A 49,168-nucleotide genomic window follows, 5' to 3' on the forward strand; every position below is an offset into this window, starting at 1 on the left:
TGCGAAACCCTCAAGCGGCTGAACACCGCAGATTGCCTAGGTTTTCGCACTTCGATTTGGAATCCGCCGGTTAGAACGGTTGCGAAACGATAATGGAAGTTATGTAAAATCAGCTACTTAGGGTCTCGCTATGGGCACCGATTGAACACGTAGCAGCCCACGAAAATCGCGTTCACCGGTGCGCTGACCAAGCCGACGATGCTGATGCCGGTAACCGCGCACGCCACGCTCGGTCGCGTGAACGACCATGCTGACCAGTTGGCGACTGCAAACCAGACCACGACCAGCGCCATGAACCCTATCAGGTTAAACGGCATGTTGAGCAGCTGCGGCGCGGACAGCAGGAGCAGATAGCTCGCGACAATCAGAACTGGTGTGATCCATGCCCGCATTCGTGCGGGTTTATTGGGAGCAGGCACGCCATGCCAATTAAACGGATCAAGGCCCAGAACGGAAACGGGGCTACGAACCGGCAGTGTTCGCAGCCCCGCATTCCAAGGAGATCACTTGCGTAAGATCTGATCCAAACGCGCACCACTGGGATCAGGATCCGATGCCTATCACGGCCTTCCTTTCCACTCCATTGACGGAAATCGCGTATGTGCAGCCACAATCTCTCGCCGCTCCGCGGCAAGCTCGCTTCGCCGGAAAACGCCTACGCTGTCGCCGTGCAGCTCCGCGCCGCGAGCGGCGCCGAGCAGTTCGTCGTCTCCACCGGTAACCCGATGCAGCCCTTCCGCGTCAGCGAAGAGCCTCCGATCGGCCAGGAGCGGTTCCTCGCGCTCGTCGCTTGAGGAACCACTCAGCGGAAGGCATCTACCTTCATCAGCTCAGCGGCCGTCGGGCTCTCCACCGTATCGGCATCGGTGAAATACCGCACCTGGACGTGCTTCGATGCCGCCTTCGCCATGCTGCCGCGCGCATACAGGATCGCCTTGAGCCAGCTCAGATCTACCACCGCCTGCGAAAGGTGCAGGTCGCACACCAAATGCCAGATCCGCTTCTGGAACGGCCCGCCATCCTTCAAGATATCCTCGATCGCCAGATAGCCGGCGCCGAACCGCAACCCCTTGCGGTGATCGATCTCCAGATCGGCGATACCTTCCAGCAGCTGCGCGACCGAATAATAGGCCGCCGCGAGATCGATTCCGATCGACGCACCCGCGAGCATCCGCCGCGAGTGGCTTAGCTTCGTATCTTCGAAAGCATCGCGGAGCGCGATGTCATAATCGAAGTCACGCAGAGCATCGTTGACGTCCATGGGTACTCTCCTTTGCAGGCGAGCCGTATAGAACATATTAGGAACACAGGCCAGCATTATTTGCTGTTGATTGCGCAGAAGCTTGCAACGCACGCACGCACACCCGATGCTTGTTTACCGACTTCTTGAATAGGATTGCTGCATGAACGCCGATGACGATGCTGAGCGGCTTGCACTTTGTCTGCCTGAAAGAATCGCGGCGCTCTCCGACGAGGAGCTGCGCCAAGAATATCTGAGCAACACCGCCGAAGCTGGGGATCCGCTCCAGGACGCCTTGGCGGCCGAGCTCGAAATTCGGAACATCGATCTCTGAAAGGGCCAGCTATGTCGCGCCGTCTGAACGACAGGGAAGTTGAGTGGCTCGCCATGACGGCGCGCGCGATGATGGTAATCCGCAACGTAAGCGGGAACGTTGGCGCCGGCTTGTCGCCGGAAGCCGCAAACACGATCCGCCTGATCACCGACAACCTGCACAATGTGAGCACCATGGGCACGGGGGACGGAACGTTTGAGATGCTGCATCCACCTGAGCGGTTGGCTGAGCTCAAGGCGCTCCTCAACCAGCTGGAGGAGCAGTTCATCCAGACAATCGTGCGCCCGCGCAGCACCATGCGCAGGCCCAGCATGATCAGTCGCTTGCGGGCTTCGCTGTCGCGCTGAAGCAGGAAGAGGTTCTGGCGATTGCCGGCGTTAGAATTGGCCTGCGGCCAATGCTTTTGTTCGTTTGACCGGCACCGGTGCCCTATCTCCGCGCCTGAAGGCGCTCCGACCGAGCCCGCAAGCGGTCTCGGCCCTGTCGGGTAACGACCACCTATCGTGGCATCCGCGGAAATCACACTACCCCTGCCCCGCACCAGGTCGCCCGCTGACCATGCACCCCTAGCAGCCTTCGGCTGTCGAATGACGCGCATCGGCGCGTCATGGGCTGCTTGTGAGCCCATGATCTCATCGCACCCTTCGCCGCCTCTCAGTGTCTCTGCGTTGCAGCCCTGCCCGCCACGGTCGGGGGCAAGCATGTATCGGCCTACGGCCGATGCTTTTGTTTGTTGGCAGCCCCCTCAACAGAAATACCGGGCCGCTTCTGAATTGGCCTGCGGCCAATGCTTTTTGTTTGATGGCCCTACGGTTTCCAACGCGCAAGCGCGTCGGAGCCTCCGTCATTTATGTTGCCCGCGCCGAACAGGCCTGCCCCTTGAGCCCCTGCGAGGACGGCTCCGGGTGCGATGAGATCAAGGGCGAGCCGCGCTCAACGCAGCTATAGAGACAGAATTGGCCGCATGAGCGGCCAATGCGTTATTTGCCTTTTTCTTTGCGCCCCTAGTCGGGGCTTTTTCTTTGCTCGGACTCACCGAGTACGATGAGTTTCTGTCAAGAAATCAATGCGCTTCAATATTTAGAGGAGAGAGAGTAAAAGGAAGATGTCGGAAGGGAAGGGGAGAGGCCCCGACCCAGACACAGGGGGAGAAGCCCCCGCCTGATGGAGTAATGATCATGAACATCGGTCAGTTCAAGCGCGCCCAGAACGGTGATCTTCTTGGTTCGATCGCTTCGGTTACTATCGACCTCCCGCGCCTCGGCCTCCGCCCCGTCCGCAGCGACAATGATCGCGCACCCGCTTTCGAGATCATGGCCCTGAACGTCGGTAACCGCTGGGTTGTCGTCGGTGCCCTGTGGGAGCAGGTCAGCAACTCCAGTGGCGAAACCTTCTATCAGGGCAAGCTCGAAGACCCGAGCTTCAAGAACCCGCTGCCCATCCTCCTTTTCGGTGACGATATCGACGGCTTCCGCGTCGTGTGGAACCGCGAAGAGCGCGGCAACCGCGACATGGACGGCAACCGCCGCCGCCGCAATCGGTCGGACGAAACCACCGAGGAAGCAGGCGAACCGGCCATTCCGCCGCTGTCCGATATGGCTGGCGAGGAAGCCGCCCCCCGTCGCCAGCGCAGCCCGCGCGGCCAGCGCAGCGACGCCTTCGAGGGTAACGCGACCGAAACCGGCAAGCTGATCGAAGCCGCCGCCGAATAACCAATCGTCAGACGGGAGGGGAGAGCGCGGGAACGCTCCCCCGACCCTGATCGCAACCGACTGCCAAGGATTGCATGCCATGACGAAGGAAACGACTTCCGCCCGCCTTACCAGCTTTGCCCAGCTTGGCGAAGCCCTCCGCACCGAACGCGAACAGGCCATTGCCGCCGCGTTCGTCGAAGAAACCGCAGCCACCCGATTTGTCGAAGCGTTCGGCGAGGTCGGCGCGCTTTCCATCGTGGAAGCAGGCGCGCCCGCGCAGGAACTCGACATGCCCGAGCCCGCCGAGGCGCAGCACGACTGCCACGCAATCATGGTCACCCTTTTCGACCTGTTCCGCGATACCCGCCTAGAGACGAGCGCGCAGGCGATTGCGTGGGGTTTCGTCAACAGCTTCCACTTTGAAGCCGCCAAGCTGGCCCGCGAGGAAGACGCACTTTCGCTCGAGCTTGGCGAGATGGTCCGCCACCCTGATTCCTCCGAAATCTATGCGGTGGAACTCGAGGAACTGCAGCTGCGCACTCAAACCAAGATGGAACAGCGAGCCGCAATCGAGTGCATGCGCGACTATGCCGCCGAGTGCTACCACGCCCAGACAGGCCGCCCGTGGAGCAGCGCGCGCGGAACCCGCGTTTCCAGCGCCACCACCGCAAGCCAGATCGCCGCAGCCGACTTCCTCAAAGCCCGCGCAACCGCCCTTCGCGAACAGCGCGCGCCGAGCGGCCCGCTTGTCGTCTTCTCGGGCGGGCAGGAATGGCACGACCACGAACAAATCTGGACCCGGCTCGACCAGATCAAGGCGCGCGTGCCCAACATGACGCTTTGCACCACCGCCCAGCGTAAGGGAGCCGATGCGATCGCTACCGCGTGGGCGGCAAGCAAGGGCGTGCCGGTTGTCGCCTTCACCCCTAACACGGCCCGCCATGGCAAGCGCGCGGGCTTTGTTCGAAACGACCAGCTGGCGGGCCTGCGCCCCGTCGAGGCAATCGTCTGTGAAGGTTCGGGCATTCAGGCAAACTTGCTCGACAGCCTGAAAAAGGCAGGCGTCCCCACCCACGCATTCCGACATTCCACTCAGGCCCCCGCCCCGCAGCGTAGCATGTGGGGATGAGGCAAAGGGCGGCGCCCCTCGCGCCGCCCTCCCCCGTTTCCTTGGCAGGAAAGAGACTGGCCAGCCCCGGGGCGATCCCTCCCCGGCGCTGGCCCTTTGTCGTGCTTTCGGGAGTGGGGGAAACCCTACAGGTTCCCCCCACGCCAGGTCGCCGCGCGCGCCACCACCAGCCTCGCCCCCGCCGGGGCTCGCTGGCGGCGTCGCGCGCGGCGACCTTCCCCCCTCCGGTAAGGGGCTGCCGCAGACTTTCATCATAGATCAACCGCGCATTCCGTAGCGGCCCACCCGGCAATTCTTGCCGCCTTTTGCGACGAACCGGGAAATCCTTGCCGCCCCACCCGGCTCGCTCGCAACGCGGCCAAGCCCTTCGGCTTCGGCGCGCTGGCTACGCCTCGCCGGCGGCCACGCTTCGCGAGCCCGATCGGCCTGCGGCCGAGAGTGGAGAGGGAGAGAAAAGGGCGGTTTCAACCGCGTGAAAGGCAGCATCATGCTCCTCTCAACCTGCATCGCTATCATCGCCTCGGATTATGCTCGGATCGTCCGATATGCGGAGCGGCGATCGCGCTTCCTCGACGCTTTGGATTGGTCGCAAATGACCCCAGAGTTCTGCCGTCGAACCTCGATGGCGGACGAGTGGGTCAACGACGAAACCGCCGAGGCGTGGCTCTACCTGCAGCACCTCGATTCCCGCCTCGCGCGCGAGGGCGACGGCCCGATCGAGATGTTCGCCCGCTTCGTCATCCCGCCGCATCTCCTGCTCGCCGCGGTGCCTGCCTGACCTATCCACGTAGGGAGGATTCCACCATGAAAATCACGATCAAGAAGCTGCGCCACTGTGCTTCGCTGTCGCAGGAAACACATGCCTTCACCGCAATCATTTGCGTCGACGGCGTAGCGGCGTTCGAAGCCAGCAATGCGGGCTGCGGCGGCCCGGATCAGTACCACGAATTACGCGGCTACTCAGGGCCGAGCACCGCCGAAATCGATGCGTGGCTCGCAGCGAATACCCCACCCTCGAAAGGGGAAGGCGACGAGCTTCAGAACTGCCTCGAATTCGTCGTATGCGATCTGATCAATGCCGAGCTGGCACGCAAGCGGCTCGACCACCTGCTGAAGGCTAAGGTGATAGTACTCGACACGGACGAGGGCGCACCGGTGCTGTTCGCCTACAAGCTCAAACCCACTGCTGAAGCGCTGGCCGCGATCCGAGGCAGGATCGCCAGCGGCCAGATCCGCGGAGAGCTGGTTAACGGCGCAGATGCGCCCGTCATTGCCCGCGCCCTGGCGCTGGTATGATCCGGCTCGCTCGCGTCGGTACGGCCCCTTCGGGCCTCCCCTAGCTACGCATTGCCGCGGATAGGCGTGAACCGGGGCATCGAGCCCCGGCCCACGCCATGAGCGCGTGTGGGGATCTCTTTCTCAAAGATGTCCCAGTGTGTTGGGCGCGGCGACGAGCCTCAAGGACGGCGGGGCCCCACCATTTTCCCTGCGGGAAAATCGTTGCCCCCACCGCCGCTTACGCGGTCGCTGCGCGATCCTTGACCCTCGCCGCCGCACCCAACGCGAGGGACCGTCTTTTCGACGATCTAGGAGGATCATCATGGAGGTTCTGTTGTTTCGTGCTCTGAAGAGCGCTAATATCGAAGGGGAAACTGCCGCCAAAGTGGTGGAAGCGCTCGAGGAGCACATCGACGTGGCTATCGGTCAGGCAAACAAGGCGCTGGAAGCGAAGCTCGACGGCATCAAGATGAGCGTCGACGCGGTGAAGGCTGGCAACGAGCAGATGCGCGTGTGGATGGTTATCATCACGAGCATTCTTGCGATCATCGCGCTGCTTGGCAGCGTCGCGAGCGTGGTGGTGCAGGTGCTTAAGTAACATCGGGGGAGCGCTCTGCTCCTCCTTTTTTCAGGGCTGCGAGGGCAACCTCGTGGCCCTTTTTCATGCCTGCTGCCCAACCGCCCAGGCCGGCTCGCTCGGCCTCTGGCGTCGGCCCTGGCGGGCCTTGCGAGGCACTACGCATCGCCGGCTGAACCGCGACGATCAGGGGCGTCCATGAGCGCAAGAGAGGAGGGGGAGAGAAAAGCGCGGTTCAACCTAAGGAGGTGGCGATGTCCATCAGGTTCCGCGTCGACGACGGCTTCAATCCCCTCACCATCACGCCCGCGATCATCAACCCAGATCAGCTGGTGGAACTCTGCCGATTGCTTAAGCGAGAGAGCGTCCGTCTCGATATGCAGCTCCTTATCCCGGAGCACGGCACAATCGTTGATCGTAGCTTCTCTTTCAGTGCCCGCGTCTGCCCCCTTGCCCTCGCCTCCGTCTCGGCCTGCTTCGACCACTATCCCGGCGTGATTTCGGTGCTTGAAGAGGCGCAATTTCGCGGCCGCAGGATCCGCCTTTGGCGCTCCGACGACCGCGACATCTGGCTCGGCCTGTCGTCCGATCCCGACGCCGCGCCAGCGCTGGAGGTATCGAGCGAGAACGGCTCCGCTATCCTAGAAATGCTCGGGCTCGACGGTTCCGAGAGAATTGGAGCGATCCCACTCGACGAGCTTCGCCGTCGCCTTTCCGACCCTTGCATTCACCGCCGCATATCGAGTGAGTCGGAGCTTCAGACCTACCTGCCCCACCTGAACGAAATGGCCCGGGTGAGACCGCTCGACGGGTCTCCGCATCTGGCTTGGGCCTGATCCTTCTACTTACCCAGAAACGGCAATGGGAAGTGCTGGCCTGACGGCCACGCTTCCCATTTTTTTGCCTGATACCGTTGAGCCGGCGATGCCACGCCCCTGCCCTGCTTGCTCGGCTTCCGGCATCGCGCCCAGGGCGCTCGTCGTCGCCTCACATCGCCGGACAGGCAAACGGCCGTACGCGCTTTTCCTCGCGTGCGGCCGTCGCATTGCTTGGACCTCGAAGAGACTAGGCTGAAGCCTCCAGCCTCTTCTCCACGGTGTCCAAGCCCAGCTTCTTCACCGCCTTCATCAGGCCTTCGAGACGGTCGATCGGCATCCGCAGCAAGCCGGCCTTCTCGATCGCTGCGATCGCTGCCTCCCGCTGCTTTGCCTGAAGCGCCTTTCGGCGCTCAGCAAGCTTGCGTTCGTCGGCCTCGATCGCGGCCTGTTCAGCATCCAGTGATTTCGCCATTTCCATGCCTTTTCGGTCAGGCTGATCGGGCTCTGAACAGGCCCATCTTACCCCTTCCCGGATCGGCGGAAAAGACCCCCTACCCCCCTACAGGATCGACACCAATGCAGACTAGTTTGCAGCGGGCCGTGACCCCGCGCGAAGCGCTTTCCAACAACCAGTTTCGCCGTTCGGCGAGCCGGTACCCCGCGGAATCCGCGATCCAACCCCCTCGATCTGAATCGATCAGCAGCAGGATCAACTCCACTCATGATATGGGACTGCAGAGAGCACACCCTACGCACCAAGGTGCAAGGATTGTCGTGTCTTTTCCGGCACTTATTGTGAACGTAGCACGTGTTACACTGTGCCACCCTTTGTGGGACAATGTGTTGCATCGTTATTATGATGTAAATCCAGTCACTTAGTTGTGTTACGGCGCAACACAAATCTGCGACTTTTGGCCCAATCTGCCTTGTGTAGCGCGTCCACTTTCAGTATGAGCAGAGTGCTTACGAAGGACCCACCAGCCTCTCGCCAAGAGGCTGGAAATGAAGAAACCATCGCTCCATTATACGGTTCGCCTCCCGCGCGAATTGCACGCTCAGCTTGAGGCTGAAGCGAAGCGGCAAGGTTGCTCTAATGCAGAGCTGACCCGAGAGGCCCTCGAGCGCTACCTTCGATCGGAGCAAATTCTACGGGACAGCGACGAACGCTTACGCCGCATTTGTGAGTACACTCAGCTCGCCCTCGACGTGATGATCCAGGAAGACCTTCCTGAGCGCCGCGATGGTATTCTCCTCGAAGTAAACAACCGGATGGAGCGCTATCATGGCGCGCGCTGACATCCGCAGTGACGGCCGTCCCGTCACCGTTCAGCACCACTCCGCACGCGGCGAGGTGAAGCGCAATTCGGGTAACTTTACCCGCGGCAGCCAGCTCCTCAGCCACGAGGTTCTGATGTGGCTGTCGGGCGCGAAAATGCCCGTTCTGATGTGGCTGGTGATCTTCGCTCTCGCGTACACGATCGTGCTGTCGATCACGCTGGACGAGAACAACATCCAGCTCATCTGCATGCGCGTTCTGTCGGCGCTTTGGGGCTGGGTCTCGCTCGACCCGATGAAGCAGGTGAACCTCCTCCTGCCCGACGGCTCCGTGCGCCAAACCTACATGGGTTACGTGCCCTATGTGCCGGAGGTCGCGCTGGCCTGGCACAAGGCTGTGCGGGGGCTGATTGGCTGCCTGTTTATCGCCACCTTTATCACCGTCCCAGCGGCTGTCTGGTACGTCGATTTCTCCCGTCGTCGCGGCAAAAACATCCTTGAGGAGCGGCACGAGCGGGGCGCCATGCTGGTGACCCGGGAAGTGCTCTATGCCGAGATCGTCCAGCACAACCAGGTCGAGTTCGAGAAGGAGGCTGCAAACCTCTTCCCCGGCCACACGCCGCAGCAGGTTCTTCGCATGCCGTTCGGGGCTCGGAAGGCCGCTGGCATCCACCACCCCTACACCCTTGCCGGCATCCCCTATCCGCACCGCCTAGAGCAGTCTCACACGATGCTGATCGGCACCACGGGTGCTGGTAAAACGACTGCGCTGCGCAAGCTGATCAAACAGATGCAGGAGCGCCAGGACAACGCGGTCGTGTTCGATTTGACCGGTGCCTATGTCGAGGCATTCTACGATCCCGAACGCGACACGATCCTGAACCCGCTGGACGCTCGCTGCCCCGCTTGGTCGATCTTCAACGACTGCGTGACCTACTCGGAATTTACCGCCGCTGCGGCCGCTCTGATCCCATCCGACGGCGGCTCGGCAGAGCCCTTCTGGGCCATGGCTGCGCGTACCCTCTTCATTGAAATGTGCATGAAGCTGATCGAGAAGAAGCAGACCAGCAACCGCGCGCTCGCTGAGAACCTGATGACGGCCGATCTGAAGGCGGTCCACAAGTACCTGGCCAAGACAATCGCGAACCCGCTGACTGCGCCGGAAGCCGCCCGAATGGCAGAGTCGATCCGCGCGGTTTTCAACACCAACGCGCAGGTGCTCCGCTTCCTCCCCGACGATGGCGAACCGTTTTCGATCAAGGACTGGATCACCCGCGACAAAAAGCCGGGTTCGATCCTCTTTATCACCTCGAACTACACGGACCTCGAGATGAACCGCGCGCTGCTCACGCTGTGGAGCAACCTCGCCATTTACGCCCTGATGGAGATGCCGCGCACGCGGTCGCTACGCACCTGGTTCATGTTCGACGAGCTCGGCGCTTTGCATCGTCTGCCGGCAATCGAAAGCGGCCTGCAAACCGCCCGAAACTTCGGCGGCGCGATGATCCTCGGGCTGCACTCGTTCGATAAGCTGGTGCATGTCTACGGCGAGGAAAATGCCCGCAACCTTTCCTCCCTCGCCCGCACTAAACTGATCCTTGCGGCAGCGGACCTGGAGACCGCTGAACAGTGCAGCCGGTACATCGGAAGCCGCGAAGTTCGGCAGATGGATGAGGCCTATAGCTACGGCTACAACAACACCCGCGATGCCTCGACGCTGACGCCCCGCAAACAAGTCGAGCCACTCGTCATTCCCGACGACATCACAAACCTCCCGTCGATGCATGGGTTCGTCAAATTCCCTGACGGATTTCCTGCCGCGCGCATCCAGCTGAAGTGGGAGAACTACCCCACCATCGCACCCGGCTTCGTGAAGCGTCCGCCGGCGCCGCCGGCGGCTAGTGTTCGCGGAAAGAGTGGTGGAGGTGCAGGCGGAGAAGCGACGGGCGGTAGGGACGGCTCGCCCGAACTGGTGGAGGAGGTTGGGACTTCTCCCAGCGCTGCAGCCGCACTCGCCGCAGGGATCCTCGCGCAACCGTCCGAGGCCTCCGAAGAAGAGGCCCAGATCCACCGGGAGGCGCAGGATAGGATGGACCCTTCAGCGCCTCGGACCGATGCCGAAAAGGGCGACGACGACACCAATGCCGAGATCACCCGGCAAGGCGATGCTGAACGCGGAACGGCGACGCTCAGCCACCGCGACGATCTCGCTGCCCCTCCCGCCGCAGAGGTAGAAGATCAGACGTCCATCGAGCTGCGCCAGGACTTCGGTCCGAGCGACGACGGGATGGGGATGTAAGCCATGCACTCCATTGCCTCGATCGGATCTGCAGGCGGCGCCGCTGACTATTACGGCAAGGACGATTTCGCCTCGGCGGACTACTACGCCGGGGAGAATGCGGCCGACTATAGCGAGTGGGGCGGCGCCTCGGCCGAGGAGGCCGGCGTCTCCGGCGAGGTCACCAAATCGGACCTGGGCAAGATCCTGAACGGCCAGCTCGCTTCGGGGGAGAAGGTGGCCGATTATCAAGGCCGCCGCCCTGGCTATGACCTGACCTTCTCCGCGCCGAAATCGGTGTCGATCATGGCCCTGGTTGCCGGCGACAAGCGGATCCTAGGCGAGGATGGCGCACACACGAAGGCGGTGCGCGCCACGATGGCGTGGGTTGAGAAGAACCTCGCCGAAACCCGAAAGGACGTCGACGGCAAGAAGGTGCCGGTGAAGACCGGCAACCTGGTCTACGCCCTCGTCCAGCACGACACCTCTCGCGCGCTGGATCCTCAGCTCCACATCCACGCGCTCGTTGCAAACCTGACCAAGGGCCCCGACGGCAAATGGCAGGCAATCCACGCCGACAAGATCTGGTCGAACAACACCGTGATCGGCTCGATCTACCACGCCTTCCTCCGGGCCGAGATGGAGAAGCTTGGCTACCAGATCGAGACCAAGGGGAAGCACGGCACCTTCGAGGTTGTCGGGGTGCCCAAGGACGTGATGGAGGTGAACAGCCAGCGTCGTGCCGAGATCCTGAAGGCCGCCGCAGCGCTCGGTATCTCGTCTCCCAAAGGGCTGGATGGGGTGACGGTCCGAACCCGCGATCCCAAGCTTTCGCTCGAAGATCGCGACAAGATGATCGCGGATTGGCGGGAGAAAGCCGTCGCCTACGGGTTTGACGGCAAGGAGCTTATTGCCGCTGCTATGCGGGCCTCAGCCGCGCCGGAGAATGCAAGCACTCTGCAGCGAGGCTATGCCTTCATGGCCGAGGTGGTGCGCGGCGCGCGGGAGTTCGTCAGCAACCTCACCCGCACGCCAGATCCATTGGTCGACAAAGGTGTCGTACGATTGGCCTCCTCGCCGGAGGCGGCGCGGGCGCAGTTCGCCGTTGCCTCGGCGATCAGGATCCACGCGCAGCGCGAGGCGGCCTTCGACGTCAATAGGCTCTCCAAAACCGCGCTCGATCTTGGGCTGAAGGGCGTGACCATCCAGCACGTCACCGAGCGGATCGAGAAGCTGGTCGAGCAAGGACGCATCATCCCCGGTGTCACGCGCGAGGGCGAGACGAGCTGGACGATGGTCACGACCCGCGAGGCGCTGCAAGCCGAACAGCACATCCTCGACCGCATCGAGGCGACCAAGGGCCAAGCAACCCCGATCGTCAACGCAGAGGCCGCGCCTGACCGCGTACAGGCTGCATCCAAGCACGAGCTCAACCCGGGGCAGCTTGCGGCTGCCACGCTGATTGTCTCGAGCACCGACAAGATTGTGGCGATCCAGGGCGTCGCCGGCTCGGGCAAGTCCACGATGCTGCAGACCGTCTCCCAGACCTTCGAGGCGGCCGCCCGCGTCGCTGAGAGCGGCGGCAAGCGGCTGCATGGCCTGGCGTTCCAGAACAAGATGGTCGGCGATCTGAAGGAAGGGGCCGGGATCGAGGCGCAGACGATCGCCTCGTTCATCTGGCAGAATGAGCGGTTCCTCACCGACAGGACCAGCCCCGCTGCGGTCGAGAAGCGGGCAGAGATGAAGGACACCATCCTCGCGGTCGACGAAGCATCGATGGTGTCGACCGACGACATGGTGAAGCTGATCAACATCGCCGAGGCGATCGGCGCCGGCAAACTCGTCCTGGTCGGTGACCGCAAGCAGCTCGGTTCGATCAACGCCGGCAAGGCATTCTCGCTGACGCAAGCCGGCGGGATCACCATCACCTGGATGAACGAGAACCTTCGCCAGAGAACCGACCAGCTGAAGGCCGTCGCCGCGCTCGCCAATGTGGGCAAGGCAAGCGCGGCCCTGAAGGTCCTCGGCGACAAGGTGACCACGCACGAGAACCCTGCCCTGCACGCGGCCGAGCGCTGGCTCGACCTGAGTCCGGAGGAGCGGGCGTCGACCGCCGTCTTTTCCTCGGGTCGAGAATCCCGCGCCACGATCAACAACAGGATCCAGGAGGGTCTGGCCGCCGAGGGCACGCTCAAGGGCGAGGGCCTGACGCTCACCGTGCGCGAACGGGTGAACCTGGCCAGCGAGGAGCTGCGCTATGCGAAGAACTACGAGAAGGGGCAGATCCTCGACGTCACGGGCAAGATCCCCGAACTCGGGCTTCAGCGCGGCACCTTCACGGTTGTGGGCGTTACCCCGCGCGGCAAGGTCGAGTTGGACCACAATGGCCGCCGGCTAAAGATCGATCCGCAGAAGCTCGATCCCACCATCAAGCGGGACCGCCTCGAACTCTCGGTGCCGAAGCAGATCCGCATCCATGAAGGCGACACGATCCGCTGGACCGACAAGGACAAGGATCGGGACCTACAGCGGTCCGCGCTGGCGCGCGTGATGTCGATCGACGGCAAGGGTGTCACAATCGAGACGGCGAGCAAGCAGGTGCTGACGCTGCAGCACGGCGACGCGATGCTCTCGCGCCTCGATCTCGGCTACTCGCTCAACATGCACATGGCCCAAGGCGTGACTGCCGATAAGGGCATCATGGCGCTGTCGAGCGCCGAGACGAACCTCACCAACCAGCAGCTGTTCAACGTGGGCGTCACCCGCGTGCGCTCGGATCTCACCGTGGTGGTGAACGACCAGGAGAAGGTCTCCCGCCAGCTCGATCGGAACACCGGCATCAAAACCTCAGCGCTGGAGACCGTCGGCCGCATCAACATCGATGGTCCGGGGGCTAGCGGCGCGCCAAGCACCGGCACCGGCTCCAAGGCGTCGAGCGGCCCATCGATGAGCTTCAGCCTTAGCTCGAGCGACCTTGGCTCGCTGCCGCCCCTGCCCCGGTTCGAGGAGAAGGATGCGGCCCGCTACGCCAAGGGCGGCGACGACATGGGGCTCAGCAAGAAGCCTGACGACATGGGGCTTGGGGACGCTGGCAAGGGCGCGAAAGGGCCGCCGGTGCCGGAGAAGAACCTCGGTCTGGAACTCTGACAAGCTGCACATTCAACAGGGGGAAAAGGGTGATTTCCAAGCCATCTACACGAGCTGACGAACTGCTCGAGGCAAACGAGATGATTGCCCGCGCAATGGCGCGTGGGCCATCAGATCGGATCAAAAAGAAGATGCTGGCGCACAGGCGCGGCATCATTGGCGAGAAGCAGACGGCGCATATCCTGGATCGACTATTCTACGATTCAAAAGATCATCTCGTAATCCACGACCTGCGGATACCTGATGGCATTGGGAGCTTCGCCCAATTCGATCACATCATCCTGTCGCGCTTGTCGCGTAAGGCATCTGTGGTGGAGGTGAAGAATTATTCGGGCCGCATGTCGCGCAACCAGCACGACGAATGGATGGTCTGGTATGAGGGCGGCCGCAGGCCGGTTCAGATCCCGAACCCCGTTGCTCAAGCGCGCCGGCAGCGCGACGTCTTACGGGCCTGGCTGAAGGCCCATGACCACGACAAGGCGTTCAGTGAGGTCGGCACCTTCGTCGTCATCCCTTCGGATGGGCAGATAGATCGCACGAAGATCACCGAGGCGCTGCCGGTCTACAAAATCGATAACTTCCACCGGGCTTGGGTGGAGTTCGCCGGTGTCAGCCCCATCGGCAAGCTCTTCTCGAGCGGCGTGCCCAGCGGCACTCTGGCCGCGATCGGCGCGCAGCTCGCAGCCGCGCACGTCTCCGACGAGCAAACCATGGCGCAGCGGCTCGGCCTCGAACCGCGATCCTATCCCCACAAGGGCGATGAGGCTGCTGCCCAGGTGGATGAGCCCGCAGACGAGGAGCAGCTGGCGGCTGAAGCAGCAGAAGCCGCCCTGGACCCGGATCTATCCCTACCGGTGCGGGAGGAAGAGGGAGAGATTGTGGTCATCTCGGCCGAGGAGGAAGAGGCCGATGCTCCCACGCCGCCCGTGCCCGAACAGGAGGAGGCGCTCCCAGTGGCGAAGCGAAAGGCGTCGGCCGCGGTCGTGATCTCGCCGGGGATCACAGAGCGCGAGTTGCCCGATGGACGGATCGCATTCCTCGCAGCGAGGGACAATGAAGCGGCGAAGGAGCGGCTTACTGCCGCGTGTAAGGGCCGCGCGCGCTGGCAGCCGCGCTTCCAGAACTGGATCTGCAGCGACGATGCAACCGCGCTCGAGATCCGCACCATGATCAAAGACCAAAGCAACGAGCACCAGGAGGAACAAGATGCGTAAGGTTCTACTCACCGCGGCCGCATTGGCCCTTTCGATCGGCACCGCCAATGCACAGAAGATGGGCAAAGGCGGCACAGGGGTCGACGAGACCTCCGAGGTGCCCAAATGCGTTCAACCCTTCGGCACGATGGCGATCGTCGAGAAACGCAGCGCAGCGTCGCCAACGGACGGCCTCCCTCCTCAGATCGCGGCTATGATGCGGATGGCAGAGGCCCAGCAGAACGGCGGCCAGGCCCGAGTTGACCCGATCCCGCTTCTGAAGCTGCTCGCGGCCAACTCCAACTGCTTCCTGATCGTGGATCGCGGCGAAGGCTTCGATGCCCTGCAGCGGGAGCGCGAGATGGCAGGCTCGACCACTGCCGGCGCAAAGACGAACACGCTCCGAGCCGCAGACTATCTCCTCACCGCAACCGTGGTCTACTCGGACGGGAACGCGGGCGGCTATGGCGGCGGCGTCGCCGGCATGTTCGGCGGCGGCATGGGCTTCAAGAGCAAGAAGCTGGAAGCCCAGGTCATGCTGGCGCTCGTGGAAGTGTCCACTGGCATCCAGCGCGCGATCGCCAGCGGCCAGGTCCGCAAGAAGGATCTTTCGATCGTCGGCGGCGGCGTGCTCCTGAACGCCGGTATTGGCGCTCTCGGCGGCAGCTATACCAGCACCGACATGGGCAAGATCACCTCTCTGGCCCTACTCGACGCCTACCGGAAGCTCACCGCGGACGCGAAGGTGCGGCTTGCCCCGCCCGCTGCGGCGGCAGCTCCCGCGCCTGCTGGCGCCGGCGCTGCGCCAGTGCAGCAGTGAGGAGAGGGGGAGAGGAAGGGCGAGGATGCCAGCTGGGCAGCCTCCCCTTCCCTTCCTGAGAGGTGCGCGATGAAGCTGCAGGCAGATCTCTTCTCGGAAAACGAGCAGTCGATTGATCCCGAGGATCTCGAAGCGCAATATGTTGAAATCGCTCCAGAGCCGCTGGCGGTGCCCTGTGGATGGCGGGACAGGACCAACAGTCCGTGCCGACGCCTCGGGCACAAGCCGGTGATGATGGACGGATTGCAGGCGGTGTGCAGGGGGCGCCGGCTCGTCCACTGCGCGCCCGAGTGCTTCAGCGTGTTCAACAAACCCGTGGAGATTGACGATGGCGTCTGATCCCCCGATGCGGCTCTCCGGCAAAATGACCAGGACGCCGCGCGGCCGCATGCTCTGCGACAATGGCGGCATGCGCTGGCGCCTGACCGGAGAAGCTCTCTCACAATGCGACGACGCCGAGGAGGTCACGATCGAAGGTGTCCGACGCGGCCTTTCCGTGATCGAGGTCTACTACGTCGGAAGGGCAGGCGCATGAATGCTCCCGTGCAGATCCAGGCAGCGCACTGCCCCTATTGCAAGAACATCCTGTTCCAGAACCTGAGGCGCCATAAGGTCCGCGGTTGCATCACCTGCAAGCGACCACTCGTGATCGCCCGCAGTCCCTTCGGGCGCCCGCGGCTGTACCGGATCTACAGCGTCCTGGACGTCGGCATGCTGGTCTATGCGCTGATGACTATGGCACTCATCGCCTTCTTCGCGCTCACCGGCCACGGCGTCACCGGCTTCGTGAAAGGCTTCAGCATCGCGCTCTTCATCGCCGGGTCGGTCCTCACTGTTGACGGCGTGCTGGCGCTCCGCACAGCACGCGACAAGACATGGGGAAGGCAAGAGCGCGGAGTGGCTGCGAGAATGCTGGGTGCAGGCAAGATCGCTGCCGGCCTACTTGCCTTTTTCATGGTATTCGTAGGCGTAACGCTCTGAGAATTTTGTAATGAATTGTCGCAGACGGTTGATCATCGCCGATGCGATGATATTCACGCCGCACGACCCAAACTCAGTAGGCGCTCCGTGGTGGAGCGCCATTTTTTTGAGCCGGTTATTCAGCGCCGTTTCGACAGCGATCGATAAAGGTTAGCGAATTCGGCCGAAACAATTGCCGATAAGCCACGTTTTTCGCTCCCAAAATGAAGGTGCGGAATGAGCGAGAGCCCATCTTATTGTCTCGAAAGAGCCCGCGAGCACCGGGAAGCTGCGGCCGCGACGCCGTTGATCAATGTGCGGCAGAAACACAGCCAGAGCGCGGAGATGTGGGAGAGAATGGCGGCACGGAACGCCGTGCTCAGCCGGTACGTGGAAAAGCCGCCTGAATAGAGCGCCGAGCGACGCGAGGTCGCGCCGGCTTAGCTCTGGCCGGCGGCCTGCGCCTCGATCTCGGCCAGCTCGGCACGATACTTCTCGATCGATTTGGCCAGGAAACTCGGGCCGTCGGGCGAGGATCGTCCGTCCCGGAGCCGGCGGGCCCAGCGGTTCACGAACGTCTCAACGCTTTGCATCGCGGCCTCGGTATCTTCCGGCGTCCTGATGTGGGTGTCGTTCTCGAGCATCGTGGCGATGCCAAGGGACAAGGTGTCGATCACATCGTCTGCCGTCACCACACCCTCAGAGGACATGGCTCGGAAGCTCTCCATGATTGCCGGCACAACGTGGCTGGCGATCGCGAGCTTGTCGGCGTCCGAAACGGTGAAGTCGGGGGTGGGCGAAGCTGCCAATGATCCTCTCCACAACAGAAAGCCGCTTTCCAAAAAAGACAACGCTAGCGCGATGCCTGCAACGGACAATGTGAGCAACTAGTGGGCGGCCCAACGGTTCAGCCCGCATGACGAAGAAGCCCAATAAGAAAGCCCGGTCCGCGAAAGCGAAGTCCAAACGACCCTCGAAAGGATTTTTCAGGAGGAACCGCGGCCTGATTGCAGGTGCGGCGGTTGTGCTGGCCCTCGTTGGGGCTGCGTACCTCCAAACGCGGAAGCAGGCCGATGAGCCGGAAGGCCCTTCAGCCGAATAATCAAAGGCTTGGCATCGCTCCAGGAGGTGAAGGCATGGCAGACGATAAGACGCAGCTTGGTGGTCAGGATCGCCAGCGGATTTCGCTGAGCGAGGAGTATGAGGTCCGTGACTGGATGGAATCCTTCGGTGTGTCGAAGGAGAAGCTGGTCGAGGCAGTGAACGCCGTAGGCGATCGCGCTGACGACGTTCGCGAGTATCTGAACCGCTAACGCGACGAATGATAGGCATTGCGCCGAGCAGAGCTGACGCTCGCTCGGCGCATTTCCGCAGGCTCAGCGAGCGGCCCCTCCTGCACGAGGCGACGGCACATACGGGTAAGCCAAGCGTACCACTTCGGCGGCTTTCTCGATTGCCTCTACCTCCCCCGGTTTGCCCTTGGGATCGATCCGCCAATTAGATCTGGGAGCGTCTATGATCGACAGAGCGGTCACCGGCCCAATCAGCTTCAGCCAGTGCGCTTCATCCTCACCCGCCGCGCCGGCTAGAAGGTGCGCAAGCAAGTTGCGGATATCGTCGGTCGTTGTGGGCTTTGTCTCCGGCATCGTGCCAACCCTTCCTAGCGCTTCAACACCGGAATGGGAGAAATGGTGGCATGCCCGCGGCGCCAGCATGTGCTGCAACGCAAGCGGATCACGGCTTGCTGGACGCTGCTGTCCCTGCCGAACCGCGAAAGGATCTTGCCTGCGGGCACGTTGATCGTGCGTCCGCAGTCACAGACGATCCGCATATCGGCGCGCTCAACGGCCCACTCGCTTAGGGTCTTGTACGGGCCTTCGACCTTAGCCACCACGTCGCGCTCTACCGAAGATCATGCGGGGTCACCTCCTCGTAGCAGCCGGCGCGCCGCAGCTGCCGCACGATGCCGTTGAACGCAGCAGTCACCCCTTGGGAGCGCCCGATCTCGTTTTCCTGGCCAGCGGCATCCCAGTAGCAGGTCAGCGGCCACTTCTCTGGGCAATGCGGCAGCAGGCAGCGCAGCGCCAAGCGGATCTCGGGCAGGTCGACGCGCGAATGCGCGCACCTGGTGACGCCGCTCCTGAGAATATGCACCGAGAGCGCGATGACGACGCGCTGATGCCTGGCGAGCTTCGCCATCGATCAATGGAAGTCATGCGACTTAAACCGCACCACTTCCTCCGGATCCATGCCGTCGGCGTGAGGCGGCCAGTATTGGTTGCGCGCCTCGGGCTTCCAGGCCTCGTCTCCGCGATCCGGAGAGCCTGCATGCCGTGCTCCGTCGCCGCGGCCAGTCTTGTGCGGGAACGACATATCCCCCACTCGGTGGAGCAGATCGCCGTGGTCGATGATGCGGTCGCAGATGACGTGGATGACCTCGCCTTCCTTCTGCACTCGCCCCTTCAGGCCCACCATCGACGCTGACATGATGGTCCGGCGCTGCGCCTCGAAACGGTCGGGCCAGAGGATCCCGTTAGCAATTCCGGTCTCGTCCTCGATCGTGATGAACAAGACCCCCTTTGCCGAACCCGGCTTCTGGCGGACCAGGACGATGCCGGCGACCTCGACGTGTCGGCCGTCGCGGATGTTTGCGAGATCGGCGCATTTGGTAACGCCCCGCCGCATCAAATCGTCTCGCACGAAGGACAGCGGATGTGCGCGGAGAGACAGCTGGAGCGAGCGATAATCCTCGATCACCTCGCGCCCGTCGGTCAGCGGTCGTAGCGCTACTTCCGGCTCCATCCCTTCCGCGCTGAAGCGCTCGGCCGCGCGATCGGCGGCGGCGAAGAGCGGCAGCGGTGCTTCGCCGAGCCCCCGCACCTTCCAAAGTCCTTGCCGGCGATCGGCGCCAAAGCTGTGGAAGGCGTCACCGTCGGCCAGCTTCTCGATCGACGCGCGCGGGACGCCCGATCGCCGCCAGACCTCCTCGACGCTGGTGAAGGGGGCGGTGCCCCGCGCCGCCACGATCTTGGCGCCGTCGGCGTTGGACAGCCCACGGATCTGCCGCAGTCCAAGCCGCACGGCCAGGTAGCGGCGGCCGGCCTTCTCCAGCGTGCAGTCCCACCGGCTCGCGTTGATACAGGGCGGCCGAACCTCAACGCCGTGCTCGCGCGCGTCGCGGACGATCTGGGCCGGCGCGTAAAAGCCCATCGGTTGCGCGTTCATGAGGGCTGCGCAGAACACATCCGGGTGGTGGTGCTTCATCCAGCACGAGGCGTAGGAGATCTTGGCGAAGGAGGCGGCATGGCTCTCCGGGAAGCCGTAGGAGCCAAAGCCCTCGAGCTGGCGGAAGGTGCGCTCAGCAAACTCCCGCGGGTAGCCGCGCTCGACCATGCCCTCGATCAACTTCTCGCTGAAGTGCGAGACGCCGCCGGTGAACTTGAAGGTCGCCATTGCGCGGCGCAGCTGGTCTGCCTCGGCCGCGGTGAACCCGGCGCCGACGATCGCGACGCGCATCGCCTGCTCCTGAAAGAGCGGCACGCCCAGCGTCTTCTCGAGCACCGCGCGCAGCTCGGGCCGAGGATACTCCGGCTTTTCCAGCCCCTCGCGCCGGCGCAGATAGGGATGCACCATGTCGCCCTGGATCGGACCTGGCCGCACGATCGCGACCTGAATGACGAGGTCGTAGAAGCGCTGCGGCTTCATCCGTGGGAGCATCGACATCTGCGCGCGAGACTCGATCTGGAAGGTGCCGAGGGTGTCCGCCTTCTGGATCATGGCGAACACTGCAGGGTCATCCTCCTGCAGATCCTTCATCTCGACGTGCACGCCCTTCTCGGCCTCAAGCAGGTTGAAGGCCCGGTTCATGCAGCCGAGCATGCCCAGACCTAAAATGTCCACCTTCATAAATTTGAGAGAATCGATGTCGTCTTTGTCCCATTCGATGATCTGCCGATCCTCCATCGCTGCCGGCTCAATGGGGACCAGATCGTCAAGACGATCGTGCGTCAGGACAAAGCCACCCGGGTGCTGGCTCATGTGGCGCGGCACGCCGATCAGCTTGCGGGCGAGCTCGAGGGTCAGCCGGAGCCGACGATCGCCGATATCGAGGTTAAGCTCCTCGACCTGCTTGTCTCCTACCCCTTCGGCCGACCAGCCCCAGACCAGGCCAGCGAGCGAGGAGGTCAGATCCTGGGGCAAGCCGAGCGCCTTGCCGACGTCACGCACAGCGCCGCGCGCGCGGTAGCGCGTCACGACTGCAGTCAGCGCCGAGCGATCACGGCCATAGGTCTCGTAGATCCACTGGATGATCTCCTCGCGCCGCTCATGCTCGAAGTCGACGTCGATATCGGGCGGCTCGCGCCGCTCGCCGGAGACGAAGCGCTCGAACAGCAGCTCGTGCTTGATCGGATCAATCGAGGTCACGCCGAGCACGAAGCACACGCAGGAGTTCGCGGCCGAGCCCCGACCCTGGCAGAGGATCCCACGCCGGCGCGCCTCGCGTACGATCGCATAGACGGTGAGGAAGTAAGGGGCATAGCCAAGCTCATCGATCAGCTTCAGCTCATGCGCGATCTGATCGGTGTAGGCAGCCGGCACGTCGCCGTCGAACATCTGGCCCACCGCCTCCGTGGCCAGTTGCGTGAGCGCTTCCTGTGCGGTCAGCCCGTCGATCAGGCGCTCATGCGGGTACTGGTAGGCCAGCTCGCCCAGGTCGAAGGAGCAGGCGTTGGCGATGTCGACACTCGCCTGCAGCGCATCGGGATAAGCGCGGAAGCGCCGGATCATCTCGTCGGGCGACTTGAGCGCGCGATCGGCATTCACCTCGCGCCGGTAGCCGAGCTCGTCCACCGTGCATTTCTCGCGCACAGCGGTCACCACGTCCTGGAGCAGGCGGGCATCGGGGGCATGGTAGAGCACGTCGCCGGTCACCACCGCGCGCACGCCGGCGCCGCCCGCCTGCCGCGCCAGCGCGTCGATCCGCACCGCGTCCCCGGGGCGGCGACGCTGGAACAGCGCCATGTAGCCGCGGCGGCCGTAGACCTTCTTCAAATAGCGGAGGGCGGCCAGGTTCTCCTCGTCGGCTTCGTGGGGCAGCAGGATGGCGATGACGCCCTCTGACCACGGCTCCAGGTCGTGCCAATGGAGCAGGCATCCCCCCTTCCCTGCCCGCTTCTTGCCGACGGTCAGCAGCCGCGTGATGCGGGACCAGGCAGGACGGTCGGTCGGATAGAGCAGCAGCCGACGGCCGCACGACAGATCGACCCGCGTGCCGGCGATGGAGCGGACCCCCGTCGCCTTCTGCGCCTCCCAGGCACGCACGACGCCCGCGACGGTACCGATGTCGCTGATGCCGATCGCCGGGTAACCCAGCAGCGCAGCCGCCGCGAACAGCTCGTCAGGGCTCGATGCACCGCGCAGCAGCGAGAAATGGGTGAGCACCTGCAGCTCGACATAGCGACTCATCCGAACACACCGTGGATCCACCAGGAAAGGTCGCCGGTGTTGTCCTGGAAGCCGTCGCCGCGGCGGAAGACCCAGTAGCGGCCGCCCTCCTCGTCCTCGACCCGGTAATAGTCGCGCACGGCCCAGGTCTCCGCGTCTCTGCGCCACCACTCGCCGTGGACGCGCTCGGGCCCATCGCCGCCGACGATCGTGTAGCGCTTGCCGCGCCACTCGAAGCGGCGTGGAGGCTGATCGGGCAGCAGCGCCAGCACGTTGAAGAGCGGCTCGGGCCGCGAGAACAGGCGGATCGGGCGCTCCCATGCTGGCCACTCCCCCGGCTGCTCGTTTGGATCGACCTGCGCGACCGCGCGCTCAGGCACGTGGCTCTCCACGGGCGCAATCCGGAATACCGAGGCAGGACCAATCCTGCCCGCGATGACGTCGACTAGGCGCGACGGATCGCGGACCATCGTGTCGCCGGCGAGCACGGCACCTAAGTCGACGGCATCGAGCGGTTCGGTATGTGGCGCAACAAGCCAGAACTGCTCGATGCCCATGCCGGGATCGACGCGATCGATGCGGAGCTTCAGCAGGCGGAGAAGGTGCGACACCTCCCGCGTCGGCCGTGATGTGCCGATCGCCACCACCTGCTCGCCGCCGTCGACGCGCAGACCCGTCAGCCGGAGCGAGCGGGCGCCGAGCCCCCGCTCCCGCAGCACCTGCGCCAGATCACCCAGCAGATCGCCCATGACTTGCTCGATCGCCTCGGCGGTGCCGATCGGCTCCAGCAGCCGGCGCTCGACGAACGGCACCTCCGCATCTTCGCGAGGCGTGATGGGCTCGGCTACCGCGCCCAGCGCCTGATCGAGGCGCTCGATCGCCGGCAGACCGAGGCGGCGGGCAAGCGGGCCGCGTGCGACAGGCAGGAGATCCGCAATGCGCTCGAACCCGAACTTGCGAGCTGCGGCTTGTGCAGTCGCGGATAGGCGAAGGGCGGCGATCGGCAGCGGTGCGAGCGCGTCAGCCGTCCTGCCAGGCTCGACCCGGATCAGATCATCTCGTCCATAGCGGGCGAGCGCATGTGCAGCGCCGGGGGTATCGGCAATGGCAACCCGCACGGTGAAACCCGCGCGCCGGCAGAACTGCCGCAGCCGACAGCAGAACCGCTCCTCGCCGCCGTGCAGATGCTCGCAGCCGGTCAGATCGATCCATAGCCCGTCGGTCGGCGTCACCGCCGCCGTGGGCGACCAGCGGCGCACAGCCAGCAGGGCTAGGCGATCGAGAAGCGCTGCATCAGCCTCGGGCTCCGCGGGACGGAAGTCCAGGTCCGACACCAGGGCGCGAGCATGCGTGGCAGCCATTCCGGGGCGAATGCCCAGTGCCTGCGCGCCTAGGCACGCGGCCACAACTTCCTCGCGACGGCCGACTTTGCCCACTAGCGCCAGCGGTGCGTCTGATGTGGCTTTAATATGAAAACGCGATGGTTCTGCAGCGTTTACGCCATGAATTGCCTTGTACGGATTGCTGGCGGGCTCCGAGCGTCGGCCGAGCTCGCGCATCAGTGGCTTAGCGTGCGAAGGCAATGCCGCGATCTGCGCCTCGACGTCGGCGCGTGGGTCCGCACCTTGCCGCGCCCAGCGGGCACCAGGGCGCCAGCCCCCGCCCCTTGGCACCGAGCAAGCGCCGGGATCATCGTCGACGGGGAGCTGAAGCGGCGGCCGCTCAGGCGGCCGCGACGCGGGCCGTTCCAACCGTCTCAGCCGCTCGATGGCCAAGTTCGGCAGGAACAGCGAGACGACCCGTCTCATCGCTACCCTCCACAATCAGGGAGAAGGATGCCCCACCACGCTGGCGCGCCAGCTCCACCGACCAGCGCGGACGCCCCACACCAGCGACGCTCAACCGCTCCGACGGCGCAGCGCCGATGCGCCACCGGGTCCACGCAGCCGAAGGCTCGTCCAGCGGATCCTGATCGCGCGCGCGCCGGCGGCGCAGCAGCAGCACCGGCATGTCCGCCTCCGCCGCCACCAGCTGCAGGCGCCGCGTCGCGACCATCGACACCCGGGTTGCCTCGGCAACGATCACAGATGGGGTGCCGTCGCGCACCGCATCCTCGATGACGGCCAAGAGCGCGGCATCGTCCCGGGGCTGCGCGTAGATCACGCTTGAGGATGGCAAGCCCGCTTGGGCCAGCCCTGGCGCGTAGAGGTCGCTGCGGCAGCTCGCCCACAGCACTGGTCCACCCGCCTCCGCGGCTTCGCGTGCAGCGATGCCGGCGAGGAAGAGAGTCGTCGCTGCATCGTCGACCATGGAGACGCTGCGCGCTGATGCCTCGTGGAGCGCGCCGGCACGCAGCCCCCCTGCCCCGAGCCTGCTGTCGATCGCGTCGACGCCGAAAGGCAGCACCCGGTAGTCAGTCGCGGGAGTCGCGATCGTGCGGAGGTGCGCTATGCTGGGCGCAAGGGACTCGAGGGCGGCGGTCATCGTGTTCTAAGACTCTACGTGTTCCCTTTATGTTCCATTAAGGGGCGGGATCGGTCAAGGCAGGGCAATCACGGAGCTGTGGATTGACGGAACGGACGTGGAACAGCCGCGGGCTTCGAGGTTCGTTGCAGATGAGGATCCGGATGCTAGCTTGCCACCATGTGCAATAGAGCGCGCTATAGCGGTGAACCCGAAACGCTGTTTGGATCTGCGGCCGAGCTGTTTGAAGAGCGGCCTCGAGACAACCGGTTCAACCCGGTGGAGCTGCGGCCCAAGTCGCGAAACTATGTAATTCGCCAGCAGGACGGGAAGCGGGCCTGGGACGTGATGACCTGGGACGTCCTCGGCGGCCAAGCTGCCTACCCGATGACGAACGTGAGGAACCTCCAGCTACCGCAGTGGCGCCGGCTCGCTGAGAAGCCTGAGAACCGGTGCATCATCCCGTTGACTGAGTTCGCTGAGTTCACCCCCGAGAAACACGATCTGGGCGACGGCAAGCCGCCGCTGAAGGGCGAGATGTGGTTCAGCGTCGTGGATCAGCCGACGTTCGCTGTGGCGGGTTTTTGGCAGCCAACGAACAACGGCGCCGGTTTCACGATGGTGACATGTGACGCCAATGAGCTGGTTGAGCCGATCCACCCAAAGGCAATGATCACAATCCTTGAACCTTCCGACGTGGACCGATGGCTCAGCGGATCGTACGAGGACATAGTGGACCTGCAGCGGCCCTATGATGCTAGCCGCATGACCGTTGCTGGTCCGGTTTTCCCGACGAGGCAGCAACCACCTTCGGCATAGACCTGGACGCCCTCCGTCGCTGGCCAAGTCCGGCTCACTCGGCGCGCGTTCTCGAGATCAACGTACAACGGCGGCCGCGCGCACTGCGGTACGAGTGCGTTTCCTCAGCCGATCGGGGTGATGCGAGCCTCGAAGAAGGCCCAGTTGCCATCCTTATCGTTGAAGTCCGGTCCATCCGCCCAGGCTGATTGCAGGGACGCGAAATCCTGCATCAGGAACATCGCCGTTTCGCGGTGCCCCTCGGAAATCGTGATCGTCTGATGCTCTTTCGCGTAGAGCTCGAACTTGGGATCTCCCGAAGGCCAATCGTAGGTAAAGACGTCAAGCTCCGCCAGCATCAGAGACGAGGGTGGGTTCTTGAGATAGATAGCTAGCTGAGGACGCTCGATCGAATATCCATTGCTCTCTTGCTTCTCGAAGATCAGATCGAACGCGGCAAACATGTAGTCGCCATCATCGAAATGCCCCATGCCGACGGAGCTCGGGCTGGTGTACTCGATCCACCCTTTGTCCGGGACGCTCGGGCGATCCGGCCTCAGCGTAAGCCACGGCGTTTTCAGGTCATAGGGAGTGGTCTTGCCTAGAAGCTTGGCGACGCGAGCACCTCGCGTGCGCATCAGCTCGGCGTTGCGGGCCTGATCGATCCGGACCCTCTTTGGATCAAATCGCTTCGTGGTGATCGTTCGTAGAATCCTTGGAGAAAGCATTGCCGAATATCCCTTGTGAGGACTCAAACTATCGCTGAATGCACGAACATTGCCAAATCAATGTTCGGCTTCTGAAGTTCTTCAGCTATCTTGTTTGGCAGGCATCTTATTCCGCTCGCTTCGCCACACCATTGCTGATCTGATGGCCACATTTCGATCTCTCTGGCCGCCGCACCAATTGATACTCGACGCCGATGCGTCGAGGCGCGCTGGCGCGTCTTGAAAGCGTTCGCTCAACAAATTGCCGCGCGGCGCTTTCTGATTGGAACGACACGCGCAGGCGCGAACCAGCGGCCCCAATGCGGCCCCATGCGAGCTCTACGAGCACGCACCCGAAAAGATCTCTGCTGACGGTGATCTCGTAGGATCGCGCCATGTTCTTGACCGCACAACGAGCTTCGAGCTCGCATCGCCAATCGATCAGCTTGGTTGGCAGGTCCAGCATGCCCGGATCCTGCTTTGTTCTTCAGGACGAAGCCAACCGAGACTTTGAATCAGTGCATCGTCAGTGATTCAGCTGTTCGATCAGTGGCTAAGGCCAACGCCCAGGCCGGGGAGGAGAGGCCCGGGTGGCGACTCATGCATTGACGGCCTAGATTCCGGCTATGACAGCTCATCCTATTCCGTTCCTCGATGGCCCCCGGCTTGCTCCTATCGCGGGCGGTAAACCAACTGGCTTAGTCGTACTCCTCCACGGATACGGGTCCAATGGCGACGACTTGATCTCCCTCGCCAGGATGATCCAACCCTCCCTGCCAGGGATAGCCTTCATTGCTCCCAACGCGCCATCGCTGATGCCGCGGATGGCAAATGCTCACCAGTGGTGGCCGATCGAGACATTCTCGGCGGCGGAGCGGGCGATGGGTGTTGCAAATGCGGCACCTGATCTGGACCGATTTCTCTCAGACGAGCTGAAAGCCCATGGTCTCGCAGACGACCGACTGCTGATTGTCGGCTTCAGCCAAGGCGCCATGATGGCGCTCCATGTGGGGCTGCGGCGCCAACAGCCGATCGCCGGGATCATCGGCATCTCGGGCATGCTCGTTAATCCGGACAGCCTCGAGGCGGAGATTACGAATCGACCTCCGGTGCTGCTGATCCATGGCACCGCAGACGACGTGGTGCCGTTCCGATCGCTGGAGTTGGCGTCGCGGGCACTGGACGCTGCAGGCGTTCCCATCACGAAGCACGTCTCGCGAGGTCTAGGTCACTCGGTTGATCAGGAGGGACTTGCGGCGGCCGCAGCGTTCGTCGCTCGCGCGCTGTCTTGATTGGGAGTGGCTCGGCTGCTGTTGGGCCGCAAGCTGCCAGACCGCTTTTTGGGGGGGAAGCACGAAAGCAGACATCGGCTTGTCGCGGCTGGCTCGTGCTATAGGGTATCATATCGCCTGGCGCTTCCGGGCCGTAGCTTGCCAAAGCAGATTCCGGGTGAAAAGTGCACGAGCGGACATGACCTTGCAGCGCCCGCCCGTAGTATCGGGTATCGCTCGTTTCTCTGTCTCTGAGTTGACTCACGCAGTCCAGGAAACTGGCCTGGTTCAGTCATCTGGCTCTGCTCTAGACGGCCCGAAACCACCAGCACCACATCAGGTCCTCTATAGGCAAATCGGCGCGCAAATCCTTGCGATCTCAGGTGTAAACGCCGCGAACTAACCGATAAGATCTTCAAATTCTCGCAGGTCATCTTTATCTAGAAGCTTTTTCGCGTTCTTCATTCTTTCGTCATTTCGCGCTTGCATGTTGTACAGCTTTTCCAGAAGCCCGTCGACAATGCTCATGCCGGCAACGATTTCGGCAGCGGTCATACCTTTGGCATCATGGGCGCCCGCATTGCCCCGTTCCCGAATGCGATGAAGAATCTTTTTTTGGTCCTCGTCGACATGACCCTGTGCATGGAGGTCGTCGGTCCGCTTGGCTAGGGATCGTCCAGCACACTGCTTGTCCTTCACTATAAATTCTACGGCCAAGCGCAGCCCAATAGTCGCGAGGATCATCTGAGACCCGGCCAGCGCCTGAAGTGTTTCGTCGAGGATATCACTCAGTTTCCGGGGAACGTAGTCTGTGTTGAACGTGAAGTGTTCTGAGGCAGGAGGCGGGTACTGCCTGATGCGCACTATTGGTATTGGATGTCCGTCTTCATCCCAGTCGGCATCCTCAGAGTCCCAAAAGGCACTGCGATAGCAGACTGTGTCGCAGGCCCCGCAGCGGAAGATTGAGTACGTTGATCCTCCGTCGACCTGCTGGTCCAAGGTAGACCATCGCCCTGTGCAGCGGGCTTCAAGCGTGTGGATCGTCTCACGTTCGCAGTCAGTGCAGTGGAGGAGTTCTCGTTCTTGCACATCAGCTAGACGGGTGAATGTGTCGAGCATCGTCTTCAGCCTGTTCGCGCCCTTGCCAGGGCACAGAGTATCACGCGGCGAGCGTATCATGTCTCTAAAATCGATGGCTAGGGCATCACGAGGTAACGTGTCGGTTTTTCAGGCACAATACTCGCCTTACTCTTATAGCCTGCGCAGACGGCCACATCTGGGACACACCTGCCGTTCACTAAGTTACCGATAAACGTCGGGCTGTGCCGAGACCAGACGCTCGAACCCGATGGCTATGCGAGATCTGGGCACGTTGCCTGCGCCCGATCGAGATGCAGCTCTGCAAGGCCGCAGTGCGCCTAGGCCTCAGGGGAGGTGGACTGTTGTGTTAGGCCTTCTTCCGGATGCGGGGGTAAACGACATGGCCGCTTGAATCCAATTGGTGGCGCGCGGACGGAGCGGCGCTGCTTGAAACCGTTCGCTCAATGTTCTACCTCCTAATGCCGAGGCGAGGCGATTTTCCCGTTGCGTCCAGCCTTGGCTAGGTTCTTATCGTGTGACGGGGAGTTAGAAGCGGATGCATCAATCGACTCTGTGGAGCGTCGGCGACCGGAGCAACCTAATCTCGGGGCCAATCGACGCCGCACTCGAGATCGGCGCCTATGAAGCGCTGTGGTGCGAGCGTAATGCCAGTTTCAAGTCCATTGCCGAGCGGTTTCGCGGCGCGCCCGGCTCGCGTCCGTCGCATCTGGTCCCGGAGACCCAGGCTCGGGAAGTCGGGAGCCGCGTGCTCGCCAAGCTGCGTGAACGTACGCGACAGCGTTTCGACATCCGCATTCACGGCGAATGGGAATATCCCGAGCGTCTCCGCGACGCCGCCGATCCGGTGGAGTTGCTCTACATCCAGGGCGATTGGGACTTGGTGACCCTGCCGGCGGTGGCGGTGGTGGGCACTCGCAAGCCGTCGCCGCTCGGGATCGAGCGCACACAGACGCTGGCCTATCGGTTGGTCAAGGACGGCTTCACGGTGGTCTCAGGGCTCGCCGAAGGCGTGGACACCGCCGCTCATAGCTCGGCGATCGCGGCCGGCGGCCGCACCATCGGGGTGATCGGCACACCGCTCGGCAAGGTCTATCCGAAGGCGAATGCGGCGCTGCAGGAGCAGATCGCCCGCGACCATCTGCTGATCAGCCAGGTTCCGGTGCTGCGTTATGACGCGCAGGATTTCCGCTCGAACCGGTTCTTCTTCCCCGAGCGCAACAAACTGATGTCGGCACTGACCCAGGCGACGATCATCGTCGAGGCCGGCGAGACGTCGGGGACACTGGTGCAGGCGCGCGAAGCGCTGCGCCAGGGCCGCAAACTCTTCATCATGAACAGCTGCTTCGAACGGAAGGATCTCACCTGGCCGGCCCGTTTCGAGGAACAGGGCGCGATCAGGATCCACAGCTATGCCGACGTTAGATGCGAGCTGGTCTCCGCAGATACGGAAGATCGGTGATCTCGAGCGTCAGGATCATTGGTACCTGACGGCCGAGCATGAATGCTACTTCTTCGGCGAGTATACCGCTCGCGGCGGATACAGCCACAGCTCGACCAACCAGATCATCATCAACATCAAAAAGAAGCCGAGCCTGCGGCATACGCAGCAGTGGCAGTACAAGGTGCGCGACATGTCGCGGGTGGCGGCGGCGATCCGGGGCGCGATCAATCCGCAATCCTATGGGATCGTGACGTTGGTGCCCATCCCCCCGTCCAAGCTGCGAACCGATCCGGAGTATGATCCGCGCATGGTGGAGATCGCGCGATTGGTTTCACCGAGCGCCAATGTGCGCGAGCTGATCGAACCGATTGCCGCACGGCAGCCACAGCACGAGAGAGAGCAGCGGCTCGATCCGGACCAGCTGCGCGCGACGCTGACCATCGTGGAAGCGCAGTGCGCGCCCGCGCCGCAGAACATCATTCTGATCGACGACGTGATCACCACGGGCTGCAGCTTCGTCGCGTGCCGCCAGCTGCTGCAGGACCGGTTTCCGGGGGTACCGGTCTGGGGAATTTTCGCCGCTCGGCGCGCCGTCGACCGTTTCGCCGACTTCGAAGCGTTCGGCAGCCTCGACGACCTCTGAGGCGATCGCGACGGCTTATGCCGCGCGTCGGCCCCAGCCCTTCACCTCGATCACCGCGCCCTCGCACCATCGCGAGCCAAGACAGGTTGAGATCGGCTTCGCCGCGCTTTCGACCACAGGCGGGCGAAACACTTGTGCATGGGACAGCGGAAGCATTGCTTTCGGAATTGTAGTTCCCGACATGTTCCCTAACATCACACTATGGCGTCCAAGATCAAGAGCGATGGTGAAACGGGCGGATTCGCCACCAACGGCGGAGTGCCGCTGGGTGCGAGGCTGGCGAGCGAGATTGTGAAGCCCAGGGACTGGGGTGCCCTGCAGCGGAATTGCGTCGTTCTTTTCAGGGAGGAGCTGCGCGACCCCAATACGAAGGAGTATGGTCGCAACGGGCAGAAGCAGGGCGGCATTGACATACTGGGTTATCGGAACGGAGATCCCGCGCATGCGGTCGGAATCCAGTGCCGCAACATAGGCAAAAGTCTCAAGCAGTCCGTTATCATGGAGGACTGCCAGAGCGCGCTGACGCTGGAGTTTGGTCTCAGGGAGATCATCTTCGCTACCACCGCGCCGGACGACACGAAGTCGGACCAGGCCGCCAAGGCGGTTGAGCGCGAGCTACGGGCCGAAGGACGCGACCTCACCGTGCATGTCTATGGCTGGGGGCAGCTCCAGACGCTGATCGCGATGCACGAGCCGGCGTACAACGCTTTCATGCCTGGGGTGGTGGCGTCGGCGCGGCCCGTAGAGCTGGATCCGAGCTCCCATACGGAGGCCGAAGGGCTGATGGCCATCATAGCCGACACAATCGCCCAGCAAATGAGGGGTTATAAGCTCGCGCCGCAGGCAGACGCGCTGCCTGCGGGACCAAATGGCATCGGCGACGAGAGTCCAGCACTGCACGCCAAGATAGACGTCCTCCGGGACCTGGTGCGCGAGGGCGGTGCCAAATCCCTGGAACAGCGCCTAATCGCGCTGCGCGACAGTCCAGAGGCCGCCAACGCGCCGTGGGCACTCTACCGCATCGAGACCAACATTGCCGCGTCGCAGATGGACCAGGGCCGGGAACTTGATGCCGCCGAGACCTACGAGCGCGCGCATGCGATGCGGCCTGACGATCCGGGCGCACTAGCTAACCTCTCCATAGCAAAGACGATCAAGGGAGATCCCGACGAGGGCATGAGGATCGCCCTGGAGGTGCTGGCCCGACCCGACAGGACGACGTTTGCGCTGAGCGCACTGCTTCAAGCGGCATCCCGTTCTGACTGGCAAGGCAATCCGGACAGCTTGGTGCCAGAGGACATGCGCGGCACCCCCACGGCTGAGCTGGCGGTCGCAGACTTCCTAAGAAAGCGCTGGCTTCCCGGATGGGAGGCTCGGACGCTTGCGCTGCCCGATGGCGAGAGCGACTTCGACGACATCGGCCGGCAGAAGGCGCTCGCCGTTTTGTCGATCGCAGTGGACAGTCGCGTTCACGTGGTGGGCGGCAAGGATGCGGTGACGGATGCGCAGATCGACGCGGCGGCCACCGAGATGCACTCCCACGCGGTTCACTTCCTGCGCAACGGGTACCAGCATCATCACGACCTCATGGCTCACGTGAGCAACGGAGCTCTTCTCCTCAGGCTTGCTGGCCGCAACGAGGAAGCCGAGGGCCTCCTGAGAGAGGGCTTGAGGGCCGTGCCCGGCGAGGACCAGCTGATGCGCCTGCTCGCAATGTCGTTGATCGACCGGGGGTATCTCGACGAAGCTCTCGAGGTCCTGGAGTCGGGCACCGAGCCGGAGACGGTGCTCATGAAGGCGCAGTTCTCCAGGACCGGAGCCGCGGCAGATCGTCTGGCGATCCTGCAGCGCATGTCCGAGCCTGCCGACGACCGGGTCGCAGGGATGCGGCGCAGGCTCACTGTGGAACTCGCCCTTATGGCGAAGGACCTGGAGGCAGCGGACCAGGCGATTGAAGACATGCTTCGTCACCCCGGCGACGTGGTGGCGGCCAAGCTGCTGCAGGTTCAGAGGGATCGGCAGACAGGCATCCTGGACGAGGAGGCGAAGGATAGGTTGCTGCGGATCGCGTCGGAACTGGGATACGACGTCAATCCGATTGACCGGTTCCTCGTGGCCGAGGCCTTGCTTGAGGCAGGGATGCCCGGCGACGCGGCCGATCTGGTCGCGGATCACATCGACCTGTCGAGCCCGAGGCCGGCGACGTTCTTGTTTCTCACGGCGCTCGCAGACGCGCGACGCGACGGCGAGTATCGCGACGCCCTTGCCGCCGCCTCCGACACTGTGCGTGGACACCCGGACGTGCTATGGCTTGACGCCCGTCATGCTTGGAACGCGGGTGATGTCGAGCGTACGCTCGTAAATGCGGAGCTCCTGCTCCAGTTAAAACCGGATCTCCCGAAAGCCGTCCTCCTCCGGATCGAAGCGCTGCTACGCCTAGACCGGTCGCGGCAGGTGCTCGAGGCTATCGACGAGCCAATAGAGGATCTGCCGTGGAAAGGATCGAGTGACCCTTTCCGCGTAGCTAACCTGCTCAGCCACTTCGGCCATCACGATCGCGCAGCCCGCTACGCGTACAGGCTCTTCCTTGCTCACCGGGACAAGCCGAGGGCCTGGATGACCCTCTCCTCGATGACGGTACGAGAGGGGCAGGAGCCGGGCGCGCGTCCCGACACCTGGTCGCCCGAGCTCGTGACACTCGAGGTCGCCGTTGACGTCGAGTATGATGACGGCGGCACCGCCTTCTTCATCGTAGAGCCGGATCCCCGTTTGCGATCAATGGACTCCGACTCTTGGGAGCCGGAGCACCCGATGGTCCGCGCCGTAATGGGACTTGCCGTCGGCGACGCTTGCACGGCGCCTGACGGTCGCCGCGGCACCATCGCGAAGCTGCGCCACAAAATTGTCGCGCGCTTCCACTACGTGTTGGAGAACTACGAAAAGCGCTTTCCAGAAGTCTTCGGCTTCAAGTCGATGACCATCGATCCAACGAGCCCTAACGGCCTGGACGACCTGATTGCATCGCTCAAGGAGCGCCACGACTGGGTCCTCGCCGAACAAGAGAGCCATTTCGCTAGTGGGATGCCGATTGATGTGCTGGCAGCTCGACTCGGGCTCGACACCATCGATGTGGCTGCCGGCATAGTCGAGCAGGGGCTGAGGCTCTCCGTCGCCGCCGGGAACGAGGAGGAGCGCCGATCTTCGCGCAATTCGATCGTTGCCAACTCGACCCAGGGATGCGTGCTCGATTTGCTCGCGTTCTGGTCGGCATGGCGCCTGAAGGTACTGGACCGGCTGGCGAGATTGTGTGGCCCGATATCAGTGCCGCAGAGTGTAGTCGACCGACTGCAGGCCCGACGAGAGCGGCTGGCGATGTCGATCACCTCGGGACACGGGTCGATCGCGTATCAGGACGGCAAGATCCTGCACACAGAGATCCCGTCGGAGCGGGTCGCCGAATTGCGGGATGACGTCTCCGCAGCGCTCGCCTGGATTGAGGTCAACGATGCCGCGAGGCCCGTGGTTCTGGACGAGGCGCTGCCACCTGTCGTTCGCGACCACGTCCGGTCGGGCCGCAGCGACATGCTGGACGCCATTGCCGTTTCGTTGAGATCGGGACACCTGCTAATATGCGACGACCTAGCTCTTCGAGCGATGCACAAGGGTTTCGGCGGCGCCAGGTCCGCGTGGCTCCATTCAGCCCTCACCCATGCCGCGGACATCGGCGCGCTTTCGGACGAGGAGTTTACCCAGCTCACAGCGGACATGATCGCGAGTGGCCAATCCTACCTCGGCGTCTCCGGCGGCATGATCGCGCTCGGGATGGAGATGGATGCTCTCCAGCACGGCAGGCTCGGCGGTCGGGCAACTGCGCTGGTTAGCCGCCTTGGGGGCAAGGAGGCCGAGGTGCGATCGCACGTCCAGGCCGCCTGCGAGGCGATCGCCCACTTATGGTCGACGCAGAGTGTCAGGACCGTGCGGGAACCCGCTACCGGCCTGATACTCGAAAAGCTAATCCGTGAGCGTGACGAATGGCGCGACATTCTCGGAGTGGTCATCAAGTACACGGCACGCTTTCCAGGTGCCCAGCAATACGTCAGGGACTGGGCCAGGGGGCATTTCCTACCGGGATTCGCGTAATCGCTGACGCGCTAGATTAACCACTCAATAGCCGCCGCCCTACGATCGCCTGAACGAATGGCAGGTGTCAGGGACGCGGCGAACATGGCCGAACGATTGAGTATGGACGCGCTGCTGCATGGTGCCCCTGCCCGCCTCCCCGCGACCGCTCCCGACCAAGATGCGTCGTTCGGCGCATCGAGCCTTGAACGGCAGCTTCCGCCACAACGAGCTCTTCATTCAGTATGAACACTCATCTCAACCTAACAAACGCAGAGCAAGAGCAGGCTTAACGCTCCGGGATTCCCAGTGTGCGATCGAGACGAACCAGAACCCCATTCGATACTCGCTGAACAAAATCGCTCGATGCGAGCATCTTCAACTCAGCATCACGCATTCGAGCCAAGCCAGCTCGAAGTCCTGCCCCCGCCAAGGTCAAGCGGCGAATGTGTTCGAGATCAATTTCTCCCTCAGCAACTTGAAAGTTCCCGCCGGTTAGCTCCGCCAAAACATCTTGATACTTTTGACTGACGAGCGCTCTGATAGGATTATCAAGCTCCGGATGCGGACCCAGGATGACAGGCATTGCCGAGCGCAGTTCTCGATCTGCAAGAACTACCTTTGATTCTTGAATGGCCGTCCGAGCTCCTGGCTGAGTGGCGAAGTAGTCTACCGCCGCCTCAATGGCCCGCCGGATATCTTCACGAGTAACCTCAAATAATTTCGTTATGTGGTCCCGGCGTGCACGACGAGCCTCAAGCACGCGATTTATCCAAAGAGAAACCGCTAAGCTAACAAGTGCAGGTGCAAAAAGGTAACCGAGGAACCCTCTCACCGTTAATGCAAGCTCGCAGCTGCCTCCGCGAATCGCCAAGCAAGCGATGGATATGCTTCCAACTCGGGATCCGTTAGGTGAAACTCTACGGCTTTACGTAAGTCACTGGGAGACCATCCCGCGCGAACGAGCCCGCCAAAGACCTCTTCGAGAAACGAGGATGGCAACCCTTCAACGCCGTCGATGTCGAGGACGACATGGGAGCCGTTTGCAAGCCGAGGCCGCAAAATGTCTTCGCGAAACATCTCACCTGTGTACGGGCCATCCCCCCGTTTCCGACCTGCCGGGAACGGCGAGAAATCCCGTGCGATCGAGATCCTTGCTACGTCAGCCACCGAGGCAAATCTCCCATTCAACCAGAGTACCAAAAAACGGAGCTCGCCGAGAGGTTCCGCTTACCGATACGCCGGGCCGATACGTCATCGAGCCTTTTCCGCTCGTGATTCGCAGAAAACCGTTACCAAGCTTATCTACCCACGCGGCCATTTCCGCCAGCCCCTTGCCACGTCCCTTCTCGCCAGTCGATGTCCTTCCCACCTCTAAAGCGGCCGCCAGAAGCTGATCATCCCGCCTTTCCGGGTGCAGTCTGTCGGCGAGGCCTACAAGTTTGATGATGTTGGACCAATGTTCAGATCTAGGCAGAGTCGCAGGTATCCCAACCCCCTGATCGTAAATCTGAAGCGACACTGTGTTGGTGGCGCTGTTCCAGGTACCAGCGGACCACCAGCTCCCCGTCGCCTTTGAGGGCCAAATCGCAACATCCCGGGGATAGGCGTGCCGCGTATTTGCAATCGCTTCCGATATTGCTTCGTAGACAGTCAGTCGCGGGCCAATTTTTTTCCCGCAAAGCGCCTCAAGCTGGTCCCGAACGGCCGACCCGATTTGGCCTTTTACCGATCGGCCGCGCACGAATCGAACGGCATGTAGGGTTGCATGGTCGCCAGCCTTGCCTTCGTGCTGCGGCTTGATCCCAAGAAGGTCAAAGAGCCCTGCCTGATGAAAATATGCCCGGACTTCGGGATCCCACTCATCGTCCAAAGAGCGGGGCTTTAAGCCAGTGCCAAGTCTTCTCCGATCAAGTTCCGCCGCCAAAACGAGCCCAGCTCCTGGCGCGATCGTCTTAAGTATCGCGAAATCTGTGAAGAGCCTCAGCCGTACGCCCGTCTCCGGATGCTTGATACCCCGAACAGATGCACGACCCCGAATCGCCATCAGGAACGCCATCGTCTCCTCATAGTTTTCATCGAAATCTAAAGCGGCGGGCGGCTTAAGCACGCAGCACCCCGGGCGTTCGTCGAAGATTAGGACTGGAGGTGGAAGAAGTTTTTGCGCGGCCTCAAAGCGTGTCAGCGCATCGCGTCGCAGCTGGCTCATCCGGTCGGGGCGTCTCGCGTGTCTGCGATAAGCCTCTTTGCGAGCACGCCTAAGAAGCCAGTTCTTATATGTTCGGCTTAACTTTCGCATCTGGATCTAAAATCCCCCTGCAGCGCGATGCGACACCGCGCCCGGTGAGGTCAACCCCGCCAGAACGCGCTGCTGCAGAGACCTTGGTTCCGTAAGGAGGTAGCCGCAGAACGAGAGAATTTCCTCAACCGTTCGTCGTATGGCTGGTTTTCCCAAGCTGCCTTTCGGCTTAGATTCCCGCCTCTGCCGCTCCGCCGTGCCGCTCAGGTAACAGTCGAATGTCTCCTCTAAACAAGATATGACATTCCGCCCGTCGCGCCCGAACGGCAGGAATGTCCCACTCCCGGACATGGGCGAGGTGGATGTGCGAGCCGTTCGCCGGGGTCCGCTTTGGGTCGATCAGTCGCCTTGCTGGCCGTCTGAGAGTAGGTGCGCAGCTGAGTGCTCCCTCCCCTACCAGCGCGTCGGGACCTATTGCGAACCAGGCTCGCGCCATGTCCGCTTCTGGGAAGCCGTCGAGCACCTTCTAACGGCTGGAAGTGGGCGCGCAGCTGCCTCGGGCGCCGCTACTGCCGTGCTCGGCAACGCCTCGCCTCGGCGCGGTCCAGATCTACAGATTCGGCGTAAGGGGGGCGCTTTTGGCGCAGCATCTGGGTTTCGGCGCAACGGGCAAGACAGGGGCTCAGGTTTGTCCACCTGAGCCCCTTTGACCCGTTACAATTCGATGGGAGCGTTCAGCTCCTGCGCTTCGCTGCCGTTCGCTTGCGCGCTTGCGGAAACTCCAAGCGCGTCATTCTGGCCCTAGCCCGCTTGAGCCAGCCGGCGGGCGTCGCTGGAACGGCGGCGGCGAAGGCTCAACCCCGCAGCCCCAAAGCCCGCGATCATGAGACCCCAGGTAGCGGGTTCAGGGACTGCCGAAGGATCGAAAGTGGCGTTGCCGCCGTAAGAGCCAAGGCCTCGTGACACGCCGGTTATGGTGATGGTGTTGAGCACGCCGGCCTTCACCATCGCGTTAGTGAGTGCAAAAGACTCACTAGCCCCACAGCTACCGACCCCACGGGTCGTGCATACATTGTTATCAAGGTCGAAAAGCGTCCGCTCTGCGGTTATGCCGTTGAAGAGAACAGAGGTGATGTCGAGATCCGTCGACATCAGGAACGCAGTCTGCGTTACGCTGGTCGTCACCGACCCGCTTCCAGTGCCGTCCTGGCCGAGGGTGAATTGGAAGAGATCGGTGAAGTCGCCCGCTGCAATGCCGGTGTGGCCAAAGGTCGCGGCAACGGGGCCGGAGAACGGATTGCCGGCGACAACGAATGTTGTTCCCGTAGGCTGGACACCAGGAGTGATGATCGTGGTTGCCGCATTGGCTGCGGTCGTGCCGAGGATGCTTGCGGAGATCATGGCGACGGCCGCTAGATAGCACTTCATACAAACTCTCCCTGCTTACATTAACAGTTCGTTAACGAACCTGATGTCGCCGGAACGTTTGGCTTCCTCCCCGGTTGCGCTACCTTGGATTACATTTTAGCGCGCCCTGTCCCGAAATGGAGCACATGGAACATAGCGTTCAAGTCGCGCCCAAAGGTCCGAGCTGCTGCACCTTTCCTCACCTCATTGGCCCAAGGCTTGGAAGAACCCTGTCTCACCGCCGTCGATCACTCGCAGCAAACTATCCACTTCAACTCGCTGGCAGGCCGAAAAAGCGTCGTACTTTGGCGGTGGCTTCTGCGAAAATTAGTTGGCTTGGGAACACCGTGAGGTTGACGAGCAGCTGCGGGCGTCATCCGCCGGCGTAATGGTCGAGGGCGGGGATCGGCTCCCAGCCTTCTTGCCGTTCTCTCTACGATCTCCTGCGTGCGACTTCAGAACGCCCAGGCTTGGCGTTCCTTCGACTCACCGCTGATCTGCTTGACCTTCGCTACTGACCAAGTCAGGTTCCGCTAGAACCGACGGTTAACCATGTTTTTCTGAGGACGCCATTATCAGACGATCCTGCACCAGTTGCAGAGGTTAGCTGTAGCTAACCTCTCCACTACTCTCAGAACGGGAACACCCCCTCAAAGAGGTGGAGCAGCGAACGAGTGGGCTCTATTTTTGGAACAAACTTGACTGCCGCCTATATCCTAGGTGGACTGGCAAGCGAAGGGCCCAGGGGTGTCTACCTGGGCCCTTCTGCGTTTGGCGCTTTGCGAGAAGCGCTTCTGATCCAATACTCTTTGGTGCTGTTGCTCCAGAAGATGCAACAGCACCAAAAGCACAGATTAACTTCAGGCCGCCTGGATCGAACGGCGAGCGCTGCTCGAACGACGGCGGCGCAGGCTGAAGCCAGCGGCACCGATGCCGCCGATCATGAGACCCCACGAGGCGGGCTCGGGGACGGCCGACGGATCAAAGGTTGCGTTGCTGCCATAGGAGCCGAGACCGCGCGAAACGCCGGTGATGGTGATGGAGTTCAGCACCCCGGCCTTAACCATTGCATCCGTGAGAGCGAAGGACTCGCTGGCTCCGCAGCTTCCGACGCCGCGGGTAGAGCAGACGTTTCCGCCGAGGTCGAACAGCGTGCTGGCCGCAGTGATGCCGTTGAAGACGACCGAGGTGATGTCGAGGTCAGTGAACTTCAGGAAGCCCGTCTTGGTGACGCTGGTCGTGACCGACCCGCTTCCGGTGCCGTCCTGGCCCAGCGTGAACTGGAAAATGTCAGTGAAAGCGCCCTTGACGATGCCGGTGTGACCGAACGTTGCGGCGACCGGACCGGAGAACGGATCGCCCGAAACGAGAAAAGTCGTGCCCTTCGGCTGCGAGCTCGGGGTGATGATCGTGGTTGCAGCCTGGGCTGCGGTCGTGCCAAGAAGGCCCGCCGAAATGGCGGCAACGGCCGCGAGATAGCGCTTCATACAGTAGACTCCCTGAAAAGGTTACCAAGCCGTTAACGATGTTCGGCCGGAGGGCCGAACGCCTAACTAAGTACTTGGTTCCATTCAGCAAAAATGCGATCAACTGATGCGCTTTGCGCTGGTGCGCGTCGCACTCCCGCTATCGTTCCACTGCCCCAAAATTTTTGCCGTGTTTTCAGCACGGTATGGCCGGAATGCGGTTGGCCCTTAGCGCAAACGTTACGCAGTCACGGTACTGGTTGCTCGGGTCGAGAGCAAAATGATGGGGCTTTTCATGACATTGGACGCAGTGAATGCGGCTGCCGGACGTGCGTCATCCGCAGCCGGATCTTTGGCGACAGAATGGTTGCACAAGACACCGCGTGAGGCGCTTGCAGATTTCGGAATTCAGGTCGCAACAACTCACCAGCATCGATCTCGCGCAGCGGATCTGCTGAACAGAATGTATGGTTGGCGGGGGTATGGCCGCGATCACCAGATTCCTGAGGGAGAGGGATGCACCACCTTTGTAGCCGCCGCAACGGAAGGTCTGGTTGGTACTCTTACGCTGACGGTCGACAGCGCCGCAGGCCTTGCCGCTGACCGCACCTTTGGAGATATCCTAGACACGTTTCGTGCCGCTCCGGGCTCGAGCATTTGCGAGCTAACCAAATTCGCTTTCGACGCGTCTACTCCGGCTCGGCCTCGATTGGCCTACCTGTTCCATGCCGTGTTGATCTACGGATCAGCAAAGCACCATTGCACAGATCTCTTTATCGAAGTGAACCCGCGACACCGAGCCTTCTACGAAGCCATGCTAGGCTTTCGCCCTGTGGGAGACGCCCGCACAAATGAAAGCGTAAATGCGCCTTCCCATCTGCTCTGGCTCAGCGTCGATGCGATAAGGGCGAACATCAGAAGCCACAGGGAAGGGGACAGAAGCAATTCACGATCGCTGTATCCTTATTTCCTGCGGGAAGGCGAAGAAGCGGCGTTGGCCATGGCTCTCGATGAGGTTGAGGGTACTCGCGCCATCGATCGCTATCCCTCTGGACAGGCATAAACCGCACCTGGCTTGTGCCAGCTCGCGTTGTGGGTGGCTTCATCGCATCACTGAAGACCTAGCCGATCGAGTAGCTGGCAGTTTAGAAGAGCCCTTTTCGACAGCGCAAAAGAGCCCGCCAGCTGCGAAGCTCGGCGGGCTCTTCTACCAGTCGACGGACGGGGGGTGCGACAGCCCGCCAACTGCGTGACCTAGTACACTGTTCAGGGAACATGAAAACGAGCGTGGTCGAAAAAGGTTGCGAGATCAGAGCGAGTTAGCTTGCGCCGTTCAATACTAAGGTGCGCAAACGAGCCACACGGTACTGGCCCTTATGTACCTAGGAGTCCCAAACTAGTTGCCGTTTTCCCTTTCCCCCCACCCGGACCGCTCGAGAACCCGGGACCGGCCTCCAGCGGAGCTGCCAGAGGTCGCCCCGTTTGCGTCCGCTTCCGGGAGTGTCGATCGGTCCGCTGAATGGCGGCAATTGGGCGCGCAGCCGCCGGGGGCCTGCGGTCCGAGAGATCAGCCTTGTTATCCTTCTTTGTTATGGAACTCTATGCAAATTGCAGGACATTGAGTTCGCGATAGGGGATCAAAATGAGCGTTAGCATGACGGACGGGGACATCAGCTCTGAACGAGCGGAACTGCACTTCCTCGCCGCGCTGGTTGAGGAGCTAATGCGCAAGATGCACGTCGCAGGGGTGCTCAGCCAAGCGGAGCTGAATGAAATCGAGCAGGCCGTTGCGCAGCGAATTGGAGGGACGCCCCGAGCCTGGTGAGACCGCCAATGACGCCTATGAGGGCTTGGGCGCCTGCTGGCTCTCACACCAAGCCGGCCGCAGCCGCCGACCTCGCTGAGATGCCGTCCATCGGAAAGCGAACGCGACGCTCAAATTCTGCGCAAAGCGCTATCTTCGCGGAAACAGACGCAAAAATTAACTTGATCTTAAGCGAGGTCTGCGGAAAGTTGTTGCCCGCGAAGCGTAACAGGTCGAGCTTGCACATTGATGACTAACGCATCTTCTGCATTATGGGAGATCATCGGGCAGTCCGACCAGTCCCCGATCTGCGCCTTTGATCATGGGTTTAAACTTATCGCCTTCAATCGGGCTCACAGCGATGAGTTCTATCGCATCTACAAATATCATGTCCAAATTGGAGATGTTTTTCCGGATTTGTTCCTTCCAGAGCAGCGCCCAATCATCCGCGGCTTCATGTCGCGAGCGCTTTCGGGGGAGGTGTTCAACGTCACCGAGGAGTTCGGCGACCCTGATCTCTCCAAACCCTATTGGGACATCTACTATGCCCCCTTGAGAGACGTCGATGGGACGATCATCGGTGCGTTTCACCACGCGAAGGACATTAGCGCCAGGCTTCGAGCCGAGGCCGCACTTCGCACCGCCGAGGATGCGCTTCGACAGTCACAGAAAATGGAGGCGGTCGGCCAGCTAACGGGCGGCGTCGCGCACGACTTCAACAATCTGCTGACGATCGTGAAGTCGGCGATCGAGATGCTGAAGTTGCCCATCCAGAAGGAGGGGCGCCGGGAGCGATACATCGGCGCAATCGATGAAGCGGTCGGTCGGGCCGCGAAGCTCACTCAGCAGCTTCTCGCATTTGCTCGGAGGCAAACGCTAACGCCGGAACCCTTTGATGTGAGGGCGAACCTTGATTCGATAGAGGAAATGCTCAAAACACTTGTCGGCACCAGAGTCGCAATATCGCGAGTCTTGCCTGACGAACCAGTCTGCGTTCGCGCGGACAAAAACCAGTTCGATACTGCTTTGGTCAACCTTGTCGTTAATGCCCGTGATGCGATGGCTGGCGAGGGTCGCGTCCAAATTAACATAGAAGCGGTTGACTCGATGCCCGCTCTTCGGGAACGCCCCACCATTGCGGGGCCCTTCGTTGCGGTAACTATCGTGGACACAGGAACTGGTATCCCGCCATCCAACCGCGAGCGCATCTTCGAGCCCTTCTACACCACAAAGCCTACGGGTTCGGGAACCGGCCTTGGACTTTCACAGGTCTTTGGATTCGCACGTCAATCTGGGGGCGATATCCAGGTAGAAAGCGAAGTCGGCGCCGGCAGCCGCTTCACCTTGTATTTGCCTCAGATCGAGGCGCCCGCCTCAAACGAGGCCGTTGCTTCCGTCGAAGATGAGATTGCCACCGACATGACCCCTTGCGTCCTGGTAGTGGAGGACAATGCAGAGGTGGCGGCGAGCACCGTCGATGCTCTAGACCAGCTCGGCTTCAGCACCGTTTTGGCGACGAACGGTCTCGAAGGTCTGCGGGAGGTTAACAACGCTCCTGAGCGCTTCGATGTAGTTTTTTCCGATGTCGTAATGCCGGGCATGACGGGCATCGAGATGGGCAAGGAGATCCGCCGCCTGCATGGTGGGCTCCCGATCGTGCTGGCCAGTGGCTACAGTCACGTTCTGGCCGCCGGTGGAACCGACGGTTTCGAGTTGATCCACAAGCCCTATTCCATCGATCAGGTCTCGCGAGTTCTACGGCGTGCCGCCGCGCACCGAGAGCGGTCCGGTTTCTCTCCAGGCCACACCAGCGTTTGATCACCGCGAAGGTGGACGGGACGACTGCTCACTCGGTTAGATCCTACGCATCTCAGCAGCGAATTATCGTGTATTCGAGCTACGTCGCGCCCAGTGCCATCGGCTCCGCCCGAAAAATTTCAAGTAGCTAAACCGAACCCCGACGCTAGCCTCTATATGGTAAAGGAAGCGCTAACAGCGAGCCTGTCGATGATGAATTTCGTAGCCGCCGTTCTCACGGGAGAACGCCCTTCTCGAGAGCTTAGCCAGGGGCGTTCCGTAGACGAACTGCTTCATTTCGAGGTCTGCCCCATGTGCGGACAAGCAGTCGACCGCCGCGACAACCTCTCCGTGATGCACCATCTACCTTTGGGTCACGCGCCGATGCCTCGCCACTGAGTTGGATCACGGGTAGTGCTGAACGCTCTGTCTGCGTGGGATCTGCGACGCCACCCCTAAGCCGATACGCGTTTCCACCTAAACTGGCGTTTACCACTTCGTTAACTGGTTAACGGCATTTTTCCCTGGCGCCCGGACATTCCCATGTCCGGGCGCGAACCAGGGGAAGATCATGACGTCCAAGACCACCCTCGCGCTTGAAGCGGCAGTTGCACTTATCCTCGAGAACCGTCCCAAGGACGGTGCGACGTCGACCAACCGGCAGCGTGTGAATGTGGACCGCGCTCATGCGCAGATCATGAAGCTCATCGCACCCCGCGTTCGCCACTTCGTGCGGCAGTACGGGCTCATCAATTATTTCGAAGATGCTGAACAGTGCTGCGCCATCGCCGTGCACCGTGCGGTCGAAGCGTATGAGCCAGAGAAGGCGCAGTTCACGACGTTTGTGAACTGGCAGATCCGAGGCGAGCTTCAGAGCCTACGGTTCCGCCTGATGACCGATCAGCGGCCGTCCGCGAAGAGGGTTGAAGCTACAACCATATCCATCGACGCAATCGTGGATGCCAGCGGCGAAAAGGGCTCTTTCCTCGACACCATCGAGGATGAATTTGCCCTTGAGACGACAGAATCCGCTGCTTCGGACTATTTGGCAGACGGTGCAAAGTCATCTCTGATCGAGGCCTATGTCGATCACCTGCGCAAAGTTGGAATGGAGGCACTCGCACGCCGCCCGTTGCCCAAGCGTGAGGAGGCGGCCCGCCGCAAGGAGCTGCCGCGCCTGCGCGTGAACGGCATTCCTGCAGCCGACGTCGAGAAGCTGGAAGCGACGATCGCGCGCGAGCGCGAGATCGTCGAAGGCCGACTTTTCAGCGGCGCGAGTCTTGAGCAACTCGCAGCCGACACGGGTGTGACCGCAGAACGCGTCCGGCAGATTACTAAGCGCGCCGCCAAGGCGATCGCTGGCATTGCCGCCGCCGATCCCCGCTTCATCGTGATGGCCGAGGGTGGCCGACCTGCGTCCAAGCGATCCCAGGCTCGCGCAAGCAAGGTTTCCATCCTTCCTGATGCGGCGCTTCCGCACAACCGCCTCTCGCACGTTGCGGCTGTGAACCGGACCGGACTGGGCTACCAAACCGCCATCGGGGCTTCCGCTGCGCTTATGCAGTGATTGCTCTCCGGCGCTAACTGCTCCGCGTGTCCACGGCTTTGCCTCTGTTTACCGGTTTTCAGGATGATAACCCTATTTGGGTCCGGGATAGGCTTGAGGTCGAGTGCATGGTCGGGGTGAAGACGCGTGTGGCTAGTTGCGAAATCGAGCACGAGCGTGCAGAGAGCGCCACTCTTCGCCGGCTGAGCGCTGCGCTTCCAGAAAGCGCCGTTCGGGCGGCAGCCAGAATCATCTTCCAGGACACGTCCGACAAGGACCTAGAATTTTTTCAGGAGCACGCGTCTTCGCTCTGCATGGGCCCGATCGGCGAATTGATCGCCATCGAGACCCAGCGTCGCGCGACGTTGGGCAGGTGGTAGTCGATGGCTCGCAGGCTTAGGATGATCCGTCCAAGCTAGAGGAGCTGTTCCGCCTCCGAACGTCCGCCGGCAGGCGGCTCCTCGAGCTTTCTGAATAGCCGAGATTTCGCCCCCTCCCCTGCTCCCTACTCTTGCATCTACCGGCCCCGGGAAGCATTGCGAACCAGGCTCAGGCCATGTCCGCTTCTAGGAAACCGTCGAGCACCTCTTAACGGCCGGAAGTGGGCGCGCAGCGGCCAAGCGGTTTCGCGCCGGCTAAGAGGCAGGTTTTGGCGATAGCTGCCGTCAGACAGGTGACGCGGCAACGGCAGGAATTGTCCCACGTTCGGTTCGCTGCCTCTCGAGGCCCTCGGCCCCATGCCAGGTTTGAGGGCTCTCCCCTGCCCTACCGTTCGCTGCGTCAGCGGATGGCTACGACCTTGACTTCGACAGCGTCCGCGACCTTTTTCCAGTTCTGGTCGCTTGTCCAAGCTGGCAGGCCATCCCGCCTCGCCAGTGCAAGACAAAACCGATCACCCAAGCTCAAGCCCGCTTCCGCTGTCGACCCACGCAGCCTGCCAGCGATTTGTGCGAGCGCCTTGTCCGCGGGAACGATGGTTATCGGGAGCGGATCTAGCATGGCATCAATCTCTCGCTCCGGCATGCCGGCATGAATGAAGTGACTGATAACTTCAGCGTAGTTCACGCTGCTAACTCGGGCCTCGGCAATGGCGCCTGCGACCTTGGCAGCGCCACGCTCCCCTCGAAGCATGGCAATGATGGCGCTTGCGTCGAGTACGATGCTCACTCCCCGCTCTCCTCCCGGCGTCGCGCTAGGAATGCTTCCACCGACGCATCGGGATTGTCGCCGGTGTACTGCTTGGCCAAGGCCTGGGCTCGAGCCACAGCTTGATTGGCTGTCCGCAACACAACGCCGTCTTCGGTTTCATCCAGATACACCGCTCCGCCGCCTGTTAGCCCCAAGCGCTTGCGAACGTCAGCTGGCAGGCTCATGCGCCCGGTTGCGGTTATGTTGATCTGCACCGTCATAGGGCACCTCGGACTCAGATTGCCACATTTACCTCCAATATACCCTTTACTGTCCGACGGGGCAAGAAATGTATTCCTGGCCGCACGACTGCGCACATGCCAAAGTCTGCTAAGTGCGCGCAAGGGCTTCCCCCCCTCCCCGCTTCGGCGGGTTGGGCCCTCAAGCGTCCTGTCGTCAGCCGATGCGTTTTGGATATGCCTTCCGAGCACTGGCGCGCGCCGCCGATTCAAGCGTCGCACAATCACTCAAGACAGACAGAGCCTTTGAGGACTAGGTATAACAATCCACCCGGATCCTGGTGGCAAGGGGTGTCGAAAAACACATGATTTCCGACACCCCGCACGACAACGCTGCTTACGTAATCGCCTTGTCGCTGAAAGTGATCGACAAACCCTGTCGCTTTGGCGCAGTGTACGAAAAGGTGATTTTGAGGGTTTGTCGTACATGCTTGTTGGATATATGCGTGTGTCGTCCGCCGATGACCGTCAATCGGTGGATCTGCAGCGTGACGCGCTGATCGCAGCGGGTGTCGACCCGCGGCACATTCATACCGACAAGGCTTCCGGCGCGCGGGACGATCGACCAGGCCTTAAAGCCTGCCTCGCCTATCTGGCTGAAGGTGACACACTGGTGGTGTGGAAGCTTGACCGTCTCGGGCGCTCTTTGTCCCACCTCCTCTCGATCATAGCGGACCTGAAAGAGCGCGGCGTCGCGTTCCGCTCGCTTACCGAGCAGATGGACACGACCACCCCCCACGGCGAGCTGCTGTTCTCCCTGTTCGGTGCCTTGGCACAGTACGAGCGAGCTTTAACGCGCGAGCGAGTGGTGGCCGGCCTTGCCGCAGCGAAGCGCCGAGGCCGCAAGGGCGGGAGGCCGCCGACGATCGATGCCGAGAAGATGGAAGCGGTGATCCAAGCACTGGCATCCGGCACCAGCAAAGCGGCGGTGTGCCGGAATTTCGGCATCGCTCGATCTACCCTCGTGGGCACGCTTGCTCGTACCGGGTGGACGGGTCCTTCAGACGCGTAGCCGCGTCCGCTCACGCCCCAATAGCTGACCTACGTTGTGCGGATGAATGGGCGGGTAAGCGCCTCAATCTGATCGAGGGGGGCGCGGTCCTCACTGTTCAAAGACAGATAGCCAAGCGAGTATTCATAGTAGATACCGATGGTGGTGCTGCCAAAGGAGAGCTGGCCCTCGACGAAATCTTCCCCCTCCACAAAGTCGGGAAGCGCGATGTTCACCGGCTCCGACTGCCCGAGGATTGAGGCAATCTGTGCGAGCGCTACTCGGAAAGGTATCTGATAATCGAAAGCCTCGCCGAGCCAGAAGGTCAGATCCCATCCACGCGAAGGTTCAGCTGTCACGGTGGGGGTGGTGTGAACCGTCAACATGGAGCCAGACTGCGCGCCGGGAACCGGCCGCGTCAATGTCCCCTTTCCACCCATTTTCAGCCGCTCAGCGCCGCGCCTGGCCCAGGAGCTGCCGTTCCGCTTTGGATAGAAAAGCGGCCTGTCCGCTTCCGCCCCATTAGCAGACGCTCTTCGCATTCTTATCGGGCGCAGATATGCTCCCACCATGTCGGTCAACGATGATGATTTTCTTGGACGAGGGTGGGTACCGCTTACCCTTTTAGCAGTTGCCAGCAGCATGGCTGGATTGGTGTTGGTTGGCTGGGTCGGGGCAGCCTTCTTGACGGCTGGGGCCTTGGTCGCGTTATCCATCACGGCTCGCCTTACGTGGGACAAGCGCCGCCATCGCCTCTACATGCCCGTGATGGCTGGGCTGATCGCCGTGCATCTGGTGGCGATCATCACATTCGGCCCGCACACCCAAAGAGGCCCGGGAGCGCTGTTTATGCTCGGAGCGGTGGCAGATGCGACAATCATAACAGCCGTGCTTCGCCTCGCGCTTTAGGCTCGCGCTTTAGGAACGTCCGCTTCCCACCCACTCTCGGTCATTCGGCCTAGCGGTCGAGCCAAAAGCCGTCATTCGCCGCTGGTCGCAGGCCAACGGCCGCTTCTAGCGCGAACCTCGTCGGCTGCGTCCGAGATTGGTGGATAGCCGCCATGGAATCCGGCAAAGTGCCCTCACACAGGAGTTATACGTATGATGTGGCTCAAGCCTTGGGTGGCAAGAGACGACTTCGGCTGGTCCGAAGAAGAAATTTCCGACTTTTGCACTGCCTGGGAGCAGCAGCTTGTCCGCGAAGTCGGCCCGCAGCATATTTTAAGAGGGCTAGTTCCTACTCTAATTGCACGACGCTTCGATTGCGATGATGCTCTCTTTCGTTTGCCTGACGGCAGGATCGCGGAAGTGCACTTAACTTGGCGCGAAAGCGAAGAGCCCGACCCAAGATGGCCATCAACGGGCATTTTCAGCTCACTTGAGAAGTGGACTACTGAGAGGATGGCCAAACAACACCAAGCGCTGATTGGTTAAACGGCAATCCCGTTAGACGTCCTCTCATGGGGCGGGAGCTGCCTGTCCGCTTTTCATCGCCTTCCGGTCATAGATCCACCGAAGCGGATAGCGACGAAGGGGCCAGCTGCTGGCTCAAGACCTCCTGCGGGGTTTGATATCCGAGGCACTTGCGAGGCGTGTTGTTCAGCCGATCGACCATGCCTTGAAGCTTCCGATATCGCGGCGATGTCGGTGTCGAAGGGCAGGAACCGCCGGATGCGACCGTTGGTGTTCTCGACGCTGCCCTTCTGCCAGGGTGCTGACGGCTTGCAGAAATAGGACACGATGTTCAGCGCGCTCTCGAG

The 49,168-nt window shown here is 62.0% G+C and carries 51 protein-coding genes and 1 pseudogene; 31 read left to right on the top strand and 21 right to left on the bottom strand.

All coding sequences use genetic code 11. The features are described from left to right. Positions 1-128: 128 nt before the first annotated feature. Positions 129-392 (bottom strand): hypothetical protein, encoded by a 264-nt coding sequence (locus tag ACTJKY_RS20845; protein WP_440848001.1) that lies wholly within the window; start codon positions 390-392, stop codon positions 129-131. Positions 393-599: 207 nt separating this feature from the next. Here ACTJKY_RS20845 and ACTJKY_RS20850 point away from each other — a divergent pair, with 207 nt between their 5' ends. After that, positions 600-794 carry a hypothetical protein gene (locus tag ACTJKY_RS20850; RefSeq protein WP_440848002.1) on the top strand — a complete coding sequence of 65 codons (195 nt, stop codon included), beginning with the start codon at positions 600-602 and terminating at the stop codon, positions 792-794. Between the two features lie 8 nt (positions 795-802). Here the strand turns inward: ACTJKY_RS20850 and ACTJKY_RS20855 are convergent, their stop codons facing one another. Then, positions 803-1,261: a hypothetical protein gene (locus tag ACTJKY_RS20855; RefSeq protein ID WP_121079638.1), complete on the bottom strand. Its 459-nt coding sequence runs from the start codon at positions 1,259-1,261 to the stop codon at positions 803-805. 142 nt (positions 1,262-1,403) lie between these two features. Here ACTJKY_RS20855 and ACTJKY_RS20860 point away from each other — a divergent pair, with 142 nt between their 5' ends. The 8 genes from ACTJKY_RS20860 to ACTJKY_RS20895 all read left to right on the top strand — a co-directional run bounded on the left by ACTJKY_RS20860 (position 1,404) and on the right by ACTJKY_RS20895 (position 7,088). After that, entirely contained in the window at positions 1,404-1,574 is a 171-nt protein-coding gene (locus ACTJKY_RS20860; RefSeq protein WP_440848003.1) for a hypothetical protein, read from the top strand. A gap of 11 nt (positions 1,575-1,585) precedes the next feature. Beyond that, positions 1,586-1,921 (top strand): hypothetical protein, encoded by a 336-nt coding sequence (locus tag ACTJKY_RS20865; protein WP_440848004.1) that lies wholly within the window; start codon positions 1,586-1,588, stop codon positions 1,919-1,921. A gap of 831 nt (positions 1,922-2,752) precedes the next feature. Next, positions 2,753-3,286, top strand: a complete 534-nt coding sequence (locus tag ACTJKY_RS20870) for a DUF736 family protein (RefSeq protein ID WP_440848005.1) — start codon at positions 2,753-2,755, stop codon at positions 3,284-3,286. A 79-nt stretch (positions 3,287-3,365) separates the two neighbouring features. After that, the gene (locus ACTJKY_RS20875; RefSeq protein WP_440848006.1) at positions 3,366-4,397 is read left to right on the top strand and encodes a DUF2493 domain-containing protein; all 1,032 of its coding nucleotides are present in this window, start codon (positions 3,366-3,368) and stop codon (positions 4,395-4,397) included. Positions 4,398-5,019: 622 nt separating this feature from the next. Then, positions 5,020-5,175, top strand: coding sequence for a hypothetical protein (locus tag ACTJKY_RS20880; RefSeq protein WP_440848007.1), 156 nt, complete (start codon positions 5,020-5,022; stop codon positions 5,173-5,175). A gap of 26 nt (positions 5,176-5,201) precedes the next feature. Continuing rightward, the gene (locus ACTJKY_RS20885; protein WP_440848008.1) at positions 5,202-5,693 is read left to right on the top strand and encodes a hypothetical protein; all 492 of its coding nucleotides are present in this window, start codon (positions 5,202-5,204) and stop codon (positions 5,691-5,693) included. A 304-nt stretch (positions 5,694-5,997) separates the two neighbouring features. Then, entirely contained in the window at positions 5,998-6,273 is a 276-nt protein-coding gene (locus tag ACTJKY_RS20890) for a hypothetical protein (RefSeq protein ID WP_440848009.1), read from the top strand. A gap of 233 nt (positions 6,274-6,506) precedes the next feature. Continuing rightward, positions 6,507-7,088, top strand: a complete 582-nt coding sequence (locus tag ACTJKY_RS20895) for a hypothetical protein (protein WP_440848010.1) — start codon at positions 6,507-6,509, stop codon at positions 7,086-7,088. Positions 7,089-7,317: 229 nt separating this feature from the next. Here ACTJKY_RS20895 and ACTJKY_RS20900 read toward each other — a convergent pair whose 3' ends face one another. Continuing rightward, positions 7,318-7,548, bottom strand: a complete 231-nt coding sequence (locus ACTJKY_RS20900; protein WP_440848011.1) for a hypothetical protein — start codon at positions 7,546-7,548, stop codon at positions 7,318-7,320. A gap of 524 nt (positions 7,549-8,072) precedes the next feature. Between ACTJKY_RS20900 and ACTJKY_RS20905 the strand changes: the two genes are divergently transcribed. The 8 genes from ACTJKY_RS20905 (at position 8,073) to ACTJKY_RS20940 (ending at position 16,764) form a co-directional block, all read left to right on the top strand. Then, a complete protein-coding gene (locus tag ACTJKY_RS20905; RefSeq protein WP_440848012.1) occupies positions 8,073-8,366 on the top strand; it encodes a ribbon-helix-helix protein, CopG family in 294 nt (97 codons plus the stop codon). After that, positions 8,353-10,644 (top strand): type IV secretion system DNA-binding domain-containing protein, encoded by a 2,292-nt coding sequence (locus tag ACTJKY_RS20910; RefSeq protein ID WP_440848013.1) that lies wholly within the window; start codon positions 8,353-8,355, stop codon positions 10,642-10,644. Before ACTJKY_RS20905 ends, ACTJKY_RS20910 begins: the two co-directional genes overlap by 14 nt. A gap of 3 nt (positions 10,645-10,647) precedes the next feature. Continuing rightward, the gene (gene mobF, locus ACTJKY_RS20915) at positions 10,648-13,770 is read left to right on the top strand and encodes a MobF family relaxase (RefSeq protein WP_440848014.1); all 3,123 of its coding nucleotides are present in this window, start codon (positions 10,648-10,650) and stop codon (positions 13,768-13,770) included. A 29-nt stretch (positions 13,771-13,799) separates the two neighbouring features. Continuing rightward, a complete protein-coding gene (locus ACTJKY_RS20920; protein WP_440848015.1) occupies positions 13,800-14,984 on the top strand; it encodes a nuclease-related domain-containing protein in 1,185 nt (394 codons plus the stop codon). Then, the gene (locus tag ACTJKY_RS20925) at positions 14,977-15,783 is read left to right on the top strand and encodes a CsgG/HfaB family protein (protein WP_440848016.1); all 807 of its coding nucleotides are present in this window, start codon (positions 14,977-14,979) and stop codon (positions 15,781-15,783) included. The genes ACTJKY_RS20920 and ACTJKY_RS20925 overlap by 8 nt, the downstream gene beginning before the upstream one ends. A 69-nt stretch (positions 15,784-15,852) precedes the next feature. Next, the gene (locus tag ACTJKY_RS20930; protein ID WP_440848017.1) at positions 15,853-16,122 is read left to right on the top strand and encodes a hypothetical protein; all 270 of its coding nucleotides are present in this window, start codon (positions 15,853-15,855) and stop codon (positions 16,120-16,122) included. After that, positions 16,112-16,318, top strand: coding sequence for a DUF5818 domain-containing protein (locus tag ACTJKY_RS20935; RefSeq protein WP_121079681.1), 207 nt, complete (start codon positions 16,112-16,114; stop codon positions 16,316-16,318). Before ACTJKY_RS20930 ends, ACTJKY_RS20935 begins: the two co-directional genes overlap by 11 nt. After that, positions 16,315-16,764 carry a hypothetical protein gene (locus ACTJKY_RS20940; protein ID WP_440848018.1) on the top strand — a complete coding sequence of 150 codons (450 nt, stop codon included), beginning with the start codon at positions 16,315-16,317 and terminating at the stop codon, positions 16,762-16,764. The genes ACTJKY_RS20935 and ACTJKY_RS20940 overlap by 4 nt, the downstream gene beginning before the upstream one ends. Before the next feature lie 419 nt (positions 16,765-17,183). On the opposite strand, the gene ACTJKY_RS20945 is transcribed toward ACTJKY_RS20940, so the two are convergent. After that, the gene (locus tag ACTJKY_RS20945) at positions 17,184-17,552 is read right to left on the bottom strand and encodes a hypothetical protein (RefSeq protein ID WP_440848019.1); all 369 of its coding nucleotides are present in this window, start codon (positions 17,550-17,552) and stop codon (positions 17,184-17,186) included. Between the two features lie 327 nt (positions 17,553-17,879). Here ACTJKY_RS20945 and ACTJKY_RS20950 point away from each other — a divergent pair, with 327 nt between their 5' ends. Beyond that, positions 17,880-18,056, top strand: coding sequence for a DUF3606 domain-containing protein (locus ACTJKY_RS20950; RefSeq protein ID WP_440848020.1), 177 nt, complete (start codon positions 17,880-17,882; stop codon positions 18,054-18,056). A 63-nt stretch (positions 18,057-18,119) separates the two neighbouring features. Here the strand turns inward: ACTJKY_RS20950 and ACTJKY_RS20955 are convergent, their stop codons facing one another. The 5 genes from ACTJKY_RS20955 to ACTJKY_RS20975 all read right to left on the bottom strand — a co-directional run bounded on the left by ACTJKY_RS20955 (position 18,120) and on the right by ACTJKY_RS20975 (position 24,672). Further along, a complete protein-coding gene (locus ACTJKY_RS20955) occupies positions 18,120-18,389 on the bottom strand; it encodes a hypothetical protein (protein WP_440848021.1) in 270 nt (89 codons plus the stop codon). A gap of 256 nt (positions 18,390-18,645) precedes the next feature. Beyond that, positions 18,646-18,942, bottom strand: a complete 297-nt coding sequence (locus tag ACTJKY_RS20960) for a hypothetical protein (RefSeq protein ID WP_141985462.1) — start codon at positions 18,940-18,942, stop codon at positions 18,646-18,648. Between the two features lie 3 nt (positions 18,943-18,945). Further along, entirely contained in the window at positions 18,946-22,209 is a 3,264-nt protein-coding gene (locus ACTJKY_RS20965) for an error-prone DNA polymerase (protein WP_440848022.1), read from the bottom strand. Beyond that, positions 22,206-23,747 (bottom strand): Y-family DNA polymerase, encoded by a 1,542-nt coding sequence (locus ACTJKY_RS20970; protein ID WP_440848023.1) that lies wholly within the window; start codon positions 23,745-23,747, stop codon positions 22,206-22,208. The genes ACTJKY_RS20965 and ACTJKY_RS20970 overlap by 4 nt, the downstream gene beginning before the upstream one ends. 163 nt (positions 23,748-23,910) lie before the next feature. After that, positions 23,911-24,672 (bottom strand): ImuA family protein, encoded by a 762-nt coding sequence (locus ACTJKY_RS20975; protein ID WP_440848024.1) that lies wholly within the window; start codon positions 24,670-24,672, stop codon positions 23,911-23,913. A 159-nt stretch (positions 24,673-24,831) separates the two neighbouring features. Here ACTJKY_RS20975 and ACTJKY_RS20980 point away from each other — a divergent pair, with 159 nt between their 5' ends. Next, positions 24,832-25,470 (top strand): SOS response-associated peptidase family protein, encoded by a 639-nt coding sequence (locus tag ACTJKY_RS20980; RefSeq protein ID WP_440848025.1) that lies wholly within the window; start codon positions 24,832-24,834, stop codon positions 25,468-25,470. A gap of 104 nt (positions 25,471-25,574) precedes the next feature. On the opposite strand, the gene ACTJKY_RS20985 is transcribed toward ACTJKY_RS20980, so the two are convergent. Both ACTJKY_RS20985 and ACTJKY_RS20990 read right to left on the bottom strand, forming a co-directional pair. Further along, a complete protein-coding gene (locus ACTJKY_RS20985; RefSeq protein WP_440848026.1) occupies positions 25,575-26,177 on the bottom strand; it encodes a hypothetical protein in 603 nt (200 codons plus the stop codon). Positions 26,178-26,283: 106 nt separating this feature from the next. Further along, on the bottom strand, positions 26,284-26,622 hold the full coding sequence (locus ACTJKY_RS20990; RefSeq protein ID WP_440848027.1) for a WGR domain-containing protein: 339 nt from the start codon (positions 26,620-26,622) through the stop codon (positions 26,284-26,286). A gap of 160 nt (positions 26,623-26,782) precedes the next feature. On the opposite strand from ACTJKY_RS20990, the gene ACTJKY_RS20995 reads away from it, so the two are divergent. After that, a complete protein-coding gene (locus ACTJKY_RS20995) occupies positions 26,783-27,448 on the top strand; it encodes an alpha/beta hydrolase (RefSeq protein WP_440848028.1) in 666 nt (221 codons plus the stop codon). Positions 27,449-27,826: 378 nt separating this feature from the next. Here ACTJKY_RS20995 and ACTJKY_RS21000 read toward each other — a convergent pair whose 3' ends face one another. Then, positions 27,827-28,426 (bottom strand): DUF4145 domain-containing protein, encoded by a 600-nt coding sequence (locus tag ACTJKY_RS21000; protein WP_440848029.1) that lies wholly within the window; start codon positions 28,424-28,426, stop codon positions 27,827-27,829. A 637-nt stretch (positions 28,427-29,063) separates the two neighbouring features. On the opposite strand from ACTJKY_RS21000, the gene ACTJKY_RS21005 reads away from it, so the two are divergent. The 3 genes from ACTJKY_RS21005 (at position 29,064) to ACTJKY_RS21015 (ending at position 34,752) form a co-directional block, all read left to right on the top strand. Next, entirely contained in the window at positions 29,064-29,987 is a 924-nt protein-coding gene (locus ACTJKY_RS21005) for a DNA-processing protein DprA (RefSeq protein ID WP_440848030.1), read from the top strand. Next, the gene (locus tag ACTJKY_RS21010; RefSeq protein WP_440848031.1) at positions 29,938-30,612 is read left to right on the top strand and encodes a hypothetical protein; all 675 of its coding nucleotides are present in this window, start codon (positions 29,938-29,940) and stop codon (positions 30,610-30,612) included. The genes ACTJKY_RS21005 and ACTJKY_RS21010 overlap by 50 nt, the downstream gene beginning before the upstream one ends. A gap of 201 nt (positions 30,613-30,813) precedes the next feature. Continuing rightward, positions 30,814-34,752 (top strand): PIN domain-containing protein, encoded by a 3,939-nt coding sequence (locus tag ACTJKY_RS21015; protein ID WP_440848032.1) that lies wholly within the window; start codon positions 30,814-30,816, stop codon positions 34,750-34,752. Between the two features lie 268 nt (positions 34,753-35,020). Here the strand turns inward: ACTJKY_RS21015 and ACTJKY_RS21020 are convergent, their stop codons facing one another. The 5 genes from ACTJKY_RS21020 to ACTJKY_RS21040 form a co-directional block, all read right to left on the bottom strand. Next, positions 35,021-35,494, bottom strand: coding sequence for a hypothetical protein (locus ACTJKY_RS21020; RefSeq protein WP_440848033.1), 474 nt, complete (start codon positions 35,492-35,494; stop codon positions 35,021-35,023). Between the two features lie 74 nt (positions 35,495-35,568). Further along, positions 35,569-35,811, bottom strand: coding sequence for an STAS-like domain-containing protein (locus tag ACTJKY_RS21025; RefSeq protein WP_440848048.1), 243 nt, complete (start codon positions 35,809-35,811; stop codon positions 35,569-35,571). Between the two features lie 82 nt (positions 35,812-35,893). Continuing rightward, entirely contained in the window at positions 35,894-36,940 is a 1,047-nt protein-coding gene (locus tag ACTJKY_RS21030; RefSeq protein WP_440848034.1) for a hypothetical protein, read from the bottom strand. 831 nt (positions 36,941-37,771) lie between these two features. Then, positions 37,772-38,398: an FxDxF family PEP-CTERM protein gene (locus ACTJKY_RS21035; RefSeq protein ID WP_440848035.1), complete on the bottom strand. Its 627-nt coding sequence runs from the start codon at positions 38,396-38,398 to the stop codon at positions 37,772-37,774. Positions 38,399-39,237: 839 nt separating this feature from the next. Then, positions 39,238-39,864 (bottom strand): FxDxF family PEP-CTERM protein, encoded by a 627-nt coding sequence (locus tag ACTJKY_RS21040; RefSeq protein WP_440848036.1) that lies wholly within the window; start codon positions 39,862-39,864, stop codon positions 39,238-39,240. 274 nt (positions 39,865-40,138) lie between these two features. Between ACTJKY_RS21040 and ACTJKY_RS21045 the strand changes: the two genes are divergently transcribed. From ACTJKY_RS21045 to ACTJKY_RS21065, 5 genes are all read left to right on the top strand, one after another. Then, entirely contained in the window at positions 40,139-40,906 is a 768-nt protein-coding gene (locus tag ACTJKY_RS21045; protein WP_440848037.1) for an N-acyl amino acid synthase FeeM domain-containing protein, read from the top strand. Between the two features lie 591 nt (positions 40,907-41,497). Next, complete coding sequence (locus ACTJKY_RS21050) at positions 41,498-41,668, top strand: hypothetical protein (RefSeq protein ID WP_440848038.1); 171 nt, start codon at positions 41,498-41,500, stop codon at positions 41,666-41,668. Positions 41,669-41,896: 228 nt separating this feature from the next. Beyond that, complete coding sequence (locus tag ACTJKY_RS21055) at positions 41,897-43,465, top strand: ATP-binding protein (RefSeq protein ID WP_440848039.1); 1,569 nt, start codon at positions 41,897-41,899, stop codon at positions 43,463-43,465. Positions 43,466-44,015: 550 nt separating this feature from the next. After that, positions 44,016-45,011 carry a sigma factor-like helix-turn-helix DNA-binding protein gene (locus tag ACTJKY_RS21060; RefSeq protein ID WP_440848040.1) on the top strand — a complete coding sequence of 332 codons (996 nt, stop codon included), beginning with the start codon at positions 44,016-44,018 and terminating at the stop codon, positions 45,009-45,011. A gap of 26 nt (positions 45,012-45,037) precedes the next feature. Then, the gene (locus ACTJKY_RS21065) at positions 45,038-45,370 is read left to right on the top strand and encodes a hypothetical protein (protein WP_440848041.1); all 333 of its coding nucleotides are present in this window, start codon (positions 45,038-45,040) and stop codon (positions 45,368-45,370) included. Between the two features lie 400 nt (positions 45,371-45,770). On the opposite strand, the gene ACTJKY_RS21070 is transcribed toward ACTJKY_RS21065, so the two are convergent. Together ACTJKY_RS21070 and ACTJKY_RS21075 are read right to left on the bottom strand one after the other, a co-directional pair. Next, complete coding sequence (locus ACTJKY_RS21070; RefSeq protein WP_440848042.1) at positions 45,771-46,157, bottom strand: type II toxin-antitoxin system VapC family toxin; 387 nt, start codon at positions 46,155-46,157, stop codon at positions 45,771-45,773. Next, a complete protein-coding gene (locus ACTJKY_RS21075; protein WP_440848043.1) occupies positions 46,154-46,399 on the bottom strand; it encodes an AbrB/MazE/SpoVT family DNA-binding domain-containing protein in 246 nt (81 codons plus the stop codon). The genes ACTJKY_RS21070 and ACTJKY_RS21075 overlap by 4 nt, the downstream gene beginning before the upstream one ends. A 445-nt stretch (positions 46,400-46,844) precedes the next feature. Here ACTJKY_RS21075 and ACTJKY_RS21080 point away from each other — a divergent pair, with 445 nt between their 5' ends. Next, on the top strand, positions 46,845-47,429 hold the full coding sequence (locus ACTJKY_RS21080) for a recombinase family protein (RefSeq protein ID WP_440848044.1): 585 nt from the start codon (positions 46,845-46,847) through the stop codon (positions 47,427-47,429). A 29-nt stretch (positions 47,430-47,458) separates the two neighbouring features. Here ACTJKY_RS21080 and ACTJKY_RS21085 read toward each other — a convergent pair whose 3' ends face one another. Continuing rightward, positions 47,459-47,794, bottom strand: coding sequence for a hypothetical protein (locus ACTJKY_RS21085; RefSeq protein ID WP_440848045.1), 336 nt, complete (start codon positions 47,792-47,794; stop codon positions 47,459-47,461). 184 nt (positions 47,795-47,978) lie between these two features. On the opposite strand from ACTJKY_RS21085, the gene ACTJKY_RS21090 reads away from it, so the two are divergent. Both ACTJKY_RS21090 and ACTJKY_RS21095 read left to right on the top strand, forming a co-directional pair. Next, positions 47,979-48,317 (top strand): hypothetical protein, encoded by a 339-nt coding sequence (locus tag ACTJKY_RS21090; RefSeq protein ID WP_440848046.1) that lies wholly within the window; start codon positions 47,979-47,981, stop codon positions 48,315-48,317. A gap of 192 nt (positions 48,318-48,509) precedes the next feature. Then, entirely contained in the window at positions 48,510-48,842 is a 333-nt protein-coding gene (locus tag ACTJKY_RS21095; RefSeq protein WP_440848047.1) for a hypothetical protein, read from the top strand. A 67-nt stretch (positions 48,843-48,909) separates the two neighbouring features. Here the strand turns inward: ACTJKY_RS21095 and ACTJKY_RS21100 are convergent. Beyond that, positions 48,910-49,168: pseudogene (locus ACTJKY_RS21100) on the bottom strand (transposase); the annotation flags it as partial.

The organism is Sphingomonas sp. 22176 (genome assembly GCF_052045505.1).
GTDB lineage: Bacteria > Pseudomonadota > Alphaproteobacteria > Sphingomonadales > Sphingomonadaceae > Sphingomonas.

Bases quoted from the DNA above. Each gene is read 5' to 3' on its own strand.
- ACTJKY_RS21075 (WP_440848043.1), bottom strand. From the start codon at position 46,399: ATGACGGTGCAGATCAACATAACCGCAACCGGGCGCATGAGCCTGCCA.
- ACTJKY_RS20975 (WP_440848024.1), bottom strand. From the start codon at position 24,672: ATGACCGCCGCCCTCGAGTCCCTTGCGCCCAGCATAGCGCACCTCCGC.
- ACTJKY_RS20980 (WP_440848025.1), top strand. From the start codon at position 24,832: ATGTGCAATAGAGCGCGCTATAGCGGTGAACCCGAAACGCTGTTTGGA.
- ACTJKY_RS21060 (WP_440848040.1), top strand. From the start codon at position 44,016: ATGACGTCCAAGACCACCCTCGCGCTTGAAGCGGCAGTTGCACTTATC.
- ACTJKY_RS20925 (WP_440848016.1), top strand. From the start codon at position 14,977: ATGCGTAAGGTTCTACTCACCGCGGCCGCATTGGCCCTTTCGATCGGC.
- ACTJKY_RS20850 (WP_440848002.1), top strand. From the start codon at position 600: ATGTGCAGCCACAATCTCTCGCCGCTCCGCGGCAAGCTCGCTTCGCCG.
- ACTJKY_RS20995 (WP_440848028.1), top strand. From the start codon at position 26,783: ATGACAGCTCATCCTATTCCGTTCCTCGATGGCCCCCGGCTTGCTCCT.
- mobF (WP_440848014.1), top strand. From the start codon at position 10,648: ATGCACTCCATTGCCTCGATCGGATCTGCAGGCGGCGCCGCTGACTAT.
- ACTJKY_RS21090 (WP_440848046.1), top strand. From the start codon at position 47,979: ATGTCGGTCAACGATGATGATTTTCTTGGACGAGGGTGGGTACCGCTT.
- ACTJKY_RS20855 (WP_121079638.1), bottom strand. From the start codon at position 1,261: ATGGACGTCAACGATGCTCTGCGTGACTTCGATTATGACATCGCGCTC.
- ACTJKY_RS21050 (WP_440848038.1), top strand. From the start codon at position 41,498: ATGACGGACGGGGACATCAGCTCTGAACGAGCGGAACTGCACTTCCTC.
- ACTJKY_RS21045 (WP_440848037.1), top strand. From the start codon at position 40,139: ATGACATTGGACGCAGTGAATGCGGCTGCCGGACGTGCGTCATCCGCA.
- ACTJKY_RS20910 (WP_440848013.1), top strand. From the start codon at position 8,353: ATGGCGCGCGCTGACATCCGCAGTGACGGCCGTCCCGTCACCGTTCAG.
- ACTJKY_RS20985 (WP_440848026.1), bottom strand. From the start codon at position 26,177: ATGCTTTCTCCAAGGATTCTACGAACGATCACCACGAAGCGATTTGAT.
- ACTJKY_RS20875 (WP_440848006.1), top strand. From the start codon at position 3,366: ATGACGAAGGAAACGACTTCCGCCCGCCTTACCAGCTTTGCCCAGCTT.
- ACTJKY_RS20905 (WP_440848012.1), top strand. From the start codon at position 8,073: ATGAAGAAACCATCGCTCCATTATACGGTTCGCCTCCCGCGCGAATTG.
- ACTJKY_RS21035 (WP_440848035.1), bottom strand. From the start codon at position 38,398: ATGAAGTGCTATCTAGCGGCCGTCGCCATGATCTCCGCAAGCATCCTC.
- ACTJKY_RS21005 (WP_440848030.1), top strand. From the start codon at position 29,064: ATGCATCAATCGACTCTGTGGAGCGTCGGCGACCGGAGCAACCTAATC.
- ACTJKY_RS20965 (WP_440848022.1), bottom strand. From the start codon at position 22,209: ATGAGTCGCTATGTCGAGCTGCAGGTGCTCACCCATTTCTCGCTGCTG.
- ACTJKY_RS21095 (WP_440848047.1), top strand. From the start codon at position 48,510: ATGATGTGGCTCAAGCCTTGGGTGGCAAGAGACGACTTCGGCTGGTCC.
- ACTJKY_RS20955 (WP_440848021.1), bottom strand. From the start codon at position 18,389: ATGCCGGAGACAAAGCCCACAACGACCGACGATATCCGCAACTTGCTT.
- ACTJKY_RS20860 (WP_440848003.1), top strand. From the start codon at position 1,404: ATGAACGCCGATGACGATGCTGAGCGGCTTGCACTTTGTCTGCCTGAA.
- ACTJKY_RS20845 (WP_440848001.1), bottom strand. From the start codon at position 392: ATGCGGGCATGGATCACACCAGTTCTGATTGTCGCGAGCTATCTGCTC.
- ACTJKY_RS21085 (WP_440848045.1), bottom strand. From the start codon at position 47,794: ATGTTGACGGTTCACACCACCCCCACCGTGACAGCTGAACCTTCGCGT.
- ACTJKY_RS20970 (WP_440848023.1), bottom strand. From the start codon at position 23,747: ATGCGCGAGCTCGGCCGACGCTCGGAGCCCGCCAGCAATCCGTACAAG.
- ACTJKY_RS21025 (WP_440848048.1), bottom strand. From the start codon at position 35,811: ATGTTTCGCGAAGACATTTTGCGGCCTCGGCTTGCAAACGGCTCCCAT.
- ACTJKY_RS20880 (WP_440848007.1), top strand. From the start codon at position 5,020: ATGGCGGACGAGTGGGTCAACGACGAAACCGCCGAGGCGTGGCTCTAC.
- ACTJKY_RS20990 (WP_440848027.1), bottom strand. From the start codon at position 26,622: ATGCTGGACCTGCCAACCAAGCTGATCGATTGGCGATGCGAGCTCGAA.
- ACTJKY_RS20865 (WP_440848004.1), top strand. From the start codon at position 1,586: ATGTCGCGCCGTCTGAACGACAGGGAAGTTGAGTGGCTCGCCATGACG.
- ACTJKY_RS21040 (WP_440848036.1), bottom strand. From the start codon at position 39,864: ATGAAGCGCTATCTCGCGGCCGTTGCCGCCATTTCGGCGGGCCTTCTT.
- ACTJKY_RS21030 (WP_440848034.1), bottom strand. From the start codon at position 36,940: ATGAGCCAGCTGCGACGCGATGCGCTGACACGCTTTGAGGCCGCGCAA.
- ACTJKY_RS20890 (WP_440848009.1), top strand. From the start codon at position 5,998: ATGGAGGTTCTGTTGTTTCGTGCTCTGAAGAGCGCTAATATCGAAGGG.
- ACTJKY_RS20940 (WP_440848018.1), top strand. From the start codon at position 16,315: ATGAATGCTCCCGTGCAGATCCAGGCAGCGCACTGCCCCTATTGCAAG.
- ACTJKY_RS20870 (WP_440848005.1), top strand. From the start codon at position 2,753: ATGAACATCGGTCAGTTCAAGCGCGCCCAGAACGGTGATCTTCTTGGT.
- ACTJKY_RS21015 (WP_440848032.1), top strand. From the start codon at position 30,814: ATGGCGTCCAAGATCAAGAGCGATGGTGAAACGGGCGGATTCGCCACC.
- ACTJKY_RS21055 (WP_440848039.1), top strand. From the start codon at position 41,897: ATGACTAACGCATCTTCTGCATTATGGGAGATCATCGGGCAGTCCGAC.
- ACTJKY_RS20935 (WP_121079681.1), top strand. From the start codon at position 16,112: ATGGCGTCTGATCCCCCGATGCGGCTCTCCGGCAAAATGACCAGGACG.
- ACTJKY_RS20950 (WP_440848020.1), top strand. From the start codon at position 17,880: ATGGCAGACGATAAGACGCAGCTTGGTGGTCAGGATCGCCAGCGGATT.
- ACTJKY_RS20960 (WP_141985462.1), bottom strand. From the start codon at position 18,942: ATGGCGAAGCTCGCCAGGCATCAGCGCGTCGTCATCGCGCTCTCGGTG.
- ACTJKY_RS20885 (WP_440848008.1), top strand. From the start codon at position 5,202: ATGAAAATCACGATCAAGAAGCTGCGCCACTGTGCTTCGCTGTCGCAG.
- ACTJKY_RS20900 (WP_440848011.1), bottom strand. From the start codon at position 7,548: ATGGAAATGGCGAAATCACTGGATGCTGAACAGGCCGCGATCGAGGCC.
- ACTJKY_RS20895 (WP_440848010.1), top strand. From the start codon at position 6,507: ATGTCCATCAGGTTCCGCGTCGACGACGGCTTCAATCCCCTCACCATC.
- ACTJKY_RS21010 (WP_440848031.1), top strand. From the start codon at position 29,938: ATGCCGACGTTAGATGCGAGCTGGTCTCCGCAGATACGGAAGATCGGT.
- ACTJKY_RS20930 (WP_440848017.1), top strand. From the start codon at position 15,853: ATGAAGCTGCAGGCAGATCTCTTCTCGGAAAACGAGCAGTCGATTGAT.
- ACTJKY_RS21080 (WP_440848044.1), top strand. From the start codon at position 46,845: ATGCTTGTTGGATATATGCGTGTGTCGTCCGCCGATGACCGTCAATCG.